Origin of the sequence: Streptomyces sp. NBC_01446, from assembly GCF_026340095.1 — a bacterium.
GTDB classification, from domain to species: Bacteria; Actinomycetota; Actinomycetes; order Streptomycetales; family Streptomycetaceae; genus Streptomyces; species Streptomyces aureus.
This window is the reverse complement of sequence record NZ_JAPEPO010000001.1, coordinates 2720310-2777980: the sequence shown is the minus strand read 5'-3', so window position 1 is coordinate 2777980 and position 57671 is coordinate 2720310. Positions and strand designations below refer to the sequence as shown.

Below are 57671 nucleotides of genomic sequence, written 5' to 3'. Positions count from 1 at the left end.
CTGGCACCTTATTGGTGTGGAAGTCCTTTTTATTGACCCACGGGGCCGTGCGCACCTCGAACCCTCAGTCGTCGGTGCGCCCGCGCCGGTACGTCGAGAAGGCGAGTCCCCCCGCGCCCGCCGCCGCCATTCCGCCGCCCGCGGCCAGGAACAGCGGGTTCGAGTCGGGTGTGGCGTGGAACTGCTGCGGCGAGCTTTCCGGAGCGGGGGTCGCGTGCCGGTCGGGCTGGGCGTGCGCGAACGCGGCCGTCGGGACCAGGAGCGCGCCGCCGAGAACGGCGGCGACGAAGGTGCCGCGGGCCAGCAGGCCTGCTCGACGGGTGGTGCTCACGGAACGTCTCCTCTGCTCTACTCCCGGTGCGGTGCGCTCCACCAGGTGGCGTAAACGCGGACGTCTTCACCGTAAAGAACCCTCATCACGGCAATTCGGCAGCTGTGTAACAGCGGGCCGAAGCTCTTCGGGCGGTGGTGTCACCGAGGGGGCGGACGGCATATTGCCCTGCGGCTCCGGGGCTGTTCCCATGGTCGTGGGGTGATGGTGCATGAGCGGTCTGCGCGTCATACCGACCTGGCGGCACGGTCGGGAACGGCTCTATGTCTGCGGAGACGACGGCAGGAACGTCGCCTGGTACGACCGTGAGGCCGGCCGCGTCAATCTGATCAGCGAGGCCCGCCGGGACGCCGTGCTCGACGTCCTCGGGCCCTTCCTGACCGGCCAGGTCACGGTCGGCCCGCCCCCGGTGCCCACCCCGGCCGAACTCGGCAGGCTCGCCCTCCACCCGGACGACGACCTCGCGCCGAACCGACCCGGCGAGGCCCTTCAGATCGCCGTCGACCGTGACCCGGGCCCGCCGCGGCGGCTGCGCGGGGACCCGCGGCGCCGGGCCCTGGAGGCCGAGCAGTCCGTCGGCGGAGCGCTCGACGCGTTCGAGCGGGCGGGCTGGCGTGTGCTGCACTCCGTGCCGCTGCCCGGCGGCGCCCGCATCCACCACCTCCTCATCGGACCCGGCGGTCTCTACGCCCTGCACACGCTCCCGGCCCGCAAGCAGCGCGTCCGCGTCGCCGACCCGATGGTGATGACCGGCCGCTCGGAGCCGCACCCGCTCCTGAGCCGCGTCCGCGCGGACGCGGCCCGCGCGTCCTTCGCCCTGACCGCGGAGGTCCGCCCGGTCCTGGCCGTGGCGGGCGCCACGACCGTCGAGGTGGCGGCACCCCCACGGGACGTACGCATCGTCGTGGACACGGAACTCCAGTCACTCGCGCGCACGGGCGGCGTCCTGAAACCGGCCGACGTCGAGGCCCTGCACGCGATGGCCCGCGACCGCCACACGTGGCTGCGGGTGTGACCCGCGGGCCGTTCTACCGGGCTGGCCGGCGGCGCACGATCTCGGTGATCCAGACGGGCGCGAACGGAGACGTGCAGCCGGGGGACGTCGGGTAGTCCTTGAGTACCTGGAGGCGCTCGCCGATGTCCATCGCCCGGGTGCGGTGGTCGGCGTGGTCGATCCCGATCTGGGCCAGGCAGTGGTTCATCGCCCACTGCAGGCGGTCCGGGGCGTCCTTCATCTCCGCCTCGATGATGTCGAGGAGCGCTGAAAGGTCGAGGCCCTGCGGCTTCTTCGCCACGCGTTCCGTGGTCAGCGCCCAGCCGGCACTCGCGACCACCGGATCCTCATCGGCCGACCAGGGCGCTCGCAGCTCGTCGGCGTGCGGGTTCTTCTTCACCACGTAGTTCACGAGCCAGTCGTGCACCTTGGGCGTGCGTGCCTCGCGCACCATGGTGTCCAGCTCGTCCCGCTCGAACGCCTTCGGACGGCAGATGAGGAGGGCGAGGAGTCGTGCCGCGGTGTCGTCCGTCTCCCAGAGTCCGCGCGCGAGGTCCTGCTGGGTCTTCAGCCGCTTCGCGAGCGCGCGCAACTTGCTGAGGTTCACACCGTGATCGTCACCGTGCCTCTCGTTCACGGCGCGTGCCTTCGGGTCCTCGAGCCCGGCCAGCTCGGCCATCACCTCGGCGACCGTCGTCCCGGTCGGCGTCGTCTCGGCCACCTCGGCCCTCCCGTCCGTCCCGCGCGGGATTTCACCCTACGACGACGGAACGACATCTCATCCGTCGGACCGCACACGTACGAAACGAACGGTCCCGTGGCGTCCGGCCGCCTGGCGCAGTTCGACGAGGACGGGGTCGGTGAGCAGGCGCACCGGCCCGTGTTCCGGGTGGTGTGTCAGCTGCCCCAGGCGGCCGCGTACCAGTTCGCCGACCTGCCGTGACTGTGCCGGGGTCAAGCGGGGCGACGTCTTCACGGTTCGATCATCCGGGAGTTGTACGAGAAGTGCCTGCGGTCTGCCCAACGGGCCGAAAACGCCGAGGAGTTCTCCGTCCGTCGTGTCCGCGTGCCTGATCTTTCTCCATGCCTGGGTTCCTCCCGCCCGATAGGTCGAGCGCAGTTCCTTCGCCACAATTCCTTCGACGCCGGCAGCTCTTATGTCGCGGAACCAGACATGGGCGGTTTCCTCGTCGAGCGTCGCCAGTACGCGCTGAAGGGGCGGGCCGATGTCCTGGAGCGCGGCGCCGAGCAGCTCCCAGCGCTTTTTCAGCGGCAGGGCTCTGACGTCGCGGCCTGGGACGGCGAGGATGTCGAACGCCACGTAGGACACCGGGATGCCCGATCGCTCGCGATCGGCGTGGGACCGGAGGAGATCGGTGAAGCTCAGACGCCCGTCGCGGTAGGCGCACAGTTCGCCGTCCAGCACGGTTCCGGCGGGCAGATGCTCTCCGAGATATGCGGCGATTTCAGGAAACTCCCTGGCCAGGTCCCTTTGGGAGCGTGACTGCAGGAAGACCCGGCCGCCTTCGAGAATGAAGGCGAGGGCGCGGAATCCGTCGAGTTTGAGGGAGTACTGGAGACGCTCCGGCGTGCCTGTTTGTTCAGGGATTTCGTCCACAGCCTGGGGACGCATGACGTCGACGGGCGGTCGCAGGGCTACTGCCTGCGCGTTTTCGTCCATTCCGTCAGGGTCTGCCCGGCCGGCCTGCCGGGTGGAGAGGGGCTCGCCCTGCGCGTCGGACTGTCACCGGGACAGCCCCGGCGCCGCCGCTCACGGCACCCGCCCCGCGCGGTTCGGGTTGATCAGGGGGCCGAGCAGGTCCCCGTAGAGTTCGAGGCGGGGGGCGATGCCGTCGGCCAGGAACGTCAGCTCCCGCGCGTCGGTGCAGGCCTCGACCTCCTCCCACGTCACCGGCGCCGACACGGTCGGCTCCGGGCGGGCACGCAGTGTGTACGGGGTCGCCGTCGTCTTCGCGGCAGCGTTCTGGCTGAAGTCGACGAATACCTTGCCGGGGCGCAGGCTGCGGGTCATGCGGTGGACGACCAGCTCCGGATGCTCCGCCTCCGCCTCCGCCGCGAGGGTCTTCGCGTACGCGCTCACCCGATCGGACGGTGTCGGTTCCAGCGGTACGAGCATGTGCAGCCCCTTGGAACCGGAGGTCTTCACGTACGAGTGAAGACCGTCCGCGCTCAGCCGCTCCTGAAGCCAGAGCGCGACCGCGCAGCACTCCACCACGTCCGCCGGTTCTCCGGGATCCAGGTCCAGGATCATCCGGTCGGCCTGTCCGGGGGCGTCCGCGTGCCACTGCGGCGTATGGAACTCCGTCACCAGATTGGCCGCCCACATGAGTGAGGCCAGATCCTGTACGAGGACCTGGCGGGACGGGGCACTCCTCGAATGCGGCACGTCCGCCGTCCGTACCCACGCCGGCGTGCCCGGCGGCACGTTCTTGGTGAAGAACCGCTGGCCCTCGGGCCCGTCCGGGTAGCGCAGGAAGGACACGGGCCGGTCGTGCAGGTGCGCGAGCAGGGGCCCGGCGACGGTCGCGTAGTAGTGCAGCAGCTCGCCCTTGGTGAACCCGGTCGCCGGGTACAGCACCTTGTCGAGGTTGCTGAGCGCGAGCCGCCGCCCCTCCACCTCTGTGATGGGCGTCATACGATGAGAATCCCACGGAAATCGTGAGCTGTCCCAAACGGCTACGGCGGAGGCGGCTACGGCGGTGTCGGTGCTGGGGTGGCTGACGGGCTCGGCCACGGCAGGGCGCGACAGGCGGCACACAGCAGAGCACTACGCAGAGCACAAGGCAGAGCACCACGGCAAGCACCACGGCAGAGCACTACGGCAGAGCACTACGCAGAGAGGGACACCGTGCGATCCATTTGGAACGGAGCCATCTCGTTCGGCCTGGTCAGCATCCCGATCAAGCTGGTCAACGCCACTGAGAGCCACTCGATCTCCTTCCGGCAGATCCATCTGGAGGACGGCGGCCGCATCCGCTACCGCAAGGTCTGCGAGCTGGAGGAGAAGGAGGTCGCGTCCGCGGAGATCGGCAAGGGGTACGAGGCGGCGGACGGCGCGATCATCCCCATCACGGAGGAGGATCTGGCCTCCCTGCCGATCCCGACCACGCGGACCATCGAGATCGTGGCCTTCGTCCCCGCCGACCGGATCGACCCCCTCCAGATGGACGCCGCCTACTACCTCTCCGCGAATGGCGTCCCCGCGGCGAAGCCGTACACCCTGCTGCGCGAGGCGCTCAAGCGGAACAAGAAGGTCGCCATCGCCAAATTCGCCCTCCGGGGTCGGGAGCGGCTCGGCATGCTGCGCGTCGTCGACGACGTGATCGCGATGCACGGTCTGCTGTGGCCCGACGAGGTGCGCGCCCCGGAGGAGGCGGCACCCGAGACCCAGGTGACCGTGCGCGAGGCCGAACTCGACCTGGCGGACGCGCTGATGGACACCCTCGGCGAGGTCGACATGGAGTCGCTGCACGACGACTACCGTTCCGCGGTCGAGGAGATGATCGAGGCGAAGGCGTCCGGCGAGGGTGTGGTGGAGGCGCCTGCTGCCCCTGAGGGTGGCGGAAAGGTCATCGACCTGATGGCGGCCCTGAAGAGCAGCGTCAAGGCGGCCAAGGAGGCCCGGGGCGACGCGGCCGCACCGGAGCGGGAGGCGAAGGTGACCCCGCTGAAGTCCCGTACGGCCCCGAAGGAGGTCGGCGGGAAGAAGTCGACGTCGACGAAGGCGAAACAGGCGGCGTCCGGGAGCGGCACGGCGAGGAAGACCACGGCCAGGAAGTCGGCCGCCTCGTCGAGGACGACGGCCGCAGACAAGGCGAGCACGTCGAAGGCGAGTACTTCCAGAGCCGGTACGTCCTCCAAGGCCAGTACGTCGTCCAAGGCCAGTACGTCGAAGGCGAGCGGCTCGAAGGCGGGCGCCTCGAAGGCCGCGGCCAAGAAGACGACCGCCAAGAAGTCACCGGCGAAGAAGACGGCGTCGCGCAGGCGGGCGTCTTAGGGGGAGGGTGGTGGGCCGGCGGCGGCACCTTCGTACGCAGATACACATACGTAGCTGCGTACGAAGATGCCGCCGCCAAGCCGCTGTTGCGCCTGCTGTGCCTAGCGGGCCACGAACGCCTAGCGGGCCACGAACTGCGTCAGGATCGCCTGCACCTCGTAGATGTCGACGCCCTTGCTGAACGTCTTCTGGACGGGCGCCGCCGTGCCGGAGATCCAGATCTTGAGCTCACCGTCGAGGTCGAAGTGACCGGCGGTCTCGACGGAGAAGTGCGTGATGCTGCGGTAGGGGATGGAGTGGTACTCCACCTTCTTGCCGGTGATCCCCTGCTTGTCGACGAAGATCAGGCGCCGGTCGGTGAAGAGGATGGTGTCGCGGATGAGCAGGTACGCGGCCTGCACCTGCTCGCCCTGACCGAACAGCTTGGCGTACTCCTGCTGCGCGCCGACCGGGTCGACGGTGTGCGCGTTTCCGAACAGTGCCATGAGGCCCCCCCCAGATGATGAACTCCTGCGTAGGCACAGGATCTTCACACTGTAGGTGAGGTCTTGGCCAGGGGGCAGGGGGCCTCTTCCGGGGTGTGTGCGGTGACGAGGAATCCGACGCTCTTCATCCGCACCTCGCCTTTCCCGCCCGGATTCCCCTCACCGACGCGCTCGTACGCGTGCAGGGTGTTCGTGAGGGTACGGTGCGCCAACTCCCTTGCCTCCCCGCCGACTTGTTCGGTCAGATGCCTTCCGGGCCCGGAGTCGAGCAGGAACGCGGCGGCGTCACCGGCGTCCCGCCCCCACAGCCCGTACCCCTCCACGCGCCGTACCTCGACGCCCGCGAACCCGGCGCCGGACAGCACCTCGCGCGTGGCGTCGGGGTCGGCCAGGGAGAACATCCCCGGGCTGCGTGAAGTGTCCCGCTCGCCCGGATCCCCGAAGCCGCCGACGGGCAGGATGCCGCGCAGCCCGGCGATGGCCCGGAGCCAGTCGTTGCGCTCGGGCTCGGCGGCGCAGATGAACGCCAGCCTCCCGCCCGGCCGGAGGGCGCGCCGGATGTTGGCGAAGGCGGCGACGGGGTCGGCGAAGAACATCACGCCGAACCGGCTGATGGCGACGTCGAAGGCCCCGGCGGGGAAGGGGTGGATCTGGGCGTCGCCCCGCTCGAAGCTGACGCCGACCGCCCCTTCCTGCCGAGCGGTCTCCTCGGCCCGGGCCAGCATGGGCCCGGACAGATCGACCCCCAGCGCCCGTCCGTCCGGGCCCGCGCGCCGGGCGGCGAGGCGGGTGGTGGCCCCGGCGCCGCAGCCGACGTCGAGGACCCGCTCGCCGGGGCGTACCGCGGCGGCGTCGAGGAGAGGCCGGTTGAACTCCGCGTTCACGGCGTCCCAGCGGTCCTGGTTGCGGGCCCAGTGCTCACCTTCATACCCGTTCCAGGCCTGGGGCTGATCGACGTTCACGATGTGCGGCACAGCGGTACCCCCTCGTTGCGACGGACGGGCCGGGACTAGAATGGGCACCCGCCCATAGCGAGTATGGGCATGCGCCCATACTGATGGCAAGGGCATGGAAAGCGCATGGCCCGGAACGACTGAAAGCGCATGGCCCGGGACGGTGGACATACGGTCGTACCGAAACCGGACCCGATGGCCGGGCCTGCTGATGGCCGGGCCCGGACCCGATGGCGAACCTGATGGGAAGAGGCGGCATGTCCCCGCGCGGAGTGGCGATCCCCGACGTAAGAGAACGGCTCTTCGACGCGGCGGAGCGGATCCTGGCGCGCGAGGGCCCGTCGGGCCTGACGAGCAGAGCGATCACGACCGAGGCCGGCTGCGCGAAGGGCATGCTGCACAAGCACTTCGCGGGCCTGGACGAACTCGTCGCGGAACTGGTCCTGGCCCGCTTCGCCGGCACGGCGCGCCTGGCGGAGGATCTCCCGGGCCGCGCGGGCGAGTCCACGGTGGCGGCCAACCTCAAGACGATCGGCTATGCGCTCCTGACGTCCCTGAACCCCACGACGGCGAGCCTGGCGGTCTCGACCCCGGCGGCCTCGCTCCGTATCCGTGAGGCTCTGGAGGCGGGCGCCCCGGGCTTCGACGCTATCCAGCGGTCGATCGCGGACTACTTGGACGCGGAAGTGGAACGGGGCCGTCTCGCCCCCGCCACGGACACGACGGCGACGGCGCTGGCGCTGGTCGGGACGGTCCACCACCTTTTGATGACGACATGGGGAGACACGGCACGCGATCCGGGCGAACAGACGGAAAGACTGGTGACGATGCTGCTCGGCCCGACGACCGGAGGATCAATCGGCCATGGAGAACGTTGAAGATGTCGAAGATGTCGAAGATGTTGACGACGTGATCCGGAGCAACGCCCCCGGATCGTTCCCGTACAGCGTGCTGCGCGAACGGCACCCGGCGCTCATCCAGCGGGTGCGGGACGCGTTCCCGTACGACCCGGAGCGGCAGCGGGCACTGGACGCGTTCCTGAGGGAGAGCACGGATCCGGCCGGCGTGATGGAACCGCTGCCGGCCGACGCCCGGGACCGCGAACAGTGGGAGGAGTGGGGGAGCGGCGAGCACGTGGGCGGTTCGTGGTTCGACGCGCCGTTCCTGTGGGCGGAGAGCTACTTCTACCGCAGGCTGCTGGGCGCGGTCGGCTACTTCGACGCCGCCGGACCGTGGCAGGGCATCGACCCGTTCCGCCCCTTCAAGCAGGCGGAGCTCCGGAGCCCGGAGGCGCAGGCGGAACTGACGGCCCTGGACCGCCTCGCGCAGGAACCACCAAAAACCCAGGCCCGGGCCCTGCTCCACGGCTCACTGTGGGGCAACCGTGCGGACCTGGGCTTCCAACTCACCGCGAACGCCACCGACACCCCCACCACCCCCCTCCTGGTGGACGACTCGGAACGCCTGTGGTCGCTGCTGCCGCCGGGGGCCGGGAACACAGTGCACATGGTGGCGGACAACGCGGGCCGCGAACTGGTCCCCGACCTCCTCCTCATCGACCACTTCCTACGCCACGCACACGCGGAACAAGTGGTCCTCCACGTAAAGCCACACCCGTACTACGTCTCCGACGCGACCCCCATGGACGTGATCGACGCCCTGCGCCACCTGAAGCGAGCTCCGGGCGAGGCAGGCGAGGCGGGCGAACGCCTATGGCAAGCGACATCAACGGGCCAACTGCAGCTCCTCGCCCACCCGTTCTCCTGCGCCCCGCTGTCGTACGCCGCAATGCCGGGCGACCTGAGGAAGCACTTCGAGAAAGCCACACTGACGATCCTGAAGGGCGACCTGAACTACCGCCGTCTAGTAGGCGACCAACTCCGGCCCCCCACAACCCCATTCCCCACGTGCACCTCCTACTTCCCAACCCCCGTAGCAGCCCTACGTACCCTTAAATCAGACGTAATCGTGGGCCTGGAAAAACAAACGGAGGACGCGCTGAACGATTCGGAACCCGAATCCTGGCGAACACAGGGAACGCATGCCGTGATCCAGGTACGGGGCGAGCCTCGATGAAGTGGCGAGCCTCGATGAAGTGATGAAGTAGGGAAACCCTTTCCGGGCATGCGAGCTGCCCTTGACCCGTGGTTGGCCGGCACGTACTCGGGGCGTACTGAGCTCACGGCGTACGCGCGTGAAGCGCTGCTGGAGAGGATGAATGAGTGATCGGGAGGCGCGACACGGCTCCCTGGCGCTGGACCCACCCGATGCGCATGTACGTTAAGCAGTCATTGCATTGCAATGGGTAATGCAGCTCTGTACTGCAGATGCGCGGAGGGCAAGATTTCATGCTCATGCTCCAGAAGGTCGTGATCGCCGCTGCAGCGGTCGGCGGTCTGGTTGTTCTCGGCTCGGGAAGCGCCTATGCCGCCAACTACAGCGACTCCGGCCGCGGAGGAACTCGGCCATTCGCCGCCGTCGGTTTGTTGCGCGACGTCAACCCGCAAGCGCAGCAATCGGCGGAAAAGAGGAGAGAGGCGCAGAAGGGGAAGGCGTCGAAGAGTGTGAACCGGACCGCCGCGTGGCAGGCGAACGCGCAGACGGGGGGCCTCCTCCGCACTGTCGGCCTGCTGGACCGCCTCTCGGAAATGCCGCGCCAGCTGGTCGGGACCACCGGCGGGACGAACCAGAACAACCAGACGATTAGCGCCTCCGGTGGCGTCAAGCAGAACAACCAGACAGTTAGCGCCTCTGGTGGCGTCAACCAGAACAACCAGGCAAATGGTTCCTCTGGTGGCGTCAACCAGAACAACCAGGTAAATGGTTCCTCTGGTGGCGTCAACCAGAACAACCAGGTAAACAGCACCTCCGGCGGCGTCAACCAGAACAACCAGGCAAATGGTTCCTCCGGCGGCGTCAACCAGAACAACCAGGCAAATGGTTCCTCTGGTGGCATCAATCAGAACAACCAGGCAAACAGGCCCACGATCGCGTTCGCGTCGGCCATCCAGCAGTTGAATCTGAAGCAGGCGCAGACTGTGTAGGGCACCTGGAGGCGCCGACCCTGCCGATCGGCTTCGGCAACATGAACCCGTCACGGTCTCGTGGCGGGTTTCGCCGGTTTCGGGGTGGGATCTGGCGAATGGGCCTCGGCCCTGCCCCCGGGGCACATGGCATCGAGCGCAAGTATGGCGCTGACGTGAGGCCGACGCGGTGGGGCTGAACCATGAGAGTCGGCTGCAGCAGATGCTCGTCGGCGAAGGCCGCCAGCCCTGTCACGCCAGCGTCACGCGACGGTGATGCCCGGCGCCCCACGATGACTGGGACAGGTAAGCGCAACCCCGCTTTCACATGTAAGGAAGCCACCATGGTGACAAGCATCCGGCGTCGCATACCTAGCCTGATCGGCGCATCCGGCCTGGCCGCGGCACTTGCTCTCGGGGCAGGCGCGGCGACCGCCACAGCAGCACATCAGGCGGCACCAAAGGCCTCGACTGCCGCACCGAATCTCTGCGGCAAGCAACCCAGGCCGAACGTCTGCCCCTCGCGCGTCAACCAGGGTAACCAGGCCGTCGGGAACAGGGGCAGGGTGAACCAGGGTAACCAGGCTGTCGGGAACAGGGGCAGGGTGAACCAGGGTAACCAGGCGATCGGAAACACTGGCGGCACGAACCAGGGCAACCAGGCTGTCGGGACCGGGGGCAGGGTGAACCAGGGGAACCAGGCGATCGGTGGCACTGGCGGCACGAACCAGGGCAACCAGGCTGTCGGGACCGGGGGCAGGGTGAACCAGGGTAACCAGGCGATCGGGGGCACTGGCGGCACGAACCAGGGCAACCAGGCTGTCGGGACCGGGGGCACAGTGAACCAGGGGAACCAGGCGATCGGGGGCACTGGCGGCACGAACCAGGGCAACCAGGCTGTCGGGACCGGGGGCACAGTGAACCAGGGGAACCAGGCGATCGGGGGCACTGGCGGCACGAACCAGGGGAACCAGGCGATCGGTGGCACTGGCGGCACCAACCAGGGGAACCAGGCGATCGGTGGCACTGGCGGCACGAACCAGGGCAACCAGGCGATCGGTGGCACTGGCGGCACGAACCAGGGCAACCAGGCTGTCGGGACCGGGGGCACAGTGAACCAGGGCAACCAGGCGATCGGGGGCACTGGCGGCACCAACCAGGGCAACCAGGCGATCGGAAACACTGGCGGCACCAACCAGGGCAACCAGGCTGTCGGGGGCACTGGCGGCACCAACCAGGGCAACCAGGCTGTCGGGGGCACTGGTGGCACGAACCAGGGCAACCAGGCGATCGGGTAGTAGTGACCACGGCTGCGAGCTGAACACACCACACATGTGCCGGCCCGCTTCGACTCTGCGAACCCGCCACGGGCAACAGTGGCGGGTTCGCAGACGTTCACCACCGAGCACGTCGCTCGCGGACATCATGGGTTCGCGACCCGGAGATCGTCTAGGTCGCCCGGCACGAGGGTTCCACGGACGAGCATCACCCGCCGCAGGAGGCCAAGACATGTGATCCGGCCGTGCCCCTCGCGGTCCCTAATGCGAGTATCCGCCACCGGGGCGTGACTGCTGCAGTTCGGCCACGAGCTGGCGCAGCTGCTGTGTGGGGCGGAGTCCCAACTCGTTGCGCAGACGCTGCGCGTAGCGTTCGAAGTGGTCCAGTGCCTCGACCAGGTTGCCTTCCGCCAGGTAGGCGCGGATCAGCGAGACCTGGCTGCTCTCCCGCAGTGGATCTGCCTGGGCGGCCGTATGGGCGGCCGTCACCGCCCCGGCGAACTGCTCAGCCTCGATGAGTTCTCCCGCCAGTTTCTCGAGGGCATGGAGTCGAAGCTGGCGCCAATGCTCCGCCTCGAGCAAGGCCCATTCGTCGTACCAGCCGGGCAGCAGATCGGCGGAGAGCTGGTCGACGGTCGCCGCGTTGAGGTCGAGGTCCTCGGCCGGGACGTGGGGGTCGAGTATGCGTTCGGCCAGCGACCGGGCGTGGTACAGGTCGACGGTGACCTCCCGCGCGAGACGCACCTCGCTGGGAGAGACGTCCAGTGCTTGCCGGCCGAGGTCGGGCAGGCGTGACAACGCCGCCCGAAGGTTCGTGTTCGCCCTAGGCTCGGATGCTTCGGGCCAAAGACTTCCGGCGATCAAGGTCCGAGGGACAGAGGCGCGGTAGTTGAGCGCGATTGACGCCAGGAGTCGCTTCGAGCCGAGCGGGACTGTCACCGGGACGTCGCCGACCACGAGGTCGAAACCACCGAGAAGAGCTATGTGTACGGACGGTCGGCTCTTCACGATCAGAGAAGAGAAAGCGAGATCATCTGAGCTCATGGCTGTGTGATCGCTTAGGGATCGGTCCACCCGGTCGCCTGCCGACCAGTGGCACCACCATTGCCCAAGGATTCGCGATCTTCACCTCCCGACAGATCCATGTTGCTCTGCCCGCTGGGGGTTGTCTAATCGTCCAAATTGTGGTAAGAGGTGCCCTCTGGTCGTGGGCAGCTCACCCCGGGCGGCCGCCGCGCGCATGCCGGGACGGCGTCTGACGAGGTGGAACCGGTGAAGGCTGCGCGACACGACCGGGCCGTCACTGAATGACTTCCCCTGCCGCGAGCCGTTGATCCGCGAGCCGTTGATCCGCGAGCCGTTGATCCGCGAGCCGGTGATCCGCGAGCCGGTGATCCGTGAGGCGGCCTTTGTCGAGAAGTACGGCGTATCGCGTGGCACGGTTCGTCGCGCCGTGCGTGAGCTGGAGACCGTCGGCCACGTCGAGGCGCGACACGGGGTTGGCCGGTTCGTCAACTCTCCTCCCTGAGCTCCCGATTGCCTCGGCGGCATTGGGCAATGCAGCTGGCCTGGTGGGCACATGACCTTGCCGAGTCGCTGTCGGCTGACAGGCTGCCGCGGCGGTGCGCCCACTCTCAGCGGGTGTAGTCCCAGGCACTGAACCTGGCGCCGACGTTGGGCGAGGACGCCGCGCTGTTGGCGGCCGCAGCCATTTCGCACTACATCGGGTATGCCCGCGCCGCCGTGGACACCGGACAGCAAATGATCGATGGGGCGGGGTACTTGCGCGCCGTCGTTGGGGCTGACCCGCGGCTGCGCAGCATCGTGGCCTTCCTCACGTCCTCCTCATGGGAGCGATCCGAACTCGGGTTGGACCACGTGTTCAGCGAATTCGGGCCCGCCGAACCCGAGTTGGTAGACACGATCACCTATTGCGACCTGACCAGTAGTCCGGTCGGGGATCTGGCGGACCCTGCCGATCGGCTCTCCGCGGTACTGCAGCGGTACGGTCCCGAGCGCGTCGTTTTCCGGGCGGTATCAGCGGCCCGGCCTGAACTCATGGCCAGGGCAGCCCGGGTACGGCGGCGGCGTGCCAAGACGGTGGTGGCGAAGCTCAGCTGATCAGGGGGACCGTGGCGTCAAGGAACCCCTCTTCGAGGCGTCGACGCGTGCTTCACGAGAGAGTCCAGCTCTGCTCTGGGGACTCACCGTACTGCGAAGGACTCTGAACTCACCTTGGCCTCACCACCAACATCGCCCGAGACCTCCAACGCAACCGCGAAACCGCCGGCGAAGCCCTGCAAGACCAGCTCGATTCGGCGGGGCGTGCCTGTGAAGGGCGAACTGATGACGGTTCCCGAGACCCTGGCCGAGCTTCGGAAAGTGTCCCGGCGCACCTCTGCTTCGGGAGTGCGGGTGAGGCCGGCTGTGGTGCCTCATGCTCCGACCGTGGACATATCCGATGACGGCCAGCGCCTGGATCCTCAGTGGGACGACGTGAACAACAACGTCTGTGGCGTTGTACAAGACTGCCGAGACGCCGCGCCCGTTGCTGCCACCTTCGTCCGCGCCGGCTGGTCGTCGCCCTCGTCGTCCTGGTACGGCTACGAGGTGGGCCAGCTGGGGGCAGATCGAGCTGGATCCGATCCAGGCGCGAGAGGTTCTGCTCAACGGAGTCATCGACCCTCAGCGCCTCGACGACCTTGCCGGCCTGCTCAGCCGCTGCGGCCTCCGGTTCACCCTGGAGCTGTATGACGACAGCGGCGCCTTGGTACGAGAGATACGAACCTGAATCCCAGCGCGTGCGCGTGGCCCCTGGATCCGTCCGGGGACCTTCGTCGTTTGGGCTGGCTGACCTGGGGCGACGCCACCAAGATCCTGTCCACGAAGAGTCCACAAACGCTGACACGGAGCCGCCAGGGCGGCATACCGCGACACACGCCGGCACATACGCAAAGACCCCGTTCTCAGCGAAACCGCTGATGGCGGGGTCTTTGGGCACCTCATAAGGGGTGCCCCCGGCAGGATTCGAACCTGCGCACACGGCTCCGGAGGGCACGACTAAGCGGGCGGCAAGTACCCCCTTGACCTGCACTGATGGCGCTGCGTGATCCATAACGAGGTGAACTCACTCGCCACTCACTCGGAGGGACCCTTCGGGTTCGACCAGCTGTCCGGCGCGATGGGGGTGGCACCGGCTGACGCGGTTGCTGTACCTGACCTCCAACGGCGCAGCGGCTCCAGTGCTGTTGCCGTTCCTGGTGGACGTGGGCCCCTTCCCCCATCCGCGTCGTAGTTGCGACGAGGCTCTTGCGGCGCCGCCAGTTGCCTAGGAACCATCGACGCCGTACTGCTCTCGTTGCCTCATCGTCATCACCTCAATGCTGAGGGTGTGCTCCAACCCATTCATGCAGAGCCGCTGAGTAAAGCGGCGCCAGGGCTTCGACCCGCGCAGATCGGCATGCACCTGCTCCCAGCCTTGAACGGGCCTGGGATTCCATCTGCCGCCGAGCAATGTCACCAACAGGTCATCTCTCGGCTCCGCAGCCTCCAGAGTGATCGCGATGAGGCCCGAGGATAAGCACTCCAAGGAGCCAGTGATCTTGGTGTAGCTGAACGAGCCCAACCCATCATCCTGCGGGGCCCGCAGAGTGAACCGCTCGATGTCGCGTGTCGGAGTCGGGGCAGGAGTTGGCGACTGCTGCTCGCTTTCAGTTGGGACGGCACAACTGGCAGCCAAGAGCACGGATGCCAGCCCGAGGGTCGCGGTCACGCCCCGGCGTCTCACGCCTCGATCTGTTGTCGCTCCGTGCACGGTGCGGTTCGCCATCCCTACATGCTGCCCAGTTGTGCCGCTGCTACGGATGCGGAAAGCTTTGCTGGAGCCAGTCCCGCACCGCTTCGGGCGTGGTCCTTCCGTGCTGCCGAAGTGCGTCGGTGATGTCTCGACCACAGACGAGGGCAATAGGGTGCCCGTCCTCGTGCACCTCGCTCTGCACCTGCCGGTTGAAGTGCGAAGTGGTGACAAGCACACCGAAGTTGCGGTGCCTAATACGAGAGATGAGCCGGGAGACCTCCCGGACACCGACGCTGTTGTCGGGGACGTAGCACTTAGCTTCCAGGGCGAAGTCAATGCTGATTGGTGCGGTCGGCGGCCCCAGAATGTATGAGCCGACCGCATCCCTTCCGCCGTCGCGGCTCGGCCGTGTCACATCAACCATCCCTGTGGCGGGGGCAATCAGCCGCCAGACGGCTACGGCACACGCCTCGAAGTCTGTCTCGCGCCCGCGGAAGTACTCCCGGATCTCAGTCAGCATGGCCTGGCTGACGCGGTCGTCGGGAAGCTGCTGGGCAGCTGAGCGTATGACCGTCGTGGCCGGTGCGAGCAGCGGCCGGTAGACCCGGCTTTCGGCCCAAGTCCGCCAGACTTCCGGGCACTCGCCGTCCAGGGGGTTGCCGCCGGCCAGCACGTGCCGGATCCAGGCGCGAGGAATGCGCGCCTGGTCCAGCACGGTGAAACGGGAGCGGTAGTTCTGGAACCGCTGCGCGCCGGTCGTCCGCCAGATCGCCGAGAGTTCGTCGTCGGGTGCCAGTGTCGGTCCGCCAGGGGCGAGCAAACCGCGAAAGCGGACCGCACGGCCAGGTGCTGCCTTCTCGAAGAGCAGGAATGGCGGTACTCCGCTGACCCGTTCCTGCGCGGAACCGTGAGACCGCGCGAAGGCATCGCGCAGCAGCACGTTGCCCTTGCGTGGCGTCTCGTGAAGGCCCTTGCCCGGGGTGCGGTTGTCGCCGTAGTAGGTGAAGGTGCCGGTCTCGGCGTCTAGGTGATCCGGCCAGTCCACCGCTCCGCCGCTGGTGTATAGCACTGCCAGACGCACCGTCTCCTTCACTGGAGACCCGGCGTAACGGAACCCGCCCTGGTTGCCGGTACCGGGCAGTAGTTTGCCAATAGGGTCATCACCAGAGTGCCCCTGGGCCCCGCCGGCGTAGACAGCGTCGACCGCCAAGTCAGCTTCAGCAAGGTCCGTGAAAGGCACGTCCAGTTGGGCCGCGCGAGGGGAAGGGATCATGGGCTACGTCTACCAGACGGCTACGACACCACAGTGGCCCAGCTGGCTCACAGATCGACTGCCCTCCCAGATTGCTCCCAGGTCGGCATATCGTCCAGCAGCTCCCCGGCGGGGTGCTGCTGGACGATATGCCACCGCATCCGCCCGGCTGTTCAGCATGCTGCTGTCCGCACGCCGACCGGGTCGGTCGGCGTCGGCCTCTCCGTCGCAGGTGTGGGCGGCAGACAGGAAATCGGCTTCAGTGACTGATGAGCCGAGTGGCCAGGACCTGGATGATGATGCCGCCGCCGGCGAAGGCGGCGCCCTTGAGGATCTGGATCACCAGCGTCCAGCGGAGGAAGCGGAGCCGGCGGCGCGTCTGCTCCCACGCGGGCCTCACGCGTCCCGTGCCGTCGGCGGCAGCGTGAATCCGCAGGCAGGCAGCCTTGATCTTCCTGGCCACCCGGGCCAGGAGGGCCTTACTATTCAACTTGGAACTCCTAGTTGGTCATCGATCTAACGGGTGTTCTGGCAGGGGAGGTCTCGGTCGTGGTTTCCAGACCCTTCAGGCCGAGCCTTCCCTGCACTGCCGGGGGTGCGCGGCAGTAGTTACAAAGAGGGCGGGGGAACCCCTCGTGCCTGTCACCGGACACACGTGTTCCTTGCTTGTGATTCGAGTGGGAGTCAATCATTCAAGAGGTTAGCGGAGCCTGCCGAGAATGATTGCAATTTCCATCGAATCCCTCCCGGCCGATTCTGCTGAGCGGAGCAGAACTTCCATTTCGGTCTTCATTCCTGCGCGTGCAAGGATGTCGGCATATACACCGACATCCCCTTCGCTCAATGCCGACCCCAGGTCCCGTAGATGAGTCTTGCGGTCGGCCTCGGTCATCGTCGTCAGGTGTGCGGGTAAATCCGGGTTCGGTGGCGTCGCGCTGTTGCGCCGGTACCCCTCGTCGGTCGGGGCATTGCAGGAACTGTTGCGCCGGTACCCCTTGCTTTCCGTCTCGCTGCAGGTGCAGCCGCTCGCGCACCGGCGGCATACCGACCGCCGCGCGGCCTGGAGGAGGGACTCGAGCGCTGCGAACTCATGGGCTAGTGCGGCGATATCCCGATTGCCCGTTACCGCTCCCAGGGCTAACCCGGACAGCTCCCCGATGGTCGCCGAGCGCGGAAGTCGTCGCCCGTTGAGCCAGTGGGAGAGGAGGGGCGGCGAGACGTGCAGCGCCTTAGCCTTCTGCGCCATCGTGTGACCAGGGCGGACGTGATGGATGAGGACCTTGAGGGCGTTGGCAAACGCCTGCACCTCTTCCGTGGCCTCGGGTGCACAGGTGGCGCTAATCGATCCAAGTGATGGCATGCCAAACGAACCCTTCCGCTCGTCCGAGATTGCCTATAGAGAGCCGGTGATCTTCTGAAGCCTAGTCACTCACCGGCTCGGCGGTGCGCGGTTTTGCGCTTTTCCCTGACTACTTTTCATGAAGCGATTTGCTGTCTTTAATGCTGACAAATACTGTCAAAACGGATCTTTACAGAGCTCTTCTCTTTACTCGTTCGAGTAAAGATTGATAACCGCTGGAACGAGGCCGCGGGGCCGTGCTAGTAATGAATGTTCATAGTCCGCTGCTCACCAGTGGCACCCCTGGCCTCCCGCCGGGAGTCCGCGAATGGAGATGTCATGCCGTCCTGGCAGGATGCCAGCCTCGGAACGATGAAGCGCGTCGCCCTGTGGCTAGTCTCCGAAGTGGGCGAAGGCAGCACCTTTACTAAGGAAGAGCTGCGAGCAGCCTTCCCCGGGGTGTCCCAGATCGACCGCCGTATGCGTAACCTCCGGGATTTCGGTTGGCGCATCGACACCAGCAGGGAAGACGCGGGATTGGAATCTCACGAGCAGCGCTTCGTGAAGCCTGGCGACCCCGTCTGGGAGCCGGGTCGCGCGACCCGCAAGGCAGGCACGATCGCGATCGGCGCAGGGCGCCGACGTGAGGTGCTCGCTAGGGACGGGTACATGTGCCGCTCCTGCGGTATCGCGCCCGGCGATACCTACGCCGGCACCTACGAGGCAGCCCAGCTCGATATCGCGCGCAGGGAAGTAGTAAAGCCGGACGGCACCACGGCTACGGAACTGGTCACCGAGTGCAAGCGGTGCCGGGTGGGAGGCAAGTCGCTCGCGGCGGATCTGGACAAGGTGCTCACGGCAGCCGCTGCCCTCGACTCGGCCGAGCGCAGCCTACTGTCCGACTGGGTGGCGGCCGACCGGCGGGAGTTCAGCCGCCTGGAGCAGATCTGGAGCGACTACCGCTCTCTGCCTGAGGAGTCACGGACGCAGCTCCGGGCGGAGCTGGGACTCGCCTGAGTATTCCGGTAGCACGGAACAACCCCCGTAAGAACAAGCACGGAAGCAGGAGCGAGTACATGACCAAGGGCTACGGGCTGCCGCCAGACGCCGAGGAGAACCGCGACCTCGTCCGGTCCCGGTTGGCGGAGATCGCGGCCGGTGGCGGCCTCCGTGAGACCTTCACTGTCGAGTGGAGAGGTAGTTCGGAGCACCTGGACGTCATCCAGATGCCGGTGGGCAATCTCTACTACAACCCGGCAACCCACCGCATCCGTGCGCAGGCCGGCCACGACCCGAAGCAGGCAGAGGCGCTCGCCGCCGACCCGTGGACCAGCGACAGCCAGGCATACCTGGCCCGCCTCCTGCAAGTACTCCCAGCAGACCCCGCTCGGACCGATCCTGACTTCGACGAGCTGACGGTAAGCCTGAAGGAGTACGGGCAGACGGATCCCGGGCTGATCACTCACGAGGGCATCCTTGTCAACGGCAACACCCGGCGTGCTGCCCTGATGCAGCTTTACGGCCCCACCCACACCATGCGTGTAGCCGTTCTGCCGCCTTCCTGTGACTGGCAGGACATTGCCGCGATCGAACTGTCGCTTCAGCTGCGCAAGGAGCACCGGCGGGCTTACTCATACATCAACCGGCTGCTCGCCATTCAGGAGCTAGTTGATCAAGGAGCGCCCCTTGGGGTCATCGCCGCCACCTTCCGCACGACTGCAGAGCGCTGCCGGCAGGACCAGTGGGTGCTGAGGCGTATCGAGTCGTTGATCGAGCGAAGCAAGACGGCCGGCGAACAGTTGTCCTTGGTCGCGTTTGAGGACCAGGCAGAGAAGTTCCGAGAACTGCACCGCGCCTACCTCAAGCAGTACGCAGCCAACCCCGAGAAGGCGGAGCTGCTGCTGGAGAACCGGCTGGCGGCCATGTTCCTGGGCTTCGCCAAGACCGATGTCCGTTTCGTCGACCACGACTTCCGCGACCGCTATCTCTCCGTCAGGCTGCTGGACAGCGGTGCCCCGGCCGAGGCTTCGGCTGGCGTTGCCATCCCCGGCCTGGGGCGGGCCGTGAGAGGGCCATCTGTCTCCCTCGAGGCAGCCAAGGCCCTGACAGACGCCGTCCTGCATGCGGTAGCTGTCAGTCGGCCCGGCAGCTCGGTTCCTCCGGAGGCTGCGGCTGAGGCTCAAAAGGAGTTCAAGCGGCTGCGTGATGCGATGGATGAGGCCATCACTGATGCCGGCCGCGAGGCGCGTATCAAGAAGCGCAAGCAGGCAGCGCCTGCTCGTCTTGCCGACGCTGGCCGTGACATCGAGCAGTGCGTCACCGACCTGGTCATGTCCCGCGCGCAGCGAAGCCTGGACGAGGAGTCGTTCGACGACGCCGTCACTGACCTGAAGCAGAAGCTGGAGAAGCTCGCTACCGAGGCCAGGCGGACTGTGCAGCAACCCGGAGACGGCGTGACCTGGCTCCTTGAGACCTTCGGGAAGGCACGTTAGTGGCCGACGAGCCGAGCCTGGTGATCGGCTTTGACGTCACCCGTACGCAGGCTGCGCTGCGTACTGTGCCGGAGTGCCGCGGAGCACTCGGCCAGTTGGTTGCCAGCTTCCCGAGCGGCCGCATGACCGACAGACTTACAGCGGCTGTCCCTATCGACGGCTTCCTCTCCAGCCTCAGCGCTCTCGGGTCCTGGCCCCGCCCTGACAGCGTCATCTGGGAAGACGACTTCCGCCTCCTGGTCACCGAGATGCTCGATACGGCTGACACGGCTGAAAAGCTCCTCAGCGGTTCGCCTGACGAGGACACTGTCCAGCCCGAGTCGGTTCTGACCCAGCTGGATGATGACTGGAACGACCTTCTCACCCCGTTTCAGCTTCGCGACGTAGCCCGTCTACTCTCGGTCGGCCACGGGGCCAACTTCAGTGTCCCGGGAGCCGGCAAGACTCGTGTTTCCCTTGCTGTCTTCTCTGCTCTCCGTCGGCGCGGAGAGGTGGAGCGCATGCTCGTGGTGAGTCCCAAGTCCGCATACGAGGCCTGGCAGGAGGAGGCCAAGGAGTGCTTCTCCACGCCGCTCGACGTGCATGTGCTCGGCAAGTCTGTGCCGGCCTCGGCAGACATCCTTCTCGTCAACTACGAGCGCTTGGACCGGGCTCTGGCAGGGCTGTCCCAATGGCTGAAGGCAGCTCCGGGGATGCTCATCCTCGATGAGGCACACCGCATGAAGCTCGGCGGTGCTGGAGTGTACGGTGCCGCATGCTTGGCGCTGGGCCCTCTCAGCCGCGTCCGGATGATCCTCAGCGGCACCCCTGCACCCAACGGACCCAAAGACCTCGAGAACCTGCTTTCTTTCGTCTGGCCGGGACACGGGCGGCGTGTGGTTACACAGGCTGTCGACGGCGGCGATCTCGCCCACGCCAGCCGGGTACTGCGCCCCCTGTATACGCGGACCACTAAGGATGAGCTGGGTCTCACTCCGGTGGAAACGCGGATACGCCGCATTCCGATGCCGCCGCTGCACCGTGAAATCTATGACGCGCTCAAGGGGCGTTTCTCGGTCAGGGCGATGGCTGACCGGACTGACTTCGAGGCGCTCGGCAAGACGGCGCTGCGCCTACTGATGGCAGCGACCAGCCCGGCCCTGCTCGTGGCGGGCTCAACACGCCACGAGCCGCTGCACTTCCGAGTCCCACCGCTGGAGGCGGCCGAAGGAGACTCGCTCACGACGCTCCTCAGGCAGCTCCCTGACTATGAGATGCCGCCCAAGTACCAAGAGGCGCTCTCCATCGTTTCTGCCAACGCCGCCGTTGGACGCAAGACCCTGGTGTGGACGAGCTTCGTCCGCAGCATTACTACACTCCAAGCTCTGCTGGCACCGTTCCAGCCGGCGGCCGTGCACGGTGGAACACCTGATCGGGAAGCTGAACTCCGCCGCTTCCGGGAAGATGCGGACTGCGCGGTCCTGATCTCAAATCCGGCGACTCTTGGCGAGGGCATCAGCCTTCACCAGGTCTGTCATGACGCGGTTTACGTCGACCGTGACTTCCAGGCGGGCCGGTACCTGCAGAGTCTGGACCGCATCCACCGCCTCGGCCTCGATCCGGGCACGCAGACGCGAGTCACAGTGCTCGCGGCAGAGGGGAGTGTCGATGACTTGGTCGCCCTTCGGCTGGCGGAGAAGCTGGACTTCATGGGACGGATTCTCGATGACCCGGAGGTACAGCAGCTCGGCGATCCCGAGGAAGAGGTCCCGCTTGCCGCAGGTATGAACGCTGCCGACGTGCGAGCACTTTTGGAGTACCTCGGCACAGGGGTGGCCTAGCCTCGGCACGCTTGGCGTTGGCCAACCTAGGCAGCCCCGCTGGCGGACTAGCTACGCATTACGACTTGTCGGATCTCGATCCGGGGGCATCCAGGGCAGTCCGCTCGTTGGCCTTCATCGCAGTTCAGAAGCGTCATCGCACCGCAGCGGACGACTGCGGACAGTCCTGGATCGAGGCGGTGTTGAGACCACAATTGAGACCGCCATCGCAGGCTCTCTCGGCTCCTAAGAAGTGGTCAGGCGCGACGCCATGCTTCGAAGAATCCCTCGCGGTCCTGTGACGTTTCGAACTCCCGGCGGCTGGCCAGTACAACGCGCCATGCGCTCATCTCTGCGTCCCGTAGCCACAGTTCGCCCCCGTACCGGCCGCCGACCCCGATAGTGCCGTTGTCGAGGGCTGAGCCGATGACCTCTGCCACGTCGGTGCGCTGCGATGGTGTCAGCTCCTCCAGGAAGCTCAGGACGCGTGAGGCGATGCCGCCCTCGTTGCCGTCATGGATGCGGTCGAAGAAGGGGCCGCCCATGTTGGCAGGGTGGATGTTCCAGGCTGCGCCGCCACCAGCGTCGCGGATGCGCTCCCAGAAGCTCTTCCCCTCTGTGGTTCCCGGCAATGGAAGCGCCGCGAATAGGTCGAGCAGGTGGCCGTTGGCAGCTTGGCTGTACGCGGTGTCGCAGCTTGCAGCAGCGGCGATTCGGGCGACCTGGCTGACAGTGAGGCCGCTTTCCTCCGGCCAGTCGAGCGGGGCATTGAGATTCTGGGTGAGATGGTCTTCCAACTCGTCGTACCCATCAGGCTGTTCGCTGCTGACACGCCGGTTCACGATCACGTTGCCCCCGGGGCTGTGGTCCGATACTCGGATCTGTCAGCATGCCAGCGCCGCGGGTTCTCGGGGTGGGTGTTTTCGGTCGACCTGGCTCCCCACCACGAGCAGCGCGCCTCGGCCGAGCGGATACTTCGTCCCGAAGCAACCTGGGTGGGGGCTCTATCTTAGGGCGGTGCTCCTCTCTCCTGGGATGATGGTCCGCGGTGGTCCGCCGCTGTTCGTCGGCGTTGTCACGCAATTAGGCACTCATCAGGTGCTGCTCTCGTGCGCAGGAATCACCGGTGAGGCTGCCCTGAGTGCTGTCCTGCGAGCATTCAGCCTGCCTCGGCCGGCCCAGCGAGTGTCGTAGCGCCCACCTACGCATGCACGACCAACACGCTTGTCTTGTCACGGTCGGGCCGTCGCGTCCGGCTCTGGCCGACGACACAAGCCCGGTGTTGCCAAGTAGTCTGCCCCGCGGCGTGCTCACCCAGCCCAGACCAGAGGCTTCATCCTCAGGGGAGACCGAACTTATTCCGATTTCCTCACACTCAGCGCAGCGAACAACAATGCGAGATGCGAGCATCGAGAACTGTCGCCAAGCAGTCGGCAACGTCTTGAAGGAAGAGCATGTAGTTCTCGACCTCTACAGGCGTCGGCTTCTCATTCCTGTCGCCGTGAGCAATTTTGTTCCGACGGTCCACAATCTCCAAGAGCTTTATATTTACCTTGACGCTCGTCGCCTTGTCTCCACGATTCAAAATCGCTTGATTGACGTGGCGATCCACCCTATCCAAGAGATCCTCTACGCCCAGCAACGAAAAGACCTCTGCGAGCACCTCAGGTTTGGCGCTCGTAAATTGACGGGCCAGGACTTTGGCAGACAGCACCTTCGGGTTGATTGACCTGTCGCCTTCCCAGAGCGATGCATAAGTTGCGAAGAGTCGACGCGTCCGCGTCATTCTATCGGGTCCATTGGTCCCGAAAATCTCCTGGATTCGCTCTCGCGTGTGCAGTTCCAGCAGGCCATCAGGCAACCGACGGGCGGGTGGCTTGGCTTGGCAGATTTCATCGATGAGCTCTGTCAGGCCTGCCTTGACGAAGCCTTCAAAATGGGAAACCAGCATCACGGTGCAGGATCGCGTAATTGCGTTCGCTGCATCACGGCCGATTGCAGATGAACTCGTTTGGGATCGATCCAAGGACTTCATAGGATTCAGAGACAGGAGCGTCTCTACTTCCTTGAGGCTGTCCTTGAATTCAGCAAGGGATTCCAAGGTATGCCCTCCTGCACTCCGTCATAGTTCGGGAAGAGGGGGGAGGGTGCAAGAAATGCCAAGGCGATTCAGTCCATCTGCGAACATTTGAATTCGGCCGTGCATGCGGGTCCGGTCCGCAGTGGCGCGACCAATGGCCGTCTGAAATTCCTCGCTACGGAGAAGCTTCTCCCGTAGGGCTCGGACTTTCTCGGCCTCCACTACGGCGGTGTCTCGGTCAGAGAAGGCAAGAGGAATCACGATGGAATCGAACAGGGCTTTGTTGAAGGCGCCCAATTTTCCGTCCCGCATCACCCTGAATGCGTCGACTCCAAAGATTTCCCAGACGGCGCTACACGTATCTGTGAGTACTTCCATATGCTCGCCGGAAGGTGTCTGTTCTCGGTACTTTCGCATGTAAGAGTTTAGGAACTGCCGCAAAGGGGGTCGGTAGGCGGATAGCTCCTCATAGAGAGCAAAGAAGCGAAGTGCCAGCTCCTCGTAATCCATTCGATTATTCTTGATTCCGCCCAGGATGGTTTTAAATTTCTCATCGGCGGCCAGATCCTTCAGGAAGGAATTAAATTCTCCTCGATAAATGCAGTTTCTAAGCTCTTGCGCGCCAAGCATTGCGGAGCCGGTGTTGAGACGCTCGAATACATCGAACTTGATGTCTGGATGAGAGTCATCCGTGATTACGATGCATCGGATTGTTCGGCTAGTGAGGCGCCTCTGCTCGCGAGGTGGCAGATCTGAAAAACATTGACCCTCATACTCCTTGAGGACAGAGATTCCTCTCAGGGCAAATTCATCCGTAAGGAAATCATTGACAGTTTGAATGCGCTGCAGGCCATCGATTACTTCGTAGGTTCCGTCTGGATTTTCTGCGAAGTAGCAGACCGGTACCGGAATATTCAGCAGGAAGCTTTCAATTAGCCTGCTTGCCTTTGAGCGATCCCAAACGTATTTCCTTTGATATTCGATACTCAAGAGAAGTTGCTGTCGCTCGATATCATCCGCCAGCGTGGCAAGCGAGAGATCGTAAGGCTGAGTCACAAGTCGACGCTCTGCGACTGAAACATTTAGGGCTTCGCTTTGCTCGGATGTAATATCCTCCCCCTCTTGTTCGAAAAGAGAATCCTGCTCTGTGCTATCAGTCACGGCTCTCCCCTGGACTCACAAGCCAGCACTCCGACAGCAACTTTAGGTGGTGATCCGTGCTTGCAGGGTGACTTTCATGTTGCTGCCGCGACAGCCCGAGCTGTGACGTGCCCCTTCTTCTGCGGCACGGGCGCCGGTCGGTCTGGAGTGGGGCGGAGACGGGAGCGCAAGGCCCGGCCGAGGGCCGGGCCTTGCGCGCGGTGAGCGGAGCGAGCCGTCTTGATGACGTAGGGAAAGTTCTACCGCGCCAGTGCTCGACGGAAAACGTCACACTGCCGAGATGCCTCATCAAGTGCCCCTGGCCCAGGTACGGCCCGCAAGGTCGCGAGGGGCGCCCTCATGAAAGACCAGGGATCAGTCGGCTGGTGAATCCTTCGGCCCTGAGGCGCTCGAACGCCGCCACTGCCGTCTGCGGAATCTCCTGGCTGATCATGAACCCCTGTTCGGGATAGACCATGAGGCGTTGTTGCGCCCCGACGAGCATGTCGATGACGAGCCGCGCGTCCTGGATCGAGTCCACGTACTCCGTGAACGACATGGACGCGGACGCGCTCACCCAGTTCACTGACGGCCAGATCTTGCACGCCGTGGCGTAGGACCGGCGCTCCTCGTACGGCTTGCTGACGAGAAGCGCCGACTCGACGGGCACACCGCGCTCCTCGAGCAACGCCCTGGACAACGTGATGTTCTCGCCCGTGTTGCGAGCCTGCAGCTCGACGAGGATCGCGTCCGCCGGCACTCCCAGTTCCAACGCCCGCTCGCGGTAATGCCAGGCCTCGCCCTTCGGCATCGCCTCACGCGTCGTTCGGCTGGTCGCCCCGGTGAACACGATCAGTGGCGTCAGGCCACGGTGATACAGGTTGGCCGTGACGTCGGCTACGCCGAGATCATGGCTGCCGAGCCCAATCGCTACCGAGCACGGCCGGAGTTCGTGGCCCATCTGCTGGAAGTCCCACAGTTCCTGCGCATCGGACCATGCCTGTGCGGAGATCACGCCTTGTCGCCTTCCCCCTGCGCCGAGTCGGGCACCTTGAAGTCGTAGGACCATGCGAAGCGCGTAGCTGCATGAACGCCGATGGCGAACTCCACAACCGTGTCGTCCGCCGTATAGGTCGTGCGATGCAGCTCGACTACCCACTCACCAGGCGGAAGTTGCAGGAGCTTGGCTTCGTCCGTGCTCGGAGTCCGAGCAAAGATCTCCTCCCGCATGTGGTCGATCTCGTAGCCCGCGTCGTAAAGCACCCGGTACCCGCCGCCACGGCCGGCGGGACCCGGCGTCGGGTCGACTATGCGAGTTCCCTCGACATGCTCAGGGCGGTAGTAGCTGGTGAGAGTGTGCGTGGGGCGGTCCCCCTCTTTCACCAGCCGGGCCCGTGCGTAGACCTCCGCGCCCTCGGGCAGCCCAAGCGCCGCTGCAACGATCCGCGGCGCCACGAAGCGACTGACCGTCTGTGTCTGCTCGTTCCTTTGGTACGCGCGGCCTGACGCGACTCGGTCCGCGATGAACGCAACCTCATCGCCGTCCCGCCACTTCGCCTTGTCATAGCGCGCGATACCGAGGCGCCTCAAGGGAATCTGCTCTCGGACAACCGTGCCGTGTCCCCGCGACGAGGTCACCAGGCCTTCGGCTTCGAGTGCCTTGTACGCCGCGTGGACTGTGGACTTCGAGCCCTCGCCCGCGTCCACCAGGTCGCGGATGTGGGGCAAGCGCGCGCCCGGTTCGAGATCGCCGTTCCTGATCTGTTCAGCCAGTCGGTCTGCCAGTTCTCGCCACTTCGGCGCCATTCCGAGCCCCTTTCGACGTGGTCCAAGTGAAACACAGTCCCAGGACTGTTGACAGTCCTGGGACTGTGGGCCATGGTCTTACTCAAGCGCTTCGCAGTCCTAGGACAGCGAGACGGAGGGGCCTTCTTTGGGCTGCTTCCAGGCGCCGAGGTTCGGGATAGCTCGTGATCGCTGCGGGCCCCCTGCCGGTCGTTCCTTGAGAACTGAACAGTGTGCCGGCCCAGCCACCTGAACACGGGTGGTCGATGGGTTGGAGGTCAGTCCGTCCCACCTCGGCAAGCAAGAGGGCGGACGCGTGCGGGTCGAGCTCGTATGCGAATTCACAACCTCTGCAGCCCACTTGCTGCGCCGGTTGCCTCCGCTGCTCGTCTCGCACGAGCAGCGCTGAGGGGAGCCGGAGATCTGACTTCAACGGCGCGCGGCCCCGGAGATGCAACTCCGGGGCCGCTGTTCGGGCCGTACCTACTGCTAGGGAGACACGACCCATGAAGGACATCGTGACTGTTCAGGACGCTGTTACGGCGTTCGCTCCGGATCTGGAGCCCACGGATGCGGAGCTGGACGCGATCGAGCAGGAGGCGCCGCTGATCGACGCGGAGCTTGAGCTGCTGGACGTGCAGATCGCGCTGCTTGACCGGCCGGTGACGCCGCTGGGTGAGCGTCGGCTGCGGCGGGCCGCGAACAAGGTGCTGGCGGCGCGGTGCGAGGTCGCCAACCGGCTCGGCGAGGTTCGAGAGGGTGACGCCGCGTGATCCGCATCGTCACGACGCCCCGTCTCGAAAGCCTTGAGTACGCCTCTCGCACGGCCCGCGAGCATGTGAGGGAGGTGGCGGGTTCCGCGAACGAGGCATTCGGCGAGCACGTCCGCGAGCTGTACGCGGTCACCGACCGTGCGGAGCGGGCGGAGGCGACCACGGATGAGGTGGGCGCCATCCTGAAGCGCGCCATGGAGGAGCTGGCTGCGGCTCAGCAAGAACTCCTCCTGAAGGACATCGAGATCCGTCGGCTCCGCGAGGAGCTGGAGGGCGAGCTGGTGGAGGGGCAGACGCTGACGCTGCTGTCGCACTACGGCGAGCCGCACACCGTCTACGCCTCTCGTGAGGAAGCGGAGGCCGACACCGCCACGCAGGGCGTGCCGACGGACGCGTGGGTGCCCGCTAGTGGACGCCCGGCGCCCGACGTTCGGTGGCGCTGTGAGGCGTTCATCTGCGACGCCGCATCGAACGGGTTCCGGCGCGTGTTCATGACCTCCCCGGAGCCGGTGGGGGGTGCGGCGTGAACAGTGTTCAGACGCGTTCAGCCGAGCGGGCTCTGTCGGGTGGCACGTGGTTGATCGTGTGCGGGGCGATGCTCTACTCGATCCTCACGGTTACGCCGCTGATGGCCAAGCACACTGCTTCCGGATGGGAGTGGACGGCGCCGATTCTGCCGCTGGTGGTGGATGCCGCGGTGGTCATCGTGGTCAAGCTCGATGATGTGCTCGCCCGCCTGGGCGGGCACGGCGGACGCTGGCCCATTGCCCTGCGGTGGATGACCGGTCTCATGACCCTCGCGCTCAACACCGCTGACTCCGCGCTTAAGAAAGACCTGGTCGGCGTGGCTGTGCACTCCGTGGCGCCACTGCTGCTGATCGCCACGTCGGAAGCCAGCCTGGCCTATCGGCGGGCTCTGGCTACCGCTCTGGCGGCGCTGGAGTTCGAGCGGAAGGCGGAGTGCGAGCAGGCTGAGCAGAAGGCGCAGGAACGTGCTGACAGGACTCGTGCCCACGCCCGTGAGGAGCGCGAGCACGCCGCGCTGTTGGCGCGTGAACAGCGTGAACACGAAGCCTCCCTGGCCCGTGAGGCTGCGGAGCGCGAGGAACGTCAGCTGCGTGAGGAACGCGAGGAGCGCGAGCGAGCCGCGGCGGCTGAGCGGGAGATCCGTGAACGCCGTGAACGCGAGCGTGAACAGCGTGAACAAGAGCGTGAGCGGCTTGAACGGCAGGTCCGCGAGCGGGCCGAAGCCGAGCAGCGCGAGCGCTCCGAGCGTGCGGCTCGTGAACAGCATGAACGTCAGGAGCGCCTCGCCCGTGAACGCGACGCGCTGCTTGAGCGCGGCCCGGCTCAGGGCAAGCTCCCGGAGGCTGAGGCCCGCCAGATCGTGTCGGCGGCGTTCGAGTCAGCGCTGCCGGTGCGGCAGGCCGCGGAGCTGTGCGGCTGGTCGGTCGGCTGGGTCTCCACCCGCTACGCCGAACACCGCGACCCCAGCACCACCGGCGCTGAACTCGCCATCGCGAGCCAGTGATAGCCACCCTCCCCATCTACCGATGGCGCCTGGCCCCTGACGGCTACGCCACCTACCGGCAACTGCGCGCCCTCGGGCTGCGGCCCGGCGGGCAGGACGTCGCCGCACAGCTCGAACGCCCCCGGCGCCGCCGCGGCCCGCTGGTCGCCTACCTCTACCGCATCGACCGAGCCAAGCCGGTGCGCCCGATGACACCAGCCCGGCAGGCGGCCCTGGCCAAGGCCAACACCGCCCGCCGCATCTGCCCCGCGTGCCGGCGCGACGCCGGTTACGTCATCCCCACATCACTTGGCATGTGCGGCCTGTGCGCCGCTCCTGAGGAACAGCGCGCCGCCTGACATCCCCTTCTGAACTGGGAGTTCCCCTCATGGCACAGAGTCCGACCCGACGCCGGATCACCAGCGCTGCCCTCATCGTTTGCGCGAGTGCGGTGGCCGGCGCGATCGCTGTGCGGCTGCAGTCGTACGGCGTGCCGTTCGGTCTGATCACGCCGTGCGTGCTGGCGGTGCTGTCATCCGCCCTGTGGCTGCTGAGCCGCGCCGAAGATGCCTGGTCGAGCACGCGGCACCGCTGCACGGCGACCGGCTGCACCTTCGAGGTCCGCGTGCAGAACGGCAGTGCCGCAGACAACCGGCGCTGGCAGGAAGTCGCCGCGGCCCACCCCACCCACAACGCCGTCTGAACAGCGCGTTTCCCACATCAGCGCAGGACCCGAACACCCCTTCTCACAAGCGCGTTCGGGTCCTGCTTCTCACTCCGGAAGGAGTGCCTTCAGCATGACCGACACCAGCACAGAAGCGGTAGTGGCCCCCGCCACCACCGACACCCAGCCCGTCCCGGCGCCTGCACAGGCTGTGGACAAGGCAGATGAGAAGAACAGCCAGGTAGAGGACGCGCCCGGCGGTTGGCCGGTCGCCCCGCTGGCCCTGTCCGGGGCGAACGCGACCGTCTCCACGATCGCCGCGGCCGGGCTGGCCGGCGGGCCGATCGCCGCAGCGGTCGCCGCAACCGGCATGGCCGTGCTCGGCACGATCGCCTCCTACCGCAGCCGCAACCCGCGCCCGAAGCAGGCCGCACGGCGTGCCGCCGCACGTACCGCGGCCCGCCAGCACGCCGCACGCCACCGTTCCGGCGGACTCAGCACCGCCGGGCGCAAGTCCGGTTCAGGCGGCGGTCGCACTGCCGGCGGGTCGGGCAAGGTGCCCGGTCAGAAGCGGCGCGGGCCGGGCGCTGGTTCGGGGCGCGGCGGGGCTGGTCAGGGCGGGGCCGGGGCGGGCAAGCACCGCGCTCCGGTCTCCCTGAACAAGCCCGCCGGACTCAAGAGCGGCGGCGCTGCGGGGGCTCTGTCCAAGGCGGGGCAGGTCAAGGCGCTGCGTAAGGCGCAGAAGCAGGCCGGGGCCTCGCGGGCGCAGAAGCGGCAGCAGGGCACCGCCGCACGCCGTGCGGTGGCCGATGCCCGTCGGAACACTCCGAAATCCAACAAGCCCAAGGCCGGCACGAACAAGCCCGGTGCCGGCAAGTTGCGGGCGCGGTCGCGTGGTCTGGCGGGCGGACTGCTGGGCGGTGCGGGCCGTAAGGCGCGTGCGGTCGAGCAGGCGGCCATCGCCAAGCAGCGGGCCCGCCGGGACGCGGCCACGGCGCGGAAGGTGTCCGGCGGCCGGTCGGCCGTACGGAAGGCGCCCGCCCGGCAGGCCGCACGGAAGGCGCTGCGTCGCTCTGCAGCACGCTTCCACGGTCGCCGCGCCCTGGCCGCGCTCCTCGCCCTCCCGATCGGCCTTCTCGGGTTCCTGGCCAGTCCGTTGGGCCGGAAGTTGGGCCTGCCCTGGCTGGTCCACCCCGGCCGGCGCCTGTACGCGCGGCTGACCGGCGCGGCCCGACAGCAGCGTGCCGAGCGCGATGCGGCGATCCGCCAGGAGCAGGCCGCCGCGGAAGACACGGCCGAGCAGGAAGCCACCAAGGACAACACGGACGGACTCGGCGACCAGGTGGCACGCCCGGCCGGACCCGTCCCGAACACCACCGAAAGCACGGCAACCAGTGAAGGAGAGCACGTGTCCGGGTTCCAGTTCGAAGAGCACGCAGCCGAGATGGAGCAGGCCGCACAGGCCTACGACCCCGAGGACGCCATGGAGATCCTGACCATGGTCGAAAACCTCCCCGCCGCCCTGACCAGCGTCGCGAACGTCATGAAGACCCTCGCGGAGCGCGCCGACAGTGAGTTCCCGCTGGAGAAGGAGGTCGCGGACGGCTTCAACGACATCTTCGGCGCCCTGATGAGCGCCGTCGCAGTCGCCGAAGACATGGGACCGCTGTTCCGCCAGGCCCACGAGCACGACATCGCCCGTCACGAAGACCCCCGCAACGGCCCCGAGGCCGAGAAGGGCTGGAACGTCTGACATGAGTGCCACCACTGCCGCAAACAAGAGGAAGCAGGCGGACAGTGGCCCGGTGCTGGACTGGACCGCCGGTCACGGACCCGTGACCGGCGCCCTGTCCGCCACCACCGGAGCCCTGGCCATCGCCACCACCGGAGCCGCCCTTTCCATGCCCCCGGCCTGGGCTTTGGCTGTCGGCGGCGCCGGCGCCCTGGGCCACACCGTCGCCGGACTGAAGGTCCGTAACGCGGGCCGCACCCTCGCCTTCAAGGCCGCATCCTGGCTGGTCGGTGCGGGATGGACCACCTGGGCCATGACCACCGGTCCTCTGTCCTGGGCTGCCCTCGGCTCGCTCGCCACGATCGGCGTCGGGATGGGCGCCGGTGCCCGCTCCGTCGCCCTCTACGAGGAAGCCCGCGAGGAAGAGGCCCTTGCCGCGGAACGGCGCCAGGTCGCGCAGGAGATCAGCGCGGAACGGCGCCAGATCGCCGCTCAGTGGGTGGAGCGGATCCGCCGGATCTGCACCATCACCGTGCGCGTCCTCGCGGTGGAGATGTGGGAGACCGGCAACGGCTACTCCCTCGACCTCGAACCGCAGGGCGGCACCACCTACGACCGCATCGCCCAGTACTCCGCGGCTCTGTCGGCAGACGCGAAGCTGCCGCACGGCTGCACCGCCGCGGTCGGCCCGGGTGCTCACCAGGGCCGCGCGATCGTGGACGTCACCACCCGCAACGTCCTCGCCGAACCGCGTTCCTACCCCGAGGACTACTCGCCGCTGTCCGTGCTCACCGGGATGCCGTGGGGTTTTCGCACCAACGGCGACGACGTCCTCGCTTACCTGCGCGAGCAGTGCGCGCTGGTGGTCGGGCCGACCGGCTCGGGCAAGACGAACATGCTCCACACGATCCTGGCCGGTCTCGCCCGCGCCGAAGACGTGCTGACCTGGGTGATCGACCTGAACGCCGGGTCGGCAGGCCTGCCCTGGGTGCGTCCCTCGCTCGGGGGCGAGTTGAAGCAGGCGGACGGCGATCCGGTGCGGCCCGGCGTGGACTGGCTGGCCGGCACGTATGAGGAGGCGCTGAAGCTGCTGGACGCGGCGATCGCAGTCGGGCTGCACCGCAAGCGCGCCTACCAAGAGCTGATGGCCAAGCACGACACTGATTTGCTGCCGGTCAGCGCGAAGATTCCGCAGATCATGCTGGTCATCGACGAGGGCGCCGAAATCCTCGTCTCCACGGACCGGCGGATGAAGGAACTCGCCAAGCGCATCCTGGAGTTCATCCGCATGCACCGCTCCATGGGCGGACGCACCATCATCACCGCGCTGGGGGCCACCGGCAGTGTCCTCGGGAACCTGATCATCCGCCGGGAAGCCAAGGTCCGCGTGGTGCTGACCGGCGGCGAGACGGAGGGCATGGACCTCTCGAAGATGTTTCCGGGCCGCCGCGGTCTGCGGGTGGATCAGGCGCCTTTCAAGGGCGCCGGGTTCATGGGCACCCCCGAATCCCCGGGGGCGCTGTTCAAGGCGTGGCGGATCAAGCCCTCCCAAATCCGCGACATCACCGTCGCCACGTCCGACCGGCACCCTCGGCTGGACGCCGTATCCGCGAACGCGGCGGGCGCCGACTATGCGCGACGGTGGGACGCGGATCGCACCGCGTGGATGCGCGATCTCACCCCGGACGCCACCGGCACCGAGCAGTCGGCGCCCGGAGCCGGGGGCGGACTGAACCTGTCCGCCCACCGCACCGACCGCACCGACCGCACCGACCGCACCGGGAAGGCAGGCGGGGACGACGACCTGATGCGCCGCTTCCGCGAGGAGATCGACGCCCAGTTCGCCACCGCCCCCGACCCGGACACCCCGGCGCCCGCGTCCTCGGGGCTGAACCTGTCCGCGCTGCGCAAGGAGCCGGAGCAGGACAGCCCCGCGCAGCGGGCCGCGCTCGCCGCACTCCTCGCGGCAGGCCCGGACGGCACCGGCGCCTCCGCGATCTCCCGCACCCTCGCAGACGAGTACGGCACGACCCGTCAGACGGTCGTCGGCTGGCTCAAGGCATGGGCCGATGACGGCACCGCCGTGCGCGTCGGGGAGGGCACCAAAGCCCGTTACGTCCACCGCGACCGCACCCCCGAACCGCCCGCGAACGAGTAGCGCTTGTCGCTTGTCGTCCGTCCTGCACGCGCGTCCCTTCTCGGGTTGTCGTGGGGGTCGAAAACGGCTTGTGACCTGGGAGGCGACAAGCGACAAGACAAGCGACAAGACAAGACAAGCGACAAGCCAGACGACAAGCAACACGACAAGCCAACGGCGGGCAGCACCCGGTTCGGGTGCTGCCCGTCGGCCGTCTCCCGGAGGTCCCTCGTGCTCGTGACCCTGTCCGCCGTCGCTCTCTTCGGCATCCTCACCTTCGCTCTGCTGCGCGGCCGGATCGTCGGCCCGCTCGCCGCGCTCGCGGTGTTCCTCTTCGGGTTCTTCACCGCCGACACCGGAGCCGCCGACGCCATACACGCCGTACTGCGCGCCCTCATCGGCGCCGCACAGAACATCTCCTGACCACATCCGACCGGAGGTCCACCCGTGACCGAGTACGAGCAACTGCCAAGGGCGTGGTCGCCGCGGATGAGCGACGCCGCCGCCAACGCCGAAGCCCGCCGGATCATCGACGACGTCTACCGACCGGCGGCCCTGGTGCGGCAGATACCGACCTACTTCAAGGACGACACCCCGGCCCCGCTCTTCGGGGACGCCGAACCCGTCCACCAGGACGACCGTCGGATCGTGCCCGCCTGGGCCGCGGGCGTCGCGGTCGCCTCCCTCGGTATCGGCGCCGGCGTCACCGGGATCGGCTGCGGTGCCTGGCTCGTGCTGAAGGGATTCGCCTCCATGAGCGTCACCGGAGTCATCGCCATGGGCGCCCTGTTCTCCGGCCTCGCGTTCGCCGCGCTCTCGATCGGCGTCGCCTTCTCGCGCGCCAGGCGCTCCGTCTCCCGCGCCGTCTACACCGGGCCGGTCACCAAGAACACCCACGTCACCACCCACACGCGGGGCGCGTTCGCCCGCTCCCACACCCACCTGCACAACTGACAGGAGCCTGCCGTGACCACCGAGACTACGAACGCCGCCGCCCTGGCCGACCAGGCAGCCGAGTCCATCCGCTCCCTGAACTACGCCACCCTCCCGTGGGCCAACGGGCTGACCTTCCCTGGCGACGCCTACAGCACCGTCGGCAACCTCTCCACGCTCGCAATGCGCCTTCCCCAGGCACTTCACCAGGTCCGGGCGTTCATCGACCGGCAGCACGAAAACGGCGAGCTGTACAGCGACCAGGGCCCCGACGACCTGACGGCCCGTATCGCCAATTTCCGCGACGCCACCAGCGACGCCGTCCGCGCCGCGGAAGCGTTGTATGCCGCCCTCGAACAGGCCCACATCGCACTGAGCCCCATCGGCGCCCGCGGCCACGACCTCGACGACGAGGAAGAGGAGCCGTGCGGGGAGGGCATGTGCCAGTGCTCCTGCATCGGCACGCTGCACCCCTGCGGCTGCGACTGCCCGCACGACGACGACTGCAGCTGCGACGCCTGCGACGCCATCGAGCAGTACTAGCTACGCCAAGGGCGGCCCCCTCGTCTCGCCAAAGTCGCGGGGCCGCCCTTGTGTTCCACCACTTCCGTCAGAACTGGAGGACTTCCAGCATGACTCAACCCACCGACATCCGGCGAGCTCTTGCCCTGCGACTTCTCGATGGCTACTGCTGCCAGGGCGGCGCCGGGAAGGGCTACCACGACGCAGGGTTCGAGGTGACCGGCGTCGACAAGGACCCGCAGACCCGCTACCCGCTTGCCTTCCACCAGGGCGACGCGATCGAGTTCATCCGCGAGTTCGGCGCCGGGTTCGACTTCATCCACGTCTCCCCGCCCTGCCAGCACGACAGCGACTGCCAGCGCATCCAGGGCAACACCCACCCCGACCTGATCGCCCCTACACGCAACGCGCTGAACGCGACCGGACGGCCGTGGACGATGGAGAACGTCCGCGGCGCCGCCGCCAAGCTCCAAAGCCCGGTGGTGCTGTGCGGGACGATGTTCGGGCTCAAGACGTACCGGCACCGCTACTTCGAGACGGGCGGCGGCTTCACCCTCACCCAGCCTGAACACCCCGCGCACACGGCGCCCCAGGCCAAGATGGGCCGCCCTGTGCCTGCCGGGTACTTCGGGCAGTACGTCGGCAACTTCTCCGGTGTCCAGCAAGCGCGCAACATCCTCGAGGTGCCATGGATGAACCGGGACGGCATCCGCGAGTGCGTCCCGCCCGCCTATACCCGCTACATCGGCCGCGTCGCCCAAGCCCACCTGCGCCCGGCGCTGGGGGTGACGGCATGAACGAGCACCTGCACACGGCGCTCAGCCTCGCGGCTGACGGTCTACCCGTACTGCCCCTGCGCAAGGGAAAAGTGCCCTTCGGGAACTGCCCGGCCTGCGCGGACAACGCCTGTGGGGGGCGGCCCAACATGAAGACGCCGGGGCCGTGCGTCTGCCCCGGCCCGTGCCACGCGTGGGCCGCCGCAACGACGAACCCAGACGTCATCGGCTCCGTCCCGTGGCGCCGGGTCTGGCGCATCGCGAGCGCGCTCGCCTACCACCCGGGCGGGGCCGGGCTGACGGTTGTGGACCTCGACAACGCCGACGCCATCGCTTGGGCCCGGAAGACTCTGCCGACCACGCAGACCGTGCCCACCACCCGCGGTGAGCACTGGCTCTACCTCGGGACCATGCCCTCTGCGAACGGCGTGCGGCCGGGCGTGGACATCAAGTCCACTATGGCCTACGCACGCTGGCTCGGGTTCGGCGCCGGCGCGATGGCCTACCTGCCGGATGCCGTGCGCGCGCTCGCCGTGAGCAAGCCCGCCCCGGCCCGGCCTACGTCGCAGGCCCTCGCGGTGCCCACGCCAGCCGGGCGTGGTGAGTGCCGTCACCGCACGCCCGCGTTCTTGGAGCGCGGTATCGCGATGGCGGAGCAGTGCATCACCGACGCGACGAGCGGCGTGCACAACGTTGTGTACCGCACCTTCCTGGCCGTGCTCTCCACGCACGGCCGGTGCGGGTGCCTCACCGAGGACCACATCACGCGCCTGTTCACCGCCGCGCAGGCCAAGGGCGAGACGGCCCGGCACTGCACGGAGGCGTGGACCAACGCTCGTACTCGGTTGGGACTTTGAGCATGGAAGACGACGAGAAGAACCCGGCCCGGAAGGTCATCGCCGACTACGCGCAAGAGCGGTTCCGCTACTTCCGCACCGCGGACGGAACCGTCTACGCCCAGCACAAAGGCCACCCCGTGGCCCGCCCGATCCGCTCCCAGGGCACCACCGGCAGCCACCGACAGGAACTCATGGTCGGCCTGTTCAAGGACGGCATCGGCATGTTCAACGGCACCGCGATGAAGGAGGCACTCGACTTGATCGAAGCACTCGCCCTCACCGAGCAGGTCCAGCCCATCCACATCCGCGTCGCCCCCGGCTTCGACGGGGCAACCTGGCTCGACCTGGGCCGCACCGACGGACAGTCCGTCCGCATCCACCCCACCGGCTGGGACATCGCCACCCCCGACCCGCAAGAAGTGTGCTGGAGGCGCACCCAGCTCACCGGAGAACTCCCCCTGCCCGCCAAGGACACCAACGGCAAGGGCATCGACCTGCTCTTTAGGCTCTGCAACTTCGCCAACGCCGAAACCGAGTGCCTGGCCATGGCCTGGCTGATCGGCTGCCTGGAACCCTCCGTGCCCGTCCCCGCCCCCTTCCTCACCGGCCCCCAAGGGGCGGGGAAGTCCACCGCCGGACGGATGCTCGTCCGGGTCATCGAAGGGATGAGCAGCGACCTGCGCCGCGCCCCGAAAGACGAGGACAACCTCATCGCGGCCGTCGCCGCCGGGTGGGTCACCGCGCTCGACAACCTCTCCCACATGACCCCGGACCTATCCGATGCCATGTGCTGCATCGTCACCGGCGCCGAGTCTGTGAAGCGGGCCCTGTTCACCGACGGAGACGTCTTCCGCGCCCGCTACCGCCGCCCCCTGCTCCTGACCGGCATCGACGTCGGCGTCATCCGGCCCGACCTCGCCGAACGCCTCCTGCCGCTGCGCCTGGAGCGGCCCAAGGTGCGGCGCACCGAAGCGGAGCTGTGGGCGGAGTACGCGGAAGTCCTGCCGGTCGTCCTCGGCTCTCTGCTGGACGTGACCGTTAAGGTCCGTGCTGCCACCGCCGAGACGCCAACAGACCTGCGCATGGCGGACTTCGCCCACCTGTGCGCGCAACTCGACGCGGCGACCGGTCTCGGCGCGCTGCCGGCCTACCGGGCAGGGCTGGACGACCTGAACGACGACGTCATTGAGGGGGATCTGCTCGCGCAGACCGTGCTGCAGTACGCGGCCGGCATGCAGTCCGGGGCGCAGGAGCGGATGACGTCCGCGGAGTGGCTGCACCGCCTGACCGGTCTCTACAGCGGTGAGGACTGCCGCCCCCTGCCCAAGGGGTGGCCGACCACCGGCAAGGTGCTCTCCGACCGGCTCAAGCGCCTTCAGCCCACCCTCGCCGCCCGCGGCCTGGTCGTCGACTGGGGGCGCACCCGCGAGGCCCGTTACATCGAGCTCTCCGATCCCGTGGGAGAGCCCGAGCCTCAGCAGGAAGCCGCGTTCTGACCGCGAGGCCACAGCACAACAGCAAGAAGAGCACCCGGCCCTGCGCGCGAGGCGTGCTCCTCTTGCTGTTCGGTGCGCAGCACCGCCCCAAGGACGTGCCGCGCAGCGGGTCCTTCTTCATGTCCTGAGCTGCGCACAACAACAGACACCACCCCCTCCTTTTTCCTAAGTAGGGGAACGCTGCGTCACCTGCGTCACGGGCGACGGAAACCGGCCCCTGACCTGCCGGAACAGGCGTGACGCAGAACCGGTCCGTCTGCGTCATCGTGCGTCACCTGCGTCACGCCGCCGTGACACAGGTGACGCGGCAGTGACGCACCCCCATCCCCTCTTCGTCACCGATACCCGCAGGTCAGAAGGGCGAATGACGCACGTGACGCGGTGACGCAGAAATCCGAACCTCGGACACACGCGGGCCGTGACCCGAGATCACCCCGAACAGCAGCCGACCGCCCCCGCGCGTGGCGGATTCTTCCGAGGCGATCGGCGCCTCTCAAAGCTTCGCTCCACGAACGGAGAACCAGTTCATGGCCAAGCTCCGCGACGAAATGTTGACCATCCCCGAGGTCATTGAAGAGATCGGGGTTCCGCGAGCGACGTTCTACCGCTGGCGACAGCTCAGGAAAGGACCCAAGTCAATCAAGCTCCCTAACGGCGCGGTCCGCATCAGGCGGTCAGAACTGGAGCGTTGGATCGGGACGTTGGAGGAGGCCGCGTGACCTACAGCAAGACCTCGAAGCATCAGGGCGCCCGCGAGAGCGGGCGCCCGCCCGCTTCAGAAGAGCCGACATTCTCCACGGATGTGCGGGTGTGGAAGATTAACCAAGTGCGGAGCAAAAGGGCTCCATACCAGCTTCGTTGGGTGGTGGCGGGCAAGGTCAATACAGCCAGCTTCGCCACTGTCACCCTCGCTGATCACCGTCGCTCCGAAATCGTGAAGGCGATGCGCAAGGGCGAGGCTTTCGACGTGGTGTCCGGGCTACCCGAGTCTGAACTCAGAGCGGCAGCCGCGAAGGCGAACGCTAGGCCCGATCCTTCCTGGTGGGACTTCAGCCGCGAGTACATGGCGAGCCGATGGCGTACATCTGCGGCGAAGACCCGAGAGGGATTGGCGGACAGTCTCGCGACGGTGGCGCTTGCAATGATGGAGGACGGGAAGAAGGCTCCTTCGCTCGAAGACGCGCGATTGGCGGTCCGATGGGCTGTAGTGCCCGTACACGAGGATGAAGAGCCTCCCGACGACCTGGCGGCAGCCTGTAGTTGGCTTCAGCACAGATCGTTTCCCCTGTCGGCTCTTTCGGACCCGCGAGTGATTCGGGACATTCAATACCGGCTGTCGTTCAAGCTGGATGACAGCCCGGCGGCGGGGGAGACCTATAAGCGCCGTCGCCGCGGGTTCAACACCGCCATGGAGTACGCGATTGAGTGCGGCTATCTGGACGCTAACCCTCTCGCGGGAGTGAAGCGCGCAGGCGCCACCCGTGGGGACGTCGTGGACCCCCGGGTTTTGGTGAACGCGGCGCAGGGCGGTCAGCTCCTCACGGCGGTCTCGTACGTCGGCTCCGTCCACCGCAACCGCGGCCGCCGTCTGGTTGCGTTCTTCGCCTGCCAGCTCTACGCCGCCATGCGGCCGGCCGAGGCGGTTGGTCTCCGTGAAAGGGACTGCTACCTGCCTGAGAAGGGTTGGGGGACTCTCACCCTCCAGGAGACCCGTCCGGTCTCGGGCAAGAAGTGGACCGACTCGGGCAAACGGCATGATAAGCGCGGACTCAAGTCGAGGGAGGTCAAGGCGGACCGGCCGGTCCCCATCCCGCCCCTGCTGGTCGCGATGCTGCGCGAGCACATCAGGGAGTTCGGGGTGGCGGCGGACGGCCGGGTCTTCGCCAATGAGCGCGGCGACGTGCTGGGGACATCGAGCTATTGGCGGGTGTGGCAGGACGCGCGCCCCATCGCGCTCCCGCCGGACAAGGTGGACTCGCCGCTCGCGCACCGGCCCTACGACCTGCGGCATACGTGCATCACGAACTGGCTGAACGCGGGGGTCCCGGTTGCGGAGGTCGCCCGCCGCGCCGGCAACTCGCCCGAGGTCATCCACCGTCGGTACGAGGGCTGCATCGACGGCCACGAGGAGGTGAACAACAAGAAGATCGAGAAGGCGATGGGATGGGGAGAGGAAGCGTCCTAAAGTCCCACTCGCCACTCACTCGCGATCAGCGATTGAGAACAACAAAGAGCCGGACCCAGTGGGACTGGGTCCGGCTCTTCATACTTGGCACTTGCGCAGGTCAGAGACTTGATCACCCTGGATACTGCGAAGTGCCCCCGGCAGGATTCGAACCTGCGCACACGGCTCCGGAGGCCGTTGCTCTATCCCCTGAGCTACGGGGGCGTGTTCGCCGCGGCTGGCGTGGCGACGGGTAGAACCCTACCAGCTTCGTCGGGGTCCCCATGAACAGTTAATTCGCTGCTGAGTGGCGCCCTGGGAGGGCTGCGTAGGGCCACGCGAGGGTGGTAGTCCCCTGTACGGGGCGGAAGTGGGGAAAACCCGGACGCGGTGGCGCCGGCGGACCTACTCTCGAGTTGTGCCAGGCGCGTCCGGCCGAGTGCTTGTTGTGGACGACAACAAGGTGATTCGGCAGCTGATCAGGGTCAATCTCGAGCTGGAGGGCTTCGAGGTCGTGACCGCGGCTGATGGTGCCGAATGTCTGGATGTGGTGCATCAGGTTCGGCCTGATGTGATCACCCTGGACGTCGTGATGCCGCGACTCGACGGGCTGCGGACCGCCGCGCGGCTTCGTTCCGACGCCCATACGCGCGGTGTCCCTATCGTGATCGTCAGTGCTTGCACCATTCAAGAGGTTGATACCGGACTCGACGTCGGGGTCGACGCCTTCCTCGCCAAGCCCTTCGAGCCCAGTGAACTGGTACGGGTTGTACGACAGTTGAGTGAGCGCGGGCGCGACAGCGGTCGCGGTGCCGAAGAGGCCGAGCGCGCCGGGCGTACCCGGGGCTAGGCGGTAACGGGGGAGCGGAGCGTGTCCGTATGCCGGACCATCCCGTAAACCAGGTCGCTCACCCACCCCCCCTCCTCCCATACGCTTGTCCCGTGACCCCCGTCGAGCTCTCCCGTACTGTCCTGCGCGCCGTGCGCCGCGCGGTCGACGACGGTGAGCTGAGCGTGGCCGTGCCGGCACGCGTCGTGGTCGAGCGGCCGCGGCCCGGTGGGTGCGGGGACTACTCCACGAACGTCGCGCTGCAACTCGCCGGTCCCGCCGGACGCCCGCCCCGGCACGTCGCCGAGCTGCTTTCGCGGCGCCTCTCCGACAGCCCCGGCATCGCCGGCGTCGAGGTCACCGGCCCCGGATTCCTCAATCTCACCCTCGCCGACGACAACCCCGGTGCCCTCGCCCGCGAGATTCTCGCCCGGGGCGGCGGGTATGGGGGCGGTGATGTTCTTGCAGGTCAGCGCTTTGAGATCCGTATCCCGTACGAGGTCAGGGCCGAGGTCGTCGCCGATTCGCTCCGCCGCGTCCTCGCCACGCAGGGCGCCCAGGCCCACGTCGTCCATGGCGAGACGGCTGAGCAGAGCGCCACGCAGGGCGTCCAGGCCAACGTCGTCGTCCATGGTGAGGCGGCTGAGCAGAGCGCTACGCCGGGCGCCCAGGCCAACGTCGTCGTCCATGGTGAGGTGGCTGAGCAGAGCGCTACGCCGGGCGCCCAGGCCAACGTCGTCGTCCATGGCGAGACGGCCGAGCAGAGCGCTACGCCGGGCGCCCAGGCCAACGTCGTCGTCCATGGTGAGACGGCCGAACCGAGCGCCGCGCAGGTCGTGAATCTGCGGCCCGTGCCCGCTCCCAGCGACCCCGCCGTCCTCGGCCGCGACGCGTCCCGCTGGGCTCTGCTCCTGCCCGCCGCGCACGACCGGCCCCGTATCGACGACGAGCATCTCGCCCAGCGCGAGAGCAACCCCCTCTTCCGCGTCCGGTACGCCCACGCCCGCACCCGCGCCCTCACCCGCAACGCCGCCGCCCTCGGCTTCACCGCCGAACCCGGCGACGTACGCGACAACGACACGGCGACCCCCGCGGGGGACGTCACCCGCGCCCGGGCGAACACCGCGGCCCCCCTCCACACCGCCCTGTCCAGCTACCCCCGCACCCTCACCCTCGCCGCCACCCACCACGCCCCCGACCGGCTCGCCCGGCAGCTTGTCGTGGTGGCCGATGCGTTGCTCGGGTTTCAGCACACCGTGCTGCCGCAGGGGGAGGAGAAACCCTCGGCCGCCCACCGTGCCCGGCTCGCGCTTGCCGAAGCCGCCGGGACGGTGCTCGCCGGCGGCCTTTCCCTGCTCGGTATCGACGCACCCGAACATCTCTGAGAGAGCGCAGAAGACAGTCATGAGCCGTTCCGCACACCCCGCCGGGCCCCGCCACGCCGATGTCCTGACCGAGGGGCACTACGCCGCCCCGCCCGCCGATCTCAACGCCCTCGACCCGAAGGTGTGGTCGCGGACCGTCACCCGTGCGGGCGACGGCGCGGTCCGCGTCGGCGGCATCGAAGTGGCCCGACTCGCCGAGGAGTTCGGTACTCCCGCCTACTTCCTCGACGAGGACGACTTCCGGGCCCGTTGCCGCGCCTGGCGTGACGCCTTCGGGGCCGAAGCCGACGTCTTCTACGCCGGCAAGGCGTTCCTCTCCCGCGCCGTGGTGCGCTGGCTGCACGAGGAGGGGCTCAATCTCGATGTGTGCTCCGGCGGGGAGCTCGCCACCGCGCTGTCCGCCGGGATGCCCGCGGAGCGCATCGCCTTCCACGGCAACAACAAGTCCGAGGAAGAGATCGAGCGGGCCGTCGAGGTCGGGGTCGGGCGGATCGTGCTCGACTCGTTCCAGGAGATCGTGCGGGTGTCGCACATCGCCGAGCGGCTCGGCAAGCGCCAGCCCGTGCAGATCCGCGTGACGGTCGGCGTCGAGGCCCACACGCACGAGTTCATCGCCACCGCGCACGAGGACCAGAAGTTCGGGATCGCGCTCGCCGGGGGACAGGCCGCCGAGGCCGTGCGGCGTGCGCTCAAGCTCGACGGTCTCGAGCTCATCGGCATCCACAGCCACATCGGCTCGCAGATCTTCGACATGGCGGGCTTCGAGGTCGCCGCGCGGCGCGTCGTGTCGCTGCTGGCCGAGGTGCGCGACGAGCACGGTGTCGAGCTGCCCGAGATCGACCTCGGCGGCGGGCTCGGCATCGCGTACACCTCCGACGACGACCCCCGTGAGCCGCACGAGATCGCCAAGGCGCTCGGTGAGATCGTGACGCGTGAGTGCGAGGCGGCCGGTCTGCGCACGCCGCGCATCTCCGTCGAGCCGGGCCGCGCCATCGTCGGCCCGACCGCTTTCACGCTCTACACGGTCGGCACCGTCAAGCCGCTCGAAACCCTCCGCACGTACGTGTCCGTGGACGGCGGAATGTCGGACAACATCCGCACCGCCCTCTACGACGCCGAGTACACGGTCGCCCTCGTCTCGCGGACCTCGGACGCCGAGCCGATGCTCGTCCGGGTGGTGGGCAAGCACTGTGAGAGTGGCGACATCGTGGTCAAGGACGCCTTCCTGCCCGCCGACCTCGCGCCCGGTGACCTGATCGCCGTGCCGGCGACCGGCGCGTACTGCCGGTCCATGGCCAGCAACTACAACCACGCACTTCGCCCGCCCGTCGTCGCCGTGCGCGACGGTGAGGCGCGGGTGATCGTCCGGCGTGAGACGGAGGAAGATCTCCTGCGTCTCGACGTCGGATAAATGAAATACACGTCTCAGGATTCGGACCGGGGGCAGAAACCCCGGTCCGGTGGGTGAGACTGGTCCACTGAAGCAGTATCAAGCAGGCTGAGCTCTCTGAGCTGGGTTCAATGAAAGGCGTAGGTCGATGATGCGTACGCGTCCGCTGAAGGTGGCGCTCCTTGGCTGTGGGGTAGTCGGCTCAGAGGTGGCGCGCATCATGACGACGCACGCCGAGGACCTCGCGGCCCGGATCGGCGCCCCCGTGGAACTGGCCGGGGTCGCCGTCCGGCGCCCGTCGAAGGTGCGCGAGGGCATCGACCCCTCGCTGGTGACGACGGACGCGACCGCACTGGTCAAACGGGGCGACATCGACGTGGTCGTCGAGGTCATCGGAGGCATCGAGCCGGCCCGCGGCCTCATCGTGACGGCGTTCGAGCACGGCGCCTCCGTCGTCTCCGCCAATAAGGCGCTCATCGCCCAGGACGGCGCCGCGCTGCACGCCGCCGCCGAGGAGCACGGCAAGGACCTCTACTACGAGGCCGCCGTCGCCGGTGCGATCCCGCTGATCAGGCCGCTGCGCGAGTCCCTCGCCGGCGACAAGATCAACCGCGTGATGGGCATCGTCAACGGCACCACGAACTTCATCCTCGACAAGATGGACTCGACGGGCGCCGGCTACCAGGAGGCCCTCGATGAGGCCACCGCGCTCGGTTACGCCGAGGCCGACCCGACCGCCGACGTCGAGGGCTTCGACGCCGCCGCCAAGGCGGCCATCCTCGCCGGGATCTCCTTCCACACCCGCGTACGTCTCGACGACGTCTACCGTGAGGGCATGACCGAGGTGACCGCCTCCGACTTCGCTTCCGCGAAGGAGATGGGCTGCACCATCAAGCTGCTCGCCATCTGTGAGCGGGCGGCGCACGGGGGGTCCGTCACCGCGCGCGTGCACCCCGCGATGATCCCGCTCGGCCACCCGCTGGCCTCCGTGCGCGGTGCGTACAACGCCGTGTTCGTCGAGGCCGAGGCCGCCGGCCAGCTCATGTTCTACGGGCCCGGAGCCGGCGGCGCGCCCACCGCGTCGGCCGTGCTCGGCGACCTCGTGGCCGTGTGCCGCAACAAGCTCGGCGAGGCCACCGGACCCGGTGACTCCGCCTACACCCAGCTGCCCGTCTCGCCCATGGGCGAGGTCGTGACGCGCTACCACATCAGCCTCGACGTGGCCGACAAGCCGGGCGTCCTCGCCCAGGTCGCGACGGTCTTCGCCGAGCACGGCGTATCCATTGACACGGTGCGCCAATCGGTCAAGGACGGCGAGGCCTCCCTCGTCGTGGTCACCCACCGTGCGGCGGACGCGGCCCTCACCGGGACCGTCGACGCGCTGCGCAAGCTCGACACCGTGCGTGGTGTCGCCAGCATCATGCGTGTTGAAGGGGAGTAACGAGCAATGACCCACCAGTGGCGCGGAATCATCGAGGAGTACCGCGACCGGCTTCCGGTGTCCGACACCACGCCGGTCGTCACGCTGCGCGAGGGCGGCACGCCGCTCGTGCCCGCCCAGGTGCTCTCCGAGCGCACGGGCTGCGAGGTCCACCTCAAGGTCGAGGGTGCCAACCCGACCGGGTCCTTCAAGGACCGCGGCATGACGATGGCGATCACGAAGGCCAAGGAGGAGGGCGCGCAGGCCGTCATCTGCGCCTCCACCGGCAACACCTCCGCCTCTGCCGCGGCCTACGCCGTGCGCGCCGGGATGGTCTGCGCCGTACTCGTCCCGCAGGGCAAGATCGCGCTCGGCAAGATGGGCCAGGCGCTGGTCTACGGCTCGAAGATCCTCCAGGTCGACGGCAACTTCGACGACTGCCTGAACCTGGCCCGCGCCCTCTCCGAGAACTACCCGGTGGCGCTGGTCAATTCGGTCAACCCGTTCCGTATCGAGGGCCAGAAGACCGCCTCGTTCGAGATCGTCGACGCGCTCGGTGACGCGCCCGACATCCACGTCCTTCCCGTCGGCAACGCCGGTAACATCACGGCCTACTGGAAGGGTTACAAGGAGTACGCGGCGGACGGCATCGCCACGCACACTCCGCGCATGTGGGGCTTCCAGGCCTCCGGTTCCGCGCCCATCGTGCGCGGCGAGATCGTCAAGGACCCGTCGACGATCGCCACCGCGATTCGCATCGGCAACCCCGCGTCCTGGGACTTCGCGCTGGCCGCCCGTGACGAGTCCGGCGGCTTCATCGACGAAGTGACGGACCGTGAAATCCTGCGCGCCTACAAGCTGTTGGCGTCCCAGGAGGGTGTCTTCGTGGAGCCCGCGTCGGCCGCCTCCGTCGCCGGTCTGCTCAAGGCCGCCGAGCAGGGCAAGGTCGACAAGGGGCAGAAGATCGTCTGCACCGTCACGGGCAACGGCCTCAAGGACCCCGACTGGGCCGTCGCGGGCGCCCCGCAGCCCGTCACCGTCCCGGTCGACGCAGTCACCGCGGCCGAGCGCCTCGGCCTGGCGTAAGCGGACCGGACCGGTCAACTCCGCACAGGGGGTGCACAGGGGGCTTACGACACGCATCGTGCGCCTCCTGTGCGCCCTATGTCGCCACAGAACCTTCCTTCGATAAGCTGTACCGAACCCACCCCGCCGCATATGCATATGCCGCGGTGCCGCAGGCGTTGTCGTAGCCTCCGCGGCCTTCGGGTTCTCACACGGGCAGCAATCATCGGATCTCTACCGCAGTCACCTCGTTCATCACGCCAGAACCGCAGCTCAAGGAGTGTCATCGAGCGATGGCCGGTCCCGCCTTCCGCGCCGCCGCCGTCAGGGTGCGCGTCCCCGCCTCCAGCGCCAACCTCGGCCCGGGCTTCGATGCCTTCGGCCTGTCGCTGGGTCTCTACGACGACGTGGTCGTCCGGGTCGCCGACTCCGGCCTGAACATCGACATCGCAGGTGAGGGCTCCGAAACCCTTCCGCGCGACGAGTCCCATCTGCTCGTACGTTCCCTGCGCACCGCCTTCGACCTGCTCGGCGGACAGCCGCGCGGCCTCGAGGTCGTCTGCGCCAACCGGATCCCGCACGGCCGCGGCCTCGGCTCCTCGTCGGCCGCCATCTGCGCCGGCATCGTCGCCGCGCGCGCCGTGACGATAGGCGGCGACGCCCGCCTCGACGACGCGGCCCTGCTGGAGCTCGCGACCGAGATCGAGGGGCACCCGGACAATGTCGCGGCCTGCCTGCTCGGCGGCTTCACGCTCTCCTGGATGGACGGCGGCGCGGCCCGGGCGATCAGGATGGACCCCGCGGGTTCCATCGTTCCGGTGGTTTTCGTACCGGGAAAGCCGGTACTCACCGAGACCGCGCGCGGTCTCCTGCCGCGCAGCGTCCCGCATGTGGACGCCGCGGTGAACGCGGGCCGAGCGGCCCTGCTCGTAGAGGCCCTCACGAGGCGCCCCGAGCTGCTGCTGCCCGCCACCGAGGACCGGCTCCACCAGGAATACCGGGCTCCCGCGATGCCGGAGAGCCTCGCACTCGTGGAGCGGCTGCGGGCCGACGGCGTTCCCGCGGTGATCTCAGGGGCGGGCCCCACGGTCCTTGCCCTTGTGGAGGAGTCAGCGGCCGACAAGGTCGCCCGGCTGGCCGGTGAGGGATGGGCGGCGAACCGCCTCGACCTCGATGTCGACGGAGCGAGCGTGCTGCCGCTTGCCCACTGACACGGTTGCCGGAATTCGAGAGGGGGAATATTTGTTGGATCCGGTAGTGTTAACCTCAAGTCTGCACCCGACCCCACCATGGCGAGGTGCTGTGTGTCCCCCTCCGGGACAACCATTCTTCCGGGAGCCCCGCAAATTGCTCTGTGCCGTGCACTGAGTCGTTTCGAGCATGCTCCGGAACCGGTGTGATCGAGCCGGGTGACACAGACATTCCAGTGAAACCCGCGGCTTCGGGACTCGCCGTCACCTAATGAATTCTTCCGCCGCGTTGGCGGACCACCGCCCCGGCACGGTCCATACCGACAGGACCACCGCCGGACAGCACAACCGGTCGCCGAGCCAGACAGGCCGACGTCCGCTCCAGGGAAGGACCCTTCGTGAGCGACACCACCGATCTGATGGGCGTGAGCGCCGACAGCTCCGCTGCCGCGCCCTCCGCCGATGCGGATGCGCCTGCTGCCGGCGCTGCGGGCTCCCGGCGGCGCCGCGGTACCGGCCTTGAGGGCATGGTGCTGGCCGAGCTCCAGCAGGTCGCATCGGGCCTCGGTATCAGGGGCACCGCGCGTATGCGCAAGAGCCAGCTGATCGAGGTCATCAAGGAGGCGCAGGCCGGGGGAGGCGCTCCCGCGAAGAGCGCCGACACCACCGAGACCAAGCCGAAGCGCCGCGCCGCCTCCAAGGCGCGCACCGGCGACGAGGCCACGGCGAACGGCACCGAGGCCCCCGCCAAGGCGACCAAGGCCGAAGACGCCAAGGCCGCGAAGGCCACCGCTCAGCAGCAGATCGACATCCCCGGTCAGCCGGCGAGCGACGAAAAGGGCGGCGAGCGCCGACGCCGCCGTGCCACCTCCGAGGCCGGCAGCCCCGAGACCGTCACGGCCGAGGCGAAGACCGAGACCAAGACGGACGCCCAGGGCGAGGCCAAGGGCGACGCCGGTGACAACGGCGCCGAGGGCCGTCGCGAGCGCCGTGACCGTCGTGACCGCGGTGACCGCGGCGACCGTGGCGGCGACCGCGGTGAGCGCGGTGGCCGTGACCGCGGCGACCGCCGTGGCAAGGGCGACGAGCAGGGCAAGGAGCAGGGCGGTGGCAACCGTCAGCCGCAGGGCGGCGGGCGCCAGGACCGTCAGCGTGACAGCGGCCCGCAGGACGACTTCGACGACGAGGGCGGCCGCCGCGGACGCCGTGGCCGCTACCGCGACCGCCGCGGCCGTCGTGGCCGCGACGAGGCCGGCTTCGGCAACGAGGTGCAGGTCTCCGAGGACGACGTCCTGATCCCCGTCGCGGGCATCCTGGACATCCTCGACAACTACGCGTTCATCCGGACCTCCGGCTACCTGCCCGGTCCGAACGACGTGTACGTGTCGCTCGCCCAGGTCCGCAAGAACGGCCTGCGCAAGGGTGACCACGTCACCGGCGCGGTCCGCCAGCCCAAGGACGGCGAGCGCCGCGAGAAGTTCAACGCGCTCGTCCGCCTCGACTCGGCGAACGGCATGGCGGCCGAATCCGGGCGCGGGCGGCCGGAGTTCAACAAGCTGACGCCGCTCTATCCGCAGGACCGGCTCCGTCTGGAGACCGACCCGGGCATCCTGACCACCCGCATCATCGACCTCGTGTCGCCGATCGGTAAGGGCCAGCGAGGCCTGATCGTGGCCCCGCCGAAGACCGGCAAGACCATGATCCTGCAGGCGGTCGCCAACGCGATCACCGTCAACAGCCCCGAGTGCCACCTGATGGTCGTCCTGGTCGACGAGCGTCCGGAAGAGGTCACCGACATGCAGCGGTCGGTGAAGGGCGAGGTCATCTCCTCGACCTTCGACCGCCCGGCCGAGGACCACACCACGGTCGCCGAGCTCGCCATCGAGCGCGCCAAGCGTCTCGTGGAGCTGGGTCACGACGTGGTCGTCCTGCTCGACTCGATCACGCGTCTGGGCCGCGCCTACAACCTGGCGGCGCCGGCCTCCGGCCGCATCCTGTCCGGTGGTGTCGACTCGACCGCGCTCTACCCGCCGAAGCGCTTCTTTGGTGCGGCGCGCAACATCGAGGACGGCGGCTCGCTGACCATTCTCGCCACCGCGCTGGTCGACACCGGCTCGCGCATGGACGAGGTGATCTTCGAGGAGTTCAAGGGCACCGGCAACATGGAGCTCAAGCTCGACCGCAAGCTCTCCGACAAGCGCATCTTCCCGGCGGTGGACGTCGACGCGTCCTCCACCCGTAAGGAAGAGATCCTGCTCAACGCGGAAGAGCTGGCGATCGTCTGGAAGCTGCGCCGGGTGCTGCACGCGCTCGACTCGCAGCAGGCCATCGAGCTGCTTCTCGACAAGATGAAGCAGACGAAGTCGAACGCCGAGTTCCTGATGCAGATCGCGAAGACGACGCCGACGCCGGGCAACGGCAACGACTGATCGCTTCGCTGAGCGGTAGCACCGCTCAAGGGCCGCCCCCGTCACGGATGTGACGGGGGCGGCCCTTTGTGCGCTCCGGGGCGGGTTGTACGATCGCGCTCTTCATCCAACGTTCAACTCATCGCTCCCTGGGGGGAATTGCGTGGACATATCTGTATCCGGCTCCGGCCGGCACCGCCGAAGACTCGGCAAGGTGCTGCCTGCCGCGGCGGCCGGGCTCGCCCTGATCGGCGCGGGCGCGTTCGCCGTCACCTCTTACGCGGGGGAGTCCGACACCGGCCGGGTCGTGCAGCCGCCGCCCGGCACGAAGACCGCGGAGCCCGCGGCGGCGGCGTCGCCGTCGCCGAGCGGTGACAGGACGGTCACGCCCCGCATCATCGGCGGCACCGCGAGCGCCGCCTCCTGGATGCTGCAGCTCGTCTACAACGACCCCGCGGGCGGCTCGTACTTCGTCTGCGGCGGCACGCTGGTCGCGCCGAACAAGGTGCTCACCGCCGCGCACTGCGTGCACGACGAGAACGGCAACCGGCAGGACTGGGGCAAGTACGGCGAAGTCGCCGTAGGGACCAGCAAGAGCGTCACCGTCGCCGGCAACGGCGCCACGTACATCGACGTCACCCGCAGCTGGGTGCGCGACGGCTACGACCCCGACGCCATCACGAACGACGTCGCCCTGCTCACCCTCGCCAAGCCGGTCGCCCAGACCACCCTGGAGCTGGCCGGCCCGGGTGACAGCGCGCTGTACGCCGCCGGCACGAACGCCACCGTGTACGGCTGGGGTCTGACCAGTTCGAACGAGGACACCGCCGACATCGCGTCCCAGCTGCAGAAGGTCACCCTGCCGCTGAACTCCGACGACGCCTGCACCCAGAACCTGGACCCGTACTTCCAGGCCGGGAAGATGATCTGCGCCGGACAGCTCGGCACCGGCGACGACAGCACCGGCAAGACCACGTGCCCGGGTGACTCGGGCGGTCCGCTCGTCGTGGGCGACAAGGTCGTCGGCATCGTCTCCTGGGGCATCAGCCAGGGCCAGCAACTCTGCAACGTCTCCGGCACGTACGAGGCCTTCACCAAGGTCTCCACGTACCAGCCCAAGGTCCGTCCGCGCATCGACGACACCGACATCAGCCGCAACGGCAAGGCCGACCTCTTCGTCCGGGCCTCCTCCGGCGGCAAGGGCTACGTCAAGGAGTCCACGGGCAGCGGGTTCGCCACGCGCAAGACGCTGAGCGGGTCCTGGAGCGCGTACAACCTCGTCCTCCAGGCCGACATGAACCGCGACGGTTACCAGGACTTCGTCATCCGCCGCCGCTCGGACGGGAACGTCTACTGGCGGCACCGGTCCGCGTCCAGCTCGACGTACACGGACACGAAGATCGCGAGCGACTGGGCGACGCGGAAGTTCATCGTGGTGCCCGGCGACGTGACCGGCGACCGGTATCCCGACCTGCTGTCGGCGACCTCCGGCGGCACGCTCTACCTGTACCCCGGCAAGGGCGACGGGACGTACGGCACCCGCACCACCGTCGGCAGTGGCTACCAGGTCTTCAACTCCCTGCGCGGCAAGGGCGACTTCACCGGTGACGGCAGGAGCGACCTGATCGCCCGCGGCAGCGGCGGCAAGCTGTACCTCCTCAAGGGCACCGGCAAGGCGTCCGCGCCCTTCGAGACCGGCGTGCAGGTGCGCACCTGGGACGGGTACAACGCGTTCGCGGCGCCGGGTGACGTGACCGGCGACGGCAAGGCCGACTACGTGGCCCGCACGCCCGGCGGCACGCTCTACCTGTACCCGGGCACGGGGACCGCCTCCTCGGAGATCTTTGCCACACGGATCAAGATCGGGACCGGCTACACGCAGTACAACATCTTCGGATAAATCCGCAGGTGAGAGCCGGATGACCGGCTCTCGTCAGCACTCTCTGTGCCCGTCGCGCGCCCCGCGGCGGGCACAGCGCGTTGTGCAACCCTTCTTCACGGTTTCCACGTCTCGCGAAGAGACGGACGAAGAGACGTCCGTCCGCGCCTGACCCTGCAAACAGGGGGTAACCGGCCAACCGAGCGCTTGAGGACTGAGGAGCACATGCCCGACGAGAGCAGCCCCGCGACCACCGATCCGAGCCGCCCCACCCGCGGCACCGGAGGCGGCGGCCGTCGGCGCAAGCCGCGCGCCAAGCGCAGCAAGGCCCTCGTCATCACGGCCTGCACCGCGGCGGGACTCGTCGTCCTGGCGGGCGCGGGCGCCGGCTTCCTGTACTTCAAGCTCAACGGGAACCTCAAGGGCGTCGACATCAACGCCGCGCTCGGCCCCGACCGCCCCGCGAACGTCGACAACGGCTCGATGGACATCCTCGTCCTCGGCTCGGACTCGCGCTCGGGCGCGAACGCCAAGTACGGGCAGGACGGCGGCGGCGCCCGCTCCGACACCGCGATGGTCGTCCACGTGTACAAGGGCCACCGGAAGGCCAGCGTGGTCTCCATACCGCGCGACACCCTCGTCACCCGCCCGACCTGCACCGACAGCGCCGGCAACACGGTCGCGGGCGGCAGCCAGCAGATGTTCAACACGGCGTACGAGGTCGGCGGCCCGGCCTGCGCCGTCAAGACGGTCGAGAAGATGTCCGGGATCCGCATGGACCACTACGTCGAGGTCGACTTCTCGGGCTTCAAGAAGCTCATCAACACCCTCGGTGGCGTCGACATCACCACCCAGCAGGCCATAGACGACAACAAGAGCCATCTGCACCTGGCGGCAGGGAAGCACACCCTCACCGGCGAGCAGGCGCTCGGCCTCGTCCGCACCCGGCACGCCGTCGGCGACGGCAGCGACCTGGGCCGAATACAGCTGCAGCAGGCCTTCATGAAGGCGCTGATCAACCAGATCAAGGACGTCGGCGTCTTCACCAGCCCCAAGAAGCTCTACGACCTCGCGGACACCGCCACCAGCGCCGTCACCACCGACTCCGAGCTCAACTCGGTCAACGAACTGGTCGGCTTCGCGGGCGGCCTCAAGGGCATCGGCGCGGGCGACATGAAGATGGTGACGCTCCCCGTCCAGTACGACCCCGCCGACCCGAACCGCGTACTCCCGCTGGAGAAGGCGGGCGCGAAGGTCTGGGCGGCACTCAAGACGGACCAGCCCGTTCCGGCGTCCGCGCTCAAGGGCTCCGCCGGTGACAAGGGCTCCGCGGGCTCCGTCGTGACCAGCCACTAGCCGGCCACCGGGCGCAGGTCACCACGCGTCGGTGACCCTTCGGGAATAGTTCCGCACCGACCCCGGTTTTGGGGGATACGGCCAGTCCTGGCAGACTGGTACGTCGGCCCCGGTTCACGCCACCGCAATCCGCGGAAGCGACCCGGAGCCCTCCGAGATCATAGGAGACACCTTGAAGCGCGACATCCACCCCGAGTACGTCGAGACGCAGGTCAGCTGCACCTGTGGCGCGTCGTTCACCACCCGCAGCACGATCTCCAGCGGCACCGTCCGTGCCGAGGTCTGCTCCGAGTGCCACCCGTTCTACACGGGCAAGCAGAAGATCCTCGACACCGGTGGCCGCGTGGCCCGCTTCGAGGCCCGCTTCGGCAAGGCTGCTGCCGCCAACAAGTAGCGAGCCACTTGCGCCGGTCCACGGCCGCCCTTCGGGGCGGGCCGGGACCGGCGTGCTTGTTTTTGGTTGGCCGGGGACCCGGGGGTCTTCCCCGGCCTGGCCGGTGGCCGTTCCCTTTCGCTGTACCTCACTTCAGGAGCCGGAGATGTTCGAGGCCGTCGAGGACCTCATCGGTGAGCACGCCGATCTCGAGACGAAGCTCGCGGACCCCTCGGTCCACGCCGACCAGGCGAACGCGCGCAAGCTCAACAAGCGCTATGCCGAGCTGACCCCGATCGTCGCCACCTACCGCTCCTGGAAGCAGACCGGTGACGACATCGAGACCGCGCGTGAATTCGCCGCGGACGACCCGGACTTCGCCGCCGAGGTCAAGGACCTCGAGAAGCAGCGCGAGGAGATCACCGAGAAGCTGCGGCTCCTGCTGGTCCCCCGGGACCCCAACGACGACAAGGACGTCATTCTCGAGGTCAAGGCGGGCGCGGGCGGCGACGAGTCGGCCCTCTTCGCCGGCGACCTGCTGCGCATGTATCTGCGGTACGCGGAGCGCGTCGGCTGGAAGACCGAGATCATCGACGCCACCGAGTCCGAACTGGGCGGCTACAAGGACGTCCAGGTCGCCGTGAAGACCAAGGGCGGCAACGGCGCGACCGAGCCCGGCCAGGGCGTCTGGGCCCGTCTGAAGTACGAGGGCGGCGTGCACCGCGTGCAGCGTGTGCCGTCGACCGAGTCGCAGGGCCGTATCCACACCTCCGCGGCCGGCGTCCTCGTGACGCCCGAGGCCGAGGAGGTCGACGTGGAGATCCACGCGAACGACCTCCGCATCGACGTCTACCGCTCGTCGGGCCCCGGCGGCCAGTCCGTCAACACGACGGACTCCGCGGTGCGCATCACGCATCTGCCCACCGGAGTCGTCGCTTCCTGCCAGAACGAGAAGAGCCAGCTCCAGAACAAGGAGCAGGCGATGCGTATCCTGCGCTCCAGGCTTCTCGCGGCTGCCGTGGAGAAGGCCGAGGCCGAGGCCGCGGACGCGCGCCGCAGTCAGGTCCGCACGGTCGACCGCTCCGAGAAGATCCGTACGTACAACTTCCCGGAGAACCGCATCTCGGACCACCGCGTCGGTTTCAAGGCGTACAACTTGGACCAGGTGCTCGACGGTGAGCTCGACCCGGTGATCCAGGCCTGCCTCGACGCCGACTCGGCCGCCAAGCTCGCCGCCGCCTAAGCCACACCAAAAAAAGACCAGCTCAGCCCCGGAGGACCAGCGTGCAGCAACATCTTGGGGGGCGACCCCCAAACCCCCGCAGCGTGCTGCTCGCGGAAGTCGCCCAGGCCACCCAGCGCCTCGCCGACGCGGGCGTGCCCTCGCCCCGCAACGACGCGGAGGAGCTCGCCGCCTTCGTGCACGGCGTGAAGCGGGGCGAGCTGCATCTGGTCAAGGACGCGGACTTCGACGCCCGTTACTGGGAGGTCACCGCGCGCCGCGAGGCCCGTGAGCCGCTCCAGCACATCACCGGGCGCGCCTACTTCCGCTACCTCGAACTCCAGGTGGGGCCGGGCGTGTTCGTGCCGCGGCCCGAGACGGAGTCCGTGGTCGGCTGGGCCATAGACGCCGTACGGGCCATGGACGTCGTCGAGCCGCTCATCGTCGACCTGTGCACGGGCTCGGGCGCCATCGCGCTCGCCCTCGCGCAGGAGGTCCCGCGCTCCCGTGTGCACGCCGTGGAGCTGTCCGAGGACGCCCTGCGCTGGACGCGCAAGAACGTCGAGGGATCCAGGGTCGACCTGCGCCAGGGAGACGCCCTGGAGGCCTTCCCCGAGCTCGACGGCCAGGTCGACCTGGTGGTCTCCAACCCGCCGTACATCCCGCTCACCGAGTGGGAGTACGTCGCCCCCGAGGCCCGCGACCACGACCCCGAACTCGCGCTGTTCTCCGGCGAGGACGGGCTCCATCTGATCCGCGGCATCGAGCGCACCGCGCACCGCCTGCTGCGCCCCGGTGGCGTCGTCGTCGTGGAGCACGCCGACACCCAGGGCGGCCAGGTCCCGTGGATCTTCACCGAGGAACGGGGCTGGGCCGACGCCGCCGACCACCCCGACCTGAACAACCGCCCGCGCTTCGCGACCGCCCGCAAGGCGATGCCGTGACGCGACAGAATCAGCGCAGCAACAGCAGCAACAGCAGCAACAGCAGCAACAGCAGTAACAGCACCAGCAGTTCCCGCATCTCTCGCATGGATTACGTGTACTTCGTGTACGAGGAGGCCCGCTAAATGGCTCGGCGATACGACACCAACGACGCGTCGGACCGTACGACCGGTCTGCGTGAAGCCGCGTCCGCCGTCCGCCGCGGTGAGCTGGTCGTGCTGCCCACCGACACCGTGTACGGCATCGGCGCCGACGCCTTCACCGCCGAGGCCGTCGCCGACCTGCTGGACGCCAAGGGGCGCGGCCGCAATATGCCGACCCCTGTCCTCATCGGCTCCCCGAACACGCTGCACGGCCTCGTCACGGACTTCTCCGAGATGGCCTGGGAACTCGTCGACGCGTTCTGGCCGGGCGCCCTCACGCTCGTCGCCAAGCACCAGCCGTCCCTGGCGTGGGACCTCGGCGACACCCGTGGCACCGTCGCCGTCCGTATGCCCCTGCACCCGGTCGCGATCGAGCTGCTCACCGAGGTCGGCCCCATGGCCGTCTCCTCCGCGAACCTCACCGGGCACCCCGCCCCCGAGGACTGCGACGCCGCGCAGGACATGCTCGGCGACTCCGTCTCCGTCTACCTCGACGGCGGCCCCACGCCCGGCATCGTCCCGTCCTCGATCGTCGACGTGACCGGGAAGGTTCCGGTGCTCCTGCGCGCGGGTGCCCTGACCGCGGACGAGCTGCGCAAGGTCGTTCCCGACCTCGAGGTGGCGAATTGACAGCCCCTGAGACGGGGCGTGGCATAGGCACCGGGGACTCCTTCCGCATCCTCCATGTCAGCACCGGCAACGTGTGCCGCTCGCCGATCACCGAGCGGCTGACCCGGCATGCCCTGGTGGGCAGACTCGGGAACCCCCTCGTACGCGGTCTGATCGTCGAGAGCGCGGGCACCTGGGGCCACGAGGGCGCGCCCATGGAGGCCAACGCCGAGACCGTCCTCGCGGACTTCGGTGCGGACGCCTCCGGCTTCGTGGGGCGCGAGCTCCTCGACGACCATGTGATCCGCGCGGACCTGGTCCTCACGGCCACCCGCGACCACCGCGCCCAGGTCATCTCCATGGGCCACAGCGCGGGCCTGCGCACCTTCACGCTGAAGGAGTTCACGCGCCTCGTCCAGGCCATCGATCCGGCCACGCTGCCCGACCCGCTGGACGGCGGCGTGGTGGAGCGCGCACGCGCACTGGTGCGCGCCGCGGCGGCTCTACGCGGGTGGCTTCTCGCCCCGAACGCCGAGGCCGACGAGGTCTACGACCCGTACGGCGCGCCTCTGCCGTTCTTCCGCTCGGTCGGCGAGGAGATCAGCGAGGCGCTGGATCCCGTGGTGACGGCCTTGACGGGGGTTCCGGCCTGCCGTTGAACCGGCGGACGGAGTCCCGGCGCGGCACTGCGAAGCCGGGGAGGCCCTTTGGGGCCGAGCGGCGCGAGTGGCGCGTCGGGGCGGGGCTCGGCGAGGCGCCGGATCCCGTGGTGACGGCCGTGACGGTTGTTCCGGCCTGCCGCCGAACGTAGTGACAGTGTCTGCCGGATTACCCGCTCGTACCTGAGTTTCGGGCGCGGCGGGCGGTGCGGGCCTACATTGGTTTTGAGGTCACCCCCGCGAGGCCCGGAGCCCAAGATGCCGGTCACCACTGAACAAACCCCCGCCGGTGCGACGTACGCGCACGCCGGCTTCGACGTGCTGCGCCGACAGGACCCCGAGATCGCCGAGATCATGCTCGGCGAGGCGGCCCGGCAGGCCACGTCGCTGCAACTGATCGCCGCCGAGAACTTCACGTCGCCGGCCGTCCTCGCGGCCCTCGGCTCCCCGCTCGCCAACAAGTACGCCGAGGGCTACCCCGGCGCCCGT

At 67.9% G+C, this 57671-nt stretch carries 58 protein-coding genes and 1 tRNA gene (1 of these 59 only partly in view); 42 read left to right on the top strand and 17 right to left on the bottom strand.

Annotated elements, in window-relative coordinates:
- Window positions 1-64: 64 nt before the first annotated feature.
- Window positions 65-331 carry a hypothetical protein gene (locus OG456_RS12265; protein WP_266560151.1) on the bottom strand — a complete coding sequence of 89 codons (267 nt, stop codon included), beginning with the start codon at window positions 329-331 and terminating at the stop codon, window positions 65-67.
- A 211-nt stretch (window positions 332-542) separates the two neighbouring features.
- On the opposite strand from OG456_RS12265, the gene OG456_RS12260 reads away from it, so the two are divergent.
- Window positions 543-1346 carry a nuclease-related domain-containing protein gene (locus tag OG456_RS12260; RefSeq protein WP_266560149.1) on the top strand — a complete coding sequence of 268 codons (804 nt, stop codon included), beginning with the start codon at window positions 543-545 and terminating at the stop codon, window positions 1344-1346.
- Between the two features lie 13 nt (window positions 1347-1359).
- Here OG456_RS12260 and OG456_RS12255 read toward each other — a convergent pair whose 3' ends face one another.
- From OG456_RS12255 to ligD, 3 genes are all read right to left on the bottom strand, one after another.
- Complete coding sequence (locus tag OG456_RS12255; protein WP_266569161.1) at window positions 1360-2004, bottom strand: DNA alkylation repair protein; 645 nt, start codon at window positions 2002-2004, stop codon at window positions 1360-1362.
- Between the two features lie 99 nt (window positions 2005-2103).
- A complete protein-coding gene (locus OG456_RS12250) occupies window positions 2104-3006 on the bottom strand; it encodes a DNA ligase (protein ID WP_266560147.1) in 903 nt (300 codons plus the stop codon).
- A 90-nt stretch (window positions 3007-3096) separates the two neighbouring features.
- Complete coding sequence (gene ligD / locus OG456_RS12245) at window positions 3097-3981, bottom strand: non-homologous end-joining DNA ligase (RefSeq protein WP_266560145.1); 885 nt, start codon at window positions 3979-3981, stop codon at window positions 3097-3099.
- Between the two features lie 213 nt (window positions 3982-4194).
- On the opposite strand from ligD, the gene OG456_RS12240 reads away from it, so the two are divergent.
- On the top strand, window positions 4195-5343 hold the full coding sequence (locus OG456_RS12240; RefSeq protein WP_266560143.1) for a Ku protein: 1149 nt from the start codon (window positions 4195-4197) through the stop codon (window positions 5341-5343).
- Between the two features lie 119 nt (window positions 5344-5462).
- Here the strand turns inward: OG456_RS12240 and OG456_RS12235 are convergent, their stop codons facing one another.
- Both OG456_RS12235 and OG456_RS12230 read right to left on the bottom strand, forming a co-directional pair.
- Window positions 5463-5828: a PH domain-containing protein gene (locus tag OG456_RS12235; protein ID WP_266560141.1), complete on the bottom strand. Its 366-nt coding sequence runs from the start codon at window positions 5826-5828 to the stop codon at window positions 5463-5465.
- 44 nt (window positions 5829-5872) lie between these two features.
- Window positions 5873-6802 (bottom strand): class I SAM-dependent methyltransferase, encoded by a 930-nt coding sequence (locus OG456_RS12230; protein WP_266560139.1) that lies wholly within the window; start codon window positions 6800-6802, stop codon window positions 5873-5875.
- Between the two features lie 236 nt (window positions 6803-7038).
- Here OG456_RS12230 and OG456_RS12225 point away from each other — a divergent pair, with 236 nt between their 5' ends.
- The 4 genes from OG456_RS12225 to OG456_RS12210 all read left to right on the top strand — a co-directional run bounded on the left by OG456_RS12225 (window position 7039) and on the right by OG456_RS12210 (window position 11102).
- Entirely contained in the window at window positions 7039-7659 is a 621-nt protein-coding gene (locus tag OG456_RS12225) for a TetR/AcrR family transcriptional regulator (RefSeq protein ID WP_266560137.1), read from the top strand.
- Window positions 7646-8857 carry a damage-control phosphatase ARMT1 family protein gene (locus tag OG456_RS12220; protein ID WP_266560135.1) on the top strand — a complete coding sequence of 404 codons (1212 nt, stop codon included), beginning with the start codon at window positions 7646-7648 and terminating at the stop codon, window positions 8855-8857. The genes OG456_RS12225 and OG456_RS12220 overlap by 14 nt, the downstream gene beginning before the upstream one ends.
- Before the next feature lie 272 nt (window positions 8858-9129).
- Window positions 9130-9825 carry a hypothetical protein gene (locus OG456_RS12215; protein WP_266560133.1) on the top strand — a complete coding sequence of 232 codons (696 nt, stop codon included), beginning with the start codon at window positions 9130-9132 and terminating at the stop codon, window positions 9823-9825.
- 323 nt (window positions 9826-10148) lie between these two features.
- Window positions 10149-11102, top strand: coding sequence for a hypothetical protein (locus OG456_RS12210; protein WP_266560131.1), 954 nt, complete (start codon window positions 10149-10151; stop codon window positions 11100-11102).
- Between the two features lie 240 nt (window positions 11103-11342).
- Here the strand turns inward: OG456_RS12210 and OG456_RS12205 are convergent, their stop codons facing one another.
- Window positions 11343-11879 (bottom strand): bacterial transcriptional activator domain-containing protein, encoded by a 537-nt coding sequence (locus tag OG456_RS12205; RefSeq protein ID WP_266560129.1) that lies wholly within the window; start codon window positions 11877-11879, stop codon window positions 11343-11345.
- A 532-nt stretch (window positions 11880-12411) separates the two neighbouring features.
- On the opposite strand from OG456_RS12205, the gene OG456_RS12200 reads away from it, so the two are divergent.
- Both OG456_RS12200 and OG456_RS12195 read left to right on the top strand, forming a co-directional pair.
- Window positions 12412-12609 (top strand): GntR family transcriptional regulator, encoded by a 198-nt coding sequence (locus OG456_RS12200; RefSeq protein WP_266560127.1) that lies wholly within the window; start codon window positions 12412-12414, stop codon window positions 12607-12609.
- Window positions 12610-12755: 146 nt separating this feature from the next.
- The gene (locus OG456_RS12195; protein WP_266560125.1) at window positions 12756-13202 is read left to right on the top strand and encodes a phosphohydrolase; all 447 of its coding nucleotides are present in this window, start codon (window positions 12756-12758) and stop codon (window positions 13200-13202) included.
- Window positions 13203-14409: 1207 nt separating this feature from the next.
- Here the strand turns inward: OG456_RS12195 and OG456_RS12190 are convergent.
- The 4 genes from OG456_RS12190 to OG456_RS12175 form a co-directional block, all read right to left on the bottom strand.
- Window positions 14410-14853, bottom strand: a complete 444-nt coding sequence (locus OG456_RS12190) for a hypothetical protein (protein WP_266560123.1) — start codon at window positions 14851-14853, stop codon at window positions 14410-14412.
- A gap of 85 nt (window positions 14854-14938) precedes the next feature.
- The gene (locus tag OG456_RS12185; RefSeq protein WP_266560121.1) at window positions 14939-16150 is read right to left on the bottom strand and encodes a restriction endonuclease; all 1212 of its coding nucleotides are present in this window, start codon (window positions 16148-16150) and stop codon (window positions 14939-14941) included.
- Between the two features lie 238 nt (window positions 16151-16388).
- Window positions 16389-16619, bottom strand: coding sequence for a hypothetical protein (locus OG456_RS12180; RefSeq protein ID WP_266560119.1), 231 nt, complete (start codon window positions 16617-16619; stop codon window positions 16389-16391).
- A 210-nt stretch (window positions 16620-16829) separates the two neighbouring features.
- Window positions 16830-17489 (bottom strand): helix-turn-helix transcriptional regulator, encoded by a 660-nt coding sequence (locus OG456_RS12175; protein ID WP_266560117.1) that lies wholly within the window; start codon window positions 17487-17489, stop codon window positions 16830-16832.
- A gap of 318 nt (window positions 17490-17807) precedes the next feature.
- Between OG456_RS12175 and OG456_RS12170 the strand changes: the two genes are divergently transcribed.
- From OG456_RS12170 to OG456_RS12160, 3 genes are read left to right on the top strand one after another with little or no spacing between them, the layout of a single operon-like run.
- Window positions 17808-18485: a hypothetical protein gene (locus tag OG456_RS12170; RefSeq protein WP_266560115.1), complete on the top strand. Its 678-nt coding sequence runs from the start codon at window positions 17808-17810 to the stop codon at window positions 18483-18485.
- A gap of 59 nt (window positions 18486-18544) precedes the next feature.
- On the top strand, window positions 18545-19960 hold the full coding sequence (locus OG456_RS12165) for a transcriptional regulator (RefSeq protein ID WP_266560113.1): 1416 nt from the start codon (window positions 18545-18547) through the stop codon (window positions 19958-19960).
- A complete protein-coding gene (locus OG456_RS12160) occupies window positions 19960-21780 on the top strand; it encodes a DEAD/DEAH box helicase (RefSeq protein ID WP_266560111.1) in 1821 nt (606 codons plus the stop codon). Before OG456_RS12165 ends, OG456_RS12160 begins: the two co-directional genes overlap by 1 nt.
- Before the next feature lie 236 nt (window positions 21781-22016).
- Here OG456_RS12160 and OG456_RS12155 read toward each other — a convergent pair whose 3' ends face one another.
- The 5 genes from OG456_RS12155 to OG456_RS12135 all read right to left on the bottom strand — a co-directional run bounded on the left by OG456_RS12155 (window position 22017) and on the right by OG456_RS12135 (window position 26785).
- A complete protein-coding gene (locus tag OG456_RS12155; RefSeq protein ID WP_266560109.1) occupies window positions 22017-22607 on the bottom strand; it encodes a hypothetical protein in 591 nt (196 codons plus the stop codon).
- Between the two features lie 527 nt (window positions 22608-23134).
- Entirely contained in the window at window positions 23135-23860 is a 726-nt protein-coding gene (locus OG456_RS12150) for an MAE_28990/MAE_18760 family HEPN-like nuclease (RefSeq protein ID WP_266560107.1), read from the bottom strand.
- Window positions 23861-23881: 21 nt separating this feature from the next.
- Entirely contained in the window at window positions 23882-25000 is a 1119-nt protein-coding gene (locus OG456_RS12145; protein WP_266560105.1) for a DUF262 domain-containing protein, read from the bottom strand.
- A gap of 337 nt (window positions 25001-25337) precedes the next feature.
- Entirely contained in the window at window positions 25338-25994 is a 657-nt protein-coding gene (locus OG456_RS12140; protein WP_266560103.1) for a YdcF family protein, read from the bottom strand.
- The gene (locus OG456_RS12135; protein WP_266560101.1) at window positions 25991-26785 is read right to left on the bottom strand and encodes a GntR family transcriptional regulator; all 795 of its coding nucleotides are present in this window, start codon (window positions 26783-26785) and stop codon (window positions 25991-25993) included. Before OG456_RS12135 ends, OG456_RS12140 begins: the two co-directional genes overlap by 4 nt.
- A 485-nt stretch (window positions 26786-27270) precedes the next feature.
- Here OG456_RS12135 and OG456_RS12130 point away from each other — a divergent pair, with 485 nt between their 5' ends.
- The 15 genes from OG456_RS12130 to OG456_RS12060 all read left to right on the top strand — a co-directional run bounded on the left by OG456_RS12130 (window position 27271) and on the right by OG456_RS12060 (window position 40331).
- Entirely contained in the window at window positions 27271-27537 is a 267-nt protein-coding gene (locus OG456_RS12130) for a DUF6284 family protein (RefSeq protein WP_266560099.1), read from the top strand.
- Complete coding sequence (locus tag OG456_RS12125) at window positions 27534-28064, top strand: hypothetical protein (RefSeq protein ID WP_266560097.1); 531 nt, start codon at window positions 27534-27536, stop codon at window positions 28062-28064. Before OG456_RS12130 ends, OG456_RS12125 begins: the two co-directional genes overlap by 4 nt.
- A complete protein-coding gene (locus tag OG456_RS12120) occupies window positions 28061-29068 on the top strand; it encodes a DUF2637 domain-containing protein (RefSeq protein ID WP_266560095.1) in 1008 nt (335 codons plus the stop codon). Before OG456_RS12125 ends, OG456_RS12120 begins: the two co-directional genes overlap by 4 nt.
- Window positions 29068-29406, top strand: coding sequence for an RRQRL motif-containing zinc-binding protein (locus OG456_RS12115; protein ID WP_266569160.1), 339 nt, complete (start codon window positions 29068-29070; stop codon window positions 29404-29406). The genes OG456_RS12120 and OG456_RS12115 overlap by 1 nt, the downstream gene beginning before the upstream one ends.
- Window positions 29407-29435: 29 nt before the next feature.
- Window positions 29436-29750 carry a hypothetical protein gene (locus tag OG456_RS12110; protein WP_266560093.1) on the top strand — a complete coding sequence of 105 codons (315 nt, stop codon included), beginning with the start codon at window positions 29436-29438 and terminating at the stop codon, window positions 29748-29750.
- Between the two features lie 94 nt (window positions 29751-29844).
- Window positions 29845-31464 (top strand): hypothetical protein, encoded by a 1620-nt coding sequence (locus tag OG456_RS12105; protein WP_266560091.1) that lies wholly within the window; start codon window positions 29845-29847, stop codon window positions 31462-31464.
- A gap of 1 nt (window position 31465) precedes the next feature.
- Window positions 31466-33601, top strand: coding sequence for a hypothetical protein (locus OG456_RS12100; RefSeq protein ID WP_266560089.1), 2136 nt, complete (start codon window positions 31466-31468; stop codon window positions 33599-33601).
- A gap of 210 nt (window positions 33602-33811) precedes the next feature.
- Complete coding sequence (locus tag OG456_RS12095) at window positions 33812-34003, top strand: hypothetical protein (protein ID WP_266560087.1); 192 nt, start codon at window positions 33812-33814, stop codon at window positions 34001-34003.
- Window positions 34004-34027: 24 nt separating this feature from the next.
- Window positions 34028-34534: a hypothetical protein gene (locus OG456_RS12090; RefSeq protein WP_323136318.1), complete on the top strand. Its 507-nt coding sequence runs from the start codon at window positions 34028-34030 to the stop codon at window positions 34532-34534.
- Between the two features lie 12 nt (window positions 34535-34546).
- Window positions 34547-35056 carry a hypothetical protein gene (locus tag OG456_RS12085; RefSeq protein WP_266560085.1) on the top strand — a complete coding sequence of 170 codons (510 nt, stop codon included), beginning with the start codon at window positions 34547-34549 and terminating at the stop codon, window positions 35054-35056.
- An 89-nt stretch (window positions 35057-35145) separates the two neighbouring features.
- Window positions 35146-35832 (top strand): SAM-dependent methyltransferase, encoded by a 687-nt coding sequence (locus OG456_RS12080; protein WP_266560083.1) that lies wholly within the window; start codon window positions 35146-35148, stop codon window positions 35830-35832.
- Complete coding sequence (locus OG456_RS12075; protein WP_266560081.1) at window positions 35829-36668, top strand: bifunctional DNA primase/polymerase; 840 nt, start codon at window positions 35829-35831, stop codon at window positions 36666-36668. Before OG456_RS12080 ends, OG456_RS12075 begins: the two co-directional genes overlap by 4 nt.
- A 2-nt stretch (window positions 36669-36670) precedes the next feature.
- Window positions 36671-38146 (top strand): ATP-binding protein, encoded by a 1476-nt coding sequence (locus OG456_RS12070; protein WP_266560079.1) that lies wholly within the window; start codon window positions 36671-36673, stop codon window positions 38144-38146.
- Window positions 38147-38673: 527 nt separating this feature from the next.
- Window positions 38674-38865: an AlpA family transcriptional regulator gene (locus tag OG456_RS12065; RefSeq protein WP_266560077.1), complete on the top strand. Its 192-nt coding sequence runs from the start codon at window positions 38674-38676 to the stop codon at window positions 38863-38865.
- On the top strand, window positions 38862-40331 hold the full coding sequence (locus tag OG456_RS12060) for a site-specific integrase (RefSeq protein WP_266560075.1): 1470 nt from the start codon (window positions 38862-38864) through the stop codon (window positions 40329-40331). Before OG456_RS12065 ends, OG456_RS12060 begins: the two co-directional genes overlap by 4 nt.
- Window positions 40332-40463: 132 nt before the next feature.
- On the opposite strand, the gene OG456_RS12055 is transcribed toward OG456_RS12060, so the two are convergent.
- Window positions 40464-40535 (bottom strand) — tRNA-Arg (locus OG456_RS12055).
- 145 nt (window positions 40536-40680) lie between these two features.
- Here OG456_RS12055 and OG456_RS12050 point away from each other — a divergent pair.
- The 16 genes from OG456_RS12050 to glyA all read left to right on the top strand — a co-directional run.
- Window positions 40681-41160 carry a response regulator gene (locus OG456_RS12050; protein WP_323136317.1) on the top strand — a complete coding sequence of 160 codons (480 nt, stop codon included), beginning with the start codon at window positions 40681-40683 and terminating at the stop codon, window positions 41158-41160.
- A gap of 92 nt (window positions 41161-41252) precedes the next feature.
- Entirely contained in the window at window positions 41253-42524 is a 1272-nt protein-coding gene (gene nrtL, locus OG456_RS12045; RefSeq protein ID WP_266560073.1) for an ArgS-related anticodon-binding protein NrtL, read from the top strand.
- Between the two features lie 19 nt (window positions 42525-42543).
- Window positions 42544-43935, top strand: a complete 1392-nt coding sequence (gene lysA / locus OG456_RS12040; protein WP_266560071.1) for a diaminopimelate decarboxylase — start codon at window positions 42544-42546, stop codon at window positions 43933-43935.
- Between the two features lie 130 nt (window positions 43936-44065).
- Window positions 44066-45355, top strand: coding sequence for a homoserine dehydrogenase (locus OG456_RS12035; protein ID WP_266569157.1), 1290 nt, complete (start codon window positions 44066-44068; stop codon window positions 45353-45355).
- A gap of 6 nt (window positions 45356-45361) precedes the next feature.
- Window positions 45362-46420 carry a threonine synthase gene (gene thrC / locus OG456_RS12030; RefSeq protein WP_266560069.1) on the top strand — a complete coding sequence of 353 codons (1059 nt, stop codon included), beginning with the start codon at window positions 45362-45364 and terminating at the stop codon, window positions 46418-46420.
- 272 nt (window positions 46421-46692) lie between these two features.
- Complete coding sequence (gene thrB, locus OG456_RS12025; RefSeq protein WP_266560063.1) at window positions 46693-47610, top strand: homoserine kinase; 918 nt, start codon at window positions 46693-46695, stop codon at window positions 47608-47610.
- A gap of 377 nt (window positions 47611-47987) precedes the next feature.
- Window positions 47988-50018, top strand: a complete 2031-nt coding sequence (rho, locus tag OG456_RS12020; protein WP_266560061.1) for a transcription termination factor Rho — start codon at window positions 47988-47990, stop codon at window positions 50016-50018.
- 142 nt (window positions 50019-50160) lie between these two features.
- Window positions 50161-51897, top strand: coding sequence for a trypsin-like serine protease (locus OG456_RS12015; RefSeq protein ID WP_266560059.1), 1737 nt, complete (start codon window positions 50161-50163; stop codon window positions 51895-51897).
- Between the two features lie 204 nt (window positions 51898-52101).
- Complete coding sequence (locus OG456_RS12010; protein ID WP_266560057.1) at window positions 52102-53232, top strand: LCP family protein; 1131 nt, start codon at window positions 52102-52104, stop codon at window positions 53230-53232.
- A gap of 172 nt (window positions 53233-53404) precedes the next feature.
- A complete protein-coding gene (gene rpmE, locus OG456_RS12005; protein WP_100595864.1) occupies window positions 53405-53626 on the top strand; it encodes a 50S ribosomal protein L31 in 222 nt (73 codons plus the stop codon).
- Between the two features lie 145 nt (window positions 53627-53771).
- The gene (gene prfA / locus OG456_RS12000) at window positions 53772-54848 is read left to right on the top strand and encodes a peptide chain release factor 1 (protein WP_266560054.1); all 1077 of its coding nucleotides are present in this window, start codon (window positions 53772-53774) and stop codon (window positions 54846-54848) included.
- 83 nt (window positions 54849-54931) lie between these two features.
- A complete protein-coding gene (gene prmC / locus OG456_RS11995; RefSeq protein ID WP_100595862.1) occupies window positions 54932-55771 on the top strand; it encodes a peptide chain release factor N(5)-glutamine methyltransferase in 840 nt (279 codons plus the stop codon).
- Complete coding sequence (locus tag OG456_RS11990; RefSeq protein ID WP_266560049.1) at window positions 55768-55896, top strand: hypothetical protein; 129 nt, start codon at window positions 55768-55770, stop codon at window positions 55894-55896. Before prmC ends, OG456_RS11990 begins: the two co-directional genes overlap by 4 nt.
- A complete protein-coding gene (locus OG456_RS11985) occupies window positions 55897-56544 on the top strand; it encodes an L-threonylcarbamoyladenylate synthase (RefSeq protein ID WP_116509888.1) in 648 nt (215 codons plus the stop codon).
- Window positions 56541-57182 carry a protein-tyrosine-phosphatase gene (locus tag OG456_RS11980; RefSeq protein WP_266560046.1) on the top strand — a complete coding sequence of 214 codons (642 nt, stop codon included), beginning with the start codon at window positions 56541-56543 and terminating at the stop codon, window positions 57180-57182. The genes OG456_RS11985 and OG456_RS11980 overlap by 4 nt, the downstream gene beginning before the upstream one ends.
- Before the next feature lie 258 nt (window positions 57183-57440).
- Window positions 57441-57671: the beginning of a serine hydroxymethyltransferase gene (gene glyA, locus OG456_RS11975; RefSeq protein WP_266560044.1), read on the top strand. It continues 1038 nt past the right edge of the window; the window shows 231 of its 1269 coding nt (coding positions 1-231); its start codon is at window positions 57441-57443; the stop codon falls past the right edge of the window.

Coding starts and splice junctions, on each gene's coding strand:
- OG456_RS12260 (WP_266560149.1), top strand. CDS start 543: ATGAGCGGTCTGCGCGTCATACCGACCTGGCGGCACGGTCGGGAACGG.
- OG456_RS12255 (WP_266569161.1), bottom strand. CDS start 2,004: ATGGCCGAGCTGGCCGGGCTCGAGGACCCGAAGGCACGCGCCGTGAAC.
- OG456_RS12250 (WP_266560147.1), bottom strand. CDS start 3,006: ATGGACGAAAACGCGCAGGCAGTAGCCCTGCGACCGCCCGTCGACGTC.
- ligD (WP_266560145.1), bottom strand. CDS start 3,981: ATGACGCCCATCACAGAGGTGGAGGGGCGGCGGCTCGCGCTCAGCAAC.
- OG456_RS12235 (WP_266560141.1), bottom strand. CDS start 5,828: ATGGCACTGTTCGGAAACGCGCACACCGTCGACCCGGTCGGCGCGCAG.
- OG456_RS12225 (WP_266560137.1), top strand. CDS start 7,039: ATGTCCCCGCGCGGAGTGGCGATCCCCGACGTAAGAGAACGGCTCTTC.
- OG456_RS12220 (WP_266560135.1), top strand. CDS start 7,646: ATGGAGAACGTTGAAGATGTCGAAGATGTCGAAGATGTTGACGACGTG.
- OG456_RS12215 (WP_266560133.1), top strand. CDS start 9,130: ATGCTCATGCTCCAGAAGGTCGTGATCGCCGCTGCAGCGGTCGGCGGT.
- OG456_RS12210 (WP_266560131.1), top strand. CDS start 10,149: ATGGTGACAAGCATCCGGCGTCGCATACCTAGCCTGATCGGCGCATCC.
- OG456_RS12185 (WP_266560121.1), bottom strand. CDS start 16,150: ATGATCCCTTCCCCTCGCGCGGCCCAACTGGACGTGCCTTTCACGGAC.
- OG456_RS12175 (WP_266560117.1), bottom strand. CDS start 17,489: ATGCCATCACTTGGATCGATTAGCGCCACCTGTGCACCCGAGGCCACG.
- OG456_RS12170 (WP_266560115.1), top strand. CDS start 17,808: ATGCCGTCCTGGCAGGATGCCAGCCTCGGAACGATGAAGCGCGTCGCC.
- OG456_RS12165 (WP_266560113.1), top strand. CDS start 18,545: ATGACCAAGGGCTACGGGCTGCCGCCAGACGCCGAGGAGAACCGCGAC.
- OG456_RS12135 (WP_266560101.1), bottom strand. CDS start 26,785: ATGGCGCCGAAGTGGCGAGAACTGGCAGACCGACTGGCTGAACAGATC.
- OG456_RS12130 (WP_266560099.1), top strand. CDS start 27,271: ATGAAGGACATCGTGACTGTTCAGGACGCTGTTACGGCGTTCGCTCCG.
- OG456_RS12110 (WP_266560093.1), top strand. CDS start 29,436: ATGGCACAGAGTCCGACCCGACGCCGGATCACCAGCGCTGCCCTCATC.
- OG456_RS12105 (WP_266560091.1), top strand. CDS start 29,845: ATGACCGACACCAGCACAGAAGCGGTAGTGGCCCCCGCCACCACCGAC.
- OG456_RS12100 (WP_266560089.1), top strand. CDS start 31,466: ATGAGTGCCACCACTGCCGCAAACAAGAGGAAGCAGGCGGACAGTGGC.
- OG456_RS12080 (WP_266560083.1), top strand. CDS start 35,146: ATGACTCAACCCACCGACATCCGGCGAGCTCTTGCCCTGCGACTTCTC.
- OG456_RS12075 (WP_266560081.1), top strand. CDS start 35,829: ATGAACGAGCACCTGCACACGGCGCTCAGCCTCGCGGCTGACGGTCTA.
- OG456_RS12070 (WP_266560079.1), top strand. CDS start 36,671: ATGGAAGACGACGAGAAGAACCCGGCCCGGAAGGTCATCGCCGACTAC.
- OG456_RS12065 (WP_266560077.1), top strand. CDS start 38,674: ATGGCCAAGCTCCGCGACGAAATGTTGACCATCCCCGAGGTCATTGAA.
- lysA (WP_266560071.1), top strand. CDS start 42,544: ATGAGCCGTTCCGCACACCCCGCCGGGCCCCGCCACGCCGATGTCCTG.
- OG456_RS12035 (WP_266569157.1), top strand. CDS start 44,066: ATGCGTACGCGTCCGCTGAAGGTGGCGCTCCTTGGCTGTGGGGTAGTC.
- thrC (WP_266560069.1), top strand. CDS start 45,362: ATGACCCACCAGTGGCGCGGAATCATCGAGGAGTACCGCGACCGGCTT.
- thrB (WP_266560063.1), top strand. CDS start 46,693: ATGGCCGGTCCCGCCTTCCGCGCCGCCGCCGTCAGGGTGCGCGTCCCC.
- OG456_RS12010 (WP_266560057.1), top strand. CDS start 52,102: ATGCCCGACGAGAGCAGCCCCGCGACCACCGATCCGAGCCGCCCCACC.
- prfA (WP_266560054.1), top strand. CDS start 53,772: ATGTTCGAGGCCGTCGAGGACCTCATCGGTGAGCACGCCGATCTCGAG.
- OG456_RS11985 (WP_116509888.1), top strand. CDS start 55,897: ATGGCTCGGCGATACGACACCAACGACGCGTCGGACCGTACGACCGGT.